The following is a 56895-nucleotide window of genomic DNA, read 5'->3' on the forward strand; positions in this document are numbered from 1 at the left end:
ACCGGGCGAACCAACGCCATCTCCTCCGGCCTCACCACCACAGAAGATCACATCACCGACACACCCCAGCACTCGACCTAACGAAGCCCTACTAGGGCGTGTGTCGAAGTCTCGTTCGATGGGAGTCGCGCCTGAGGTGGTTCCTGGCGGTGCGGCCGACTGGCCCGCATACCGCTGTTGTATGCGGGCCAGTCGGCCGTGCCCCCAGGGGCCGCGTCAGGCCCGGCTACCGCGAACACGGACTTCGACACACGCCCTAGGTGCAGGTGGAGGTGTTGAGCTTCACGGACGCGGGGGCGGCCGTGGTGCCGTTGGCGGTGAAGCCGAGTGCCACCGAGGCGCCCGCGCCGAGGGACGGGGCGTGGGAGGGGGCGGTGACGGTGACGGTGGTGCCGGACTGGGTGAACGTGCCGTTCCAGCCGCTGCCGATGGTGGTGCCCGAGGGCAGGGTGAAGGTGACCTGCCAGGGGTTGGCGGCGGTGGTGGCGCGGTTGGTGACGGTGAGCGAGCCCTGGAAGCCGCCCTGCCACGAGTTGTCCAGCTTCCACGCGGTCGTGCACGCCCCCGTGCCGCCGCCACCGGTGGTGGTCGTCGTGGTGGTGGTCGTGGGGTTGGTGCCGCCGCCGGTGGGCGGGATCAGGTAGGGCTGGAGGATGGACTGCTTGGCCTGGTTGACCGTCGTCCAGTCGTCGCCGACGATGCCGCCGGTGTCACCGGAGTTCGGGTTCCACGACCAGTAGGTGAACGACATCCCGTTGACGCCGGTCCCGGTGTAGGCCATCAGGTTCTCCAGCCACACCTTGTCGACCGGGTTGGCCAGGGTGGTGCCGAACTCGCCCATCATGATCGGCGCGATGTTCTGCTTGTAGAGGTAGCCCCAGTAGTTGTCCCAGATCGCGGGCATGTTCGCGGGGTAGTTCGGCGCGCTGAACCACGGCTGGTCGTACACCGACGTGGCGTACTCGTGCGGTGAGTACACCAGCCGGTTGGCCACGTTCAGCCGCACCGGGAACTGGCCCGCCTTGGACAGGTTGCCGCCCCACCAGCCGCAGTCCTCGTCGTTGGTCGGGTCGTTGTCCCACACGTTCGACAGCCCGCCGCTCGGGCAGCTCACGCCCTCCACGAAGATCAGCCAGTTCGGCTGCACGCCCAGGATCGCGTTGCCCGCGCGCTCGGCGGCCAGCCGCCAGTCGCGCGCGGTGTCGCCGCAGCCCCAGCACGAGCCGGTCGCGGCCGGGTTGGTGCCCTCCGCGTGCGGCTCGTTGTGCAGGTCCGCGCCGATGACCGTGGTGTTGCCCGCGTACCGCTGGGCCAGCGCCTTCCAGTCGCTGATCCAGGTGGTCTCCGGGACGCCCGCCGTGTACCAGAGCGCGGTCTGGCCCGCGCTGGTCGGCCGGTGCCGGTCCAGGATGACCCGCATCCCCTTCTGCCCGACGTAGTCGACCACCTTGTCCAGGATCTGCAACGGCGACAGCCCGACGAGGTCGGGGTTGGTGAAGTCGTTGATGCCGGTGGCCTTGGCGTCGGACTTGAGGGCGTCGTTGGAGAACGGGACGCGCAGCGTGTTGTAGCCCAGCTGGGCCATCTGGTCGAGCTGCTGCCGCCACGTCCGGCTGGCCCACAGGCCGTGGAAGGTCTTGTTGTCGGTCTCCATCCCGAACCAGTTGATGCCGGTGAGGCGGACCGTCGCGCCGGTGCTGTCGACGATCTTGCTGCCGCTCGTGTGCAGGTACCCCGTGCCGGTGCCGCCCGCGGGCGCCGCCGTCACCTGGCTCGCCGTCCCCAGGACGACCACCCCGCTCACGGCCACCGCCGCCGCCACCAGCGCGCCGAAGATCCTTCTCCGTTGCCTCATTCGCTCTCCTTTGAGGATGGTCGCAACGTTTCTGGGAGCGCTCCCAGAAAGAGAGTAGTGATGGGCCGCCTGCTGTCAAGGACGGGCGTTTCACCTGGTACGGGTGGTGGAACGGGGGCGTCGGCCATTCGGCGTGGAAATCCGGTGGCTGACGGTTGGGACCCTGTTCTACCGTCAGCGCGTGGAGTTCCCGACCCTCGGCACCGAACCGCTCCCGGTGGAGCTGGCCAACACCCTCCACGGCACCGACGACCTCATCGGCACCGCGGAGCGGGCGGGGGAGTGGTTCGCGGAGATGGGGCAGGCGCCGGTGGACGCCGGGCGCGCGCGCAAGCTGCGCGACAGCGTGCACCGGCTGTTCACCGCGGTCGTCGACGGCGTCGCGCCCGACCGCGCGGACATCACCGTCGTCAACGGCTTCGCCACCCCGACCCGCCTGGAGCTGGACTGGTCGGCCGACGGGCCGGTGTCCCGGTGGCGCGACACGACGTTGGGCGGCACGGCGGTGCTCGGCCGGATCGCCACCCGCGCCGTCGAGCTGCTGGCCGGTCCGGACGCGCTGCGGCGCTGCACGGCGCCGGGCTGCTCGATGTTCTTCGTCCGCGACCACCCGCGCAGGCGGTGGTGCACCCCGTCCTGCGGTCATCGGGACCGCCAGGCCCGCTACTACCGCCGCAAGCGCCCGGAGGTGTCCCCGTGATCACGTGGCGAAGGCTCGCCGAGACCGACTTCCCGCTGCTGCGCCGGTGGTTGCTCGAACCGCACGTCGCGCGCTGGTGGAACCACGAGACCACGCCCGAGGCCGTCGCCCGCGACTTCGGGCCCACGGCCAGGGGTGAGGAGCCCGCGGAGGACCTGCTCGTCTCGCTCGACGGCACCCCGGTCGGCCTCGTCCAGCGCTGCCGCTACGCCGACTACCCCGAGTACCTCGCCGAGCTGGCCGCGGTCCTGGAGGTCGACGCCGAGTCCGTGAGCGTCGACTACCTGATCGGCGACCCCGCCCTCGTCGGCCGCGGTCTCGGCCCGCGGGTCATCGCGGCGGTCGTCGCGGCCACCTGGGCCGACTACCCGGACGCCCCGGCCGTCGTCGTGCCCGTGTCCGCGGCGAACCGGGCGTCCTGGCGGGCGTTGGAGAAGGCCGGGCTGACCCGCGTGGCGGAGGGCGAGCTCGAACCGGACAACCCGGTCGACGACCGCGACCACGTCGTCTACCGGGTCGACCGGCCGTGACGGGTGGGGCGCACCGACGTGGTGCGCCCCACCGCGGTCGTCAGCCCCGCTGGAACTCCTCCCACGTCTGCTTCGGGGTGACGACGGGACCGTCGTCGGCGGCGTGGTTGGCCAGTCCGTTGAAGCCCAGGTAGTAGTCGCCCGACTGGTGCTGGGCCTGGGTGGACTGGTCCGGGTCGGCCAGCGCCACCGCGTGGATGTGGAACGGCCAGTCACCCTGCGAGGGGGTGCGGACCCAGGCCGCGAAGCCGACCACGCGGAGGTTGCGGGCGACGGTCGTGCGCGTCGCCGCGGTCATGCCGTCGACCGAGATGTCCAGCACGCCGCCGCCGTCGTGGGTCCCGGCCGAGGTCGGGTCGCCGCCGGGGTTGTAGGAACCCTGGCTGACGGTCAGGTTGCGGCCGAGCAGGCCCTCCGCGGCCACCAGCATGGCCTTGGTGCGGGCGTTCATCAGACCACCGTGGTAGGTGATCTTGGCGCCCGCGGTGACGACGTGGTCGACGGTGTACCGCGCGTCACCCAGCGACCGCAGCGAGGTCGGACCCGGCAGGCCCGACGCGTCGATGCCCGTGTAGTCCAGCGACCGCTGGTAGGCGGCGTAGGCGCTGATGGTGCTGGTGCCGAAGTGCCCGTCGACGAACTGGTCGTCGAGCAGTCCCTTGGCGGCCAGCGCCCTCTCCACGGCCAGCACGCTGTCCTTGCTGCCCGGCGTGAGCGCGGTGTCCGGCCTGCGCGGGTCGATCTGCGCGGCCTTCAGCACCGCCTCCATGTTGACCACGGGCAACGCGGCGGCCTCCGCCTGCGACGCCATGGACAACGACGCGGCGACCGCGGTCGCCAGCGCGATGATCTTCGTGAACAATTCCTGCCCCCATGGTGGAATCGGGTGGTTCTTGACCGCGACCAGTGAAGCGGTCGCACCCTCACACGACAAGGACACCGAAGTGGTTGTCTTCGGGCACGCATCTACCACCACGGGGGTACGGCCGAACCACCCCGCGGGGGCAAGACGCCGCCCCGGCGGCTCACTATCGTGAACGCCTTGCCCGGAACGACGACGACATCGGCGGGACCCATGCGGCGGATCGACATGACGGCCACGGCCGACGACGGGCTGGAGCTGGCGGGCACGCTCGTGCTCCCGGACGGGCCGGGACCGCACCCCGCGGTGCTGGTGCTCCAGGGCTCCGGCCGGGTGGACCGGGACTCCTCGGTGGGCCGGATCCGGCTCGGCCTCGGACCGGCGCTGGCCGAGGTGCTGGCCCGGCACGGGATCGCGTCGCTGCGCTACGACCGGCGCGGGGTCGGCGCCACGCCCGGCGACTGGCTGGCGACCGGCTTCTCCGACAACGTCGCCGACGCCGCCGCGGCGCTGCGGGCGCTCGGCGAACGGCCGGAGGTCCGCGCCGACATGACCGGCGTCGTGGGGCACAGCGAGGGCGCCGTGCACGCGATGCGGCTCGGCGCGACCACCTACGTCGCCGCGATCGTCCTGCTGGCGGGGTTCGCCCGGCCGGGCGAGGAGTCCCTGCGCTGGCAAGGGCGTCAGCTCCTCGGGAACCTGCCCCGCCCGCTGCGGGCCCCGGCCCGCCGGATAGGCCTGTGGCACCTGGCCCGGATCAAGGCGACCACGACCGACGTGGCCCGCGTCGGCGGCCGCAGGCTCAACGCCCGCTGGTACCGGGAGCTGCTGGCCCACGACCCCGGCGCCGACCTCGTCGCGGTCGACGCGCCCGTGCTCGCCGTGACCGGTGACAAGGACGTCCAGGTCGACCCGGACGACCTCGACGTCATCGCCGCGCTGGTCCCCGGCGACGTCGAGGTCCGCCGCGTCCCCGACCTGACCCACGTGCTGCGCCGCGACCCCGGCAAGCCGACCGTGCGCGCCTACGGCCGCCAGCTCAAGCGCCCGGTCGACGCCGAGCTGCTGGAGGACGTGGCCACGTGGCTGGTCGGCGAGCTGGGTGCCACGAGGACGGACGTCGACACAACCGGACACAGATCACCCTGACGATTGACGGCGCCGACGGCCGACCACCACTCTGGATCACGGATCGGCGATGAAGCCGTCACGCGCTCCCTGCACCCGTCGCGGGCGGTCGAGAGGTACCGCGGTGCCCTCCTGATCGGGGCTCTGATGAAGCGACTGCTGGCCGCCGTGCTCCTGCTGCTGGTGGGGGTGGTGCCCACCGCGTCGGCGCGGGCACCGCACCTGACCGTGGCGGGGCTGCACACCGACCACACCACCACCCCGCTCGGCATCGACGACCGGCAGCCGAGCCTGGGCTGGAAGCTCGACTCGTCGGTCGCGGGCGAGCGGCAGACGGCCTACCGGATCCTGGTGGCGAGCAGCCCGGAGCGGCTGGTGCCGGGGCAGGCCGACGTGTGGGACAGCGGCGTCGTGGCGTCGGGCGAGTCGGTGGGCATCACCTACGGCGGCCCGGCCCTGCGGTCGCGGCAGCGCTACCACTGGACCGTCCAGGCCGTCGACGCGCAGGGCACGCCGTCTCCGTGGGCGGCGCCGACCTGGTGGGAGACGGGCCTGCTGGACGCCGCCGACTGGCGCGGCGCCCGGTGGATCAGCCCGGACACCACCGGCCAGGGCTCCTGGTCGGACTTCACCGCCGACGTCGACTTCACGATCAAGCGCGGCGCCGCGAGCCTGCTGCTGCGCGCGCAGGGCCAGGACGACTTCTACCTGTGGCAGGTGAACTCCCAGGTCTCGCCGGGCAAGGTGCTGCTGCGCCCGCACCTGGCGCGCGGCGGGGCCTACAGCCACCTCGTGCCGGACGTGGACGTCAGCGCCGTGGTCACGCCGGGGACCGCCACCTCGCCGCACCACCTGCAGGTCAGGGCAGAGGGCGCCGCGTTCACCACGTGGATCGACGGCGTCCAGGTCAACACCCTCACCGACAACACCCTGACCACGGGCACGGTCGGCTTCCGGGTCGGAGACTCCAGTGAGGACGCGGTCTACGACAACCTCGCCGTGCGCGGCCTCGACGGGACGTCGCTGTTCTCCGACGACTTCGCCACCGACCCCGACCCGGCGTTCCCGCAGACCCCGGTCGCCGACGGGCAGCTGCACCCCGGCGGCGGGGTGGTGCTGCTGAGCCGCGAACCCTCCGCGCCCATGCTGCGCCAGGACTTCACCCTCACCAAGCCGGTCGCGCGGGCCCGCGCCTACGTCGACGGTCTCGGTCTCTACGAGCTGCACCTCAACGGCCACAAGGTCGGCGACCGGGTGCTGACCCCGGCCAACACCCCTTACCAGCAGCGGAGTCTGTACGCGACCTACGACGTCACCGCCGACGTGCGCGCGGGCGCGAACGCGGTGGGGATGTGGCTGGGCAACGGGTACGGCTCGCGCTTCAGCCCGTACGGCTTCCGCTGGCTGGGCCCCAAGCAGGCGATCGCGCTGGTCGAGGTCACCTACACCGACGGCACCACCCAGGCCGTCACCACCGGCGACGGCTGGACGTGGTCGAGCGGCCCGGTGATCGCCGACGACCTGTACCACGGCGAGACCTACGACGCCCGGCTGGAGCGGTCCGGGTGGGACCAGCCGGGGTGGACCGGTGGGAGCGGGGTCAGGGCGGTCGACCCGCCCACGGCCGCGCTGACCGCCGACGACCTCACGCCGATGCGGGTCGTGCGGACCCTGCGACCGGTCCAGCTCACCCAGCCGAGTCCGGGCGTCTGGGTCTACGACCTCGGTCAGAACATCGCGGGCTGGCAACAGCTCCGCGTCCAGGGACCGAGCGGCACGACGGTCCGGATGCGCACCGCGGAGGAGCTCGGCGCCGACGGGAACCTGGACACGACCACCAACCGCGCGGCCGCCTCGACCGACCGGTTCACCCTCGCGGGCACCGGGCGGGTGGAGACCTACGAGCCCCGCTTCACCTACCACGGCTTCCGCTACCTGGAGGTCACCGGTTTCCCCGGCACGCCGACCCTCGACTCCGTCAGCGGCCGGGTCGTGCACGCGGACGTGGTGTCCACCGGCACGTTCAGCTCCTCGGACCCGCTGCTGAACCGCATCTGGGAGATCAACCGCTGGGGCATCCTGAACAACTCGATGAGCCTGCCCACCGACAACCCGGTGCGCGACGAGCGGACGCCGCCGGGCATGGACGTGCAGGCCTACCACGACGCCTCGACGCGCGAGTTCGGCATGGACCGCTTCTACGCCAACTACCTGCTCGACATGCCGCCCGGCACCGCGCTGCCCAACGACGGGCCCAACAACCAGAACCCGGACATGGGCGGCGACCAGGTCCCGCTGGCCTGGACGCTCTACGAGCAGTACGGCGACAAGGCCGCGCTGGCCCGGCACTACCCGGCGATGAAGGCCTTCGTGGACACCAACGCCTCGGTGCCCGGCCACATCTGGCCCGCCAGCCGCGGTTTCGGCGACTGGTGCCCACCGGTCTACGGGGCGGGCGTCAACGACGGCCGCGGCAGCCCCGGCGTCGGGTCGTGCACGAGCGAGGTGTCCCTGGTGAACACCGCGCTGTCCTACCGGCAGGCGGTGGACGTCGGCCTCGCCGCGGACGCACTGGGCCACCCCGAGGACGCGGCGCGCTTCCGGACCCTGGCCGCCGACATCAAGTCCGCGTTCAACAGCACGTTCCTCAACGCCGCCCGCAACGGCTACGGCAGCGGGCGGCAGACCACCAGCATCCTGCCGCTGGCCTTCGGACTGGTGCCGGACAACGACGTCAAGGCCGTCGGCGACCAGCTCGTGCGCACGATCACGACCACCAACAACAGCCACCTCGACACCGGCATCTTCGGCACCCGGTTCCTGGTGGACGCCCTCGCCCGGATCGGCCGGGTGGACGTCGCGATGACCGTGCTGGGCCAGCAGACCTATCCGGGGTTCGGCTACGAGATCAGCCAGGGCGCGACGAGCCCGTGGGAGGAGTGGACGTACTTCTCCAGCATGGAGACCCACGACCACGCCATGTTCAGCGGGATCAACGCCTCGTTCTACACGGTCCTGGGCGGGATCACGCCGACCAGTGCCGGCTACGCGACCGTCTCCATCGCACCGAAGGTGCCGCCGGGCCTGGAGCACGTCTGCGCAACGCAGGACACCGTGCGCGGCGAGGTGAGGTCGTGCTGGACGCAGGCCGGGCGCACCTTCCAGCTGGAGGTCACCGTCCCGGTCGGCGCCAAGGCGACCGTGTCCGTCCCGTTGTTCGGCGCGAAGTCCGCGCGGGCGGTGCGCGGCACCGAACTGGTGGGGGTCCAGGACGGCGCGGCGACCTACTCGGTCGGCTCGGGGGACTGGAAGTTCACTGCGGCGAAACCCTAGCGCGGTGACCACGATCCTCGATGGGCATTTCCGGGCCTGGACGACGGGACTCCCCGGCAAGGGTTCGTGGCCACCGCACTAGCCGTTCGGGAGGGTCCGGTCGAGCGCCTCGTGCACCGCCTTCGCCCTCGGCGGCGGCTCCGGTCCGGAGTGGACGGTGGGGGCGGTGCGGGTGGGGAGTCCCGCCTTGTCGCCGCGGGTGTCGGACCGGGTGTCGGTGTGGTCCCACGACGAGCCGCAGGGCGAGTGCCGGACGTCCACCCCCGCCAGGTAGGACGGGTCCGCTCTGTCAGCCCGCGAGCCCGTCATGGCGTTCCTCCTGGTCGTCGTGGCAGGTCGGGTCGACCCTACGAGCGTGGCTGGGGTGGGCGGATCCCCCTGGAGTACAAGGTTCCCGTGGCTCCCGCGGGGGACCGCGGACACGCCAACGGCCACCCCGCGGGATGACGGGGTGGCCGCGGGCGGGCGGGGATCAGCTGGTCGGGAGGGGCTTGCCGAACATCGTGCAGATGGCCGCGTCGATCACCTTCTGCTCGGCGGCGCTCGCCTCGGGGGAGACCACGAGGCCGAAGTGGGTCGTGCTCAGGACGGAGATGGTGCGCCTGCCGGACTCGTCGGTGTAGTTGTCGCTGCGGTAGCCCGGCAGCGCGCCGTCGTGGCCCCAGACCGTCCCGCACGGCGAGCGGTACTCGTCCACGCCGAGGCCGTAGCTGTGGTCCGGGCCGTCGGACGGCACGGTGGTGCGCATCTCGGCCAGCAGCCGCTTCGGGAACAGCCCGCCGGACATCAGCGCCTTGTCGAACCGGGCCCAGTCGGCCGAGGTCGACACGATCGCCGCCGCCGAGCGGCCCCACGACTGGTCGATCGCGGTGGTGTCGACGTGCTCGTCGTCGGCCGGTCCGACGAAGCCCCAGTCCTCCGGCAGGCCGAGCGGCTCGGCGATGGGCCGCAGGTGCGCGGCGTCGGGCTCGTAGCCGTGGGCCAGCGGGGCCGTACCGCGCCGCGGTGCGGCACTCGTGGCCACGTAGGTGTCCCGCATCCCGAGCGGGCCCGCGACGCGCTGCTGGACCAGGTCGGCGAAGCTCCGCCCGGTGACCTTCTCCAGCACCAGACCGAGCGCGACGTAACCGGGGTTGCTGTAGGACCACTTCTCGCCCGGCGCGCCCACCGGCGGCAGGTCCGTGCCCAGCGCCAGCACCTCCTCGGCGGTCGGCTTGCTGGTGTCGTGGCCCGTCATGAGGTTCAGCGACCGGGCCGTGAACGCGGACTCGGCGATCCCGCTGGTGTGGTTCAGCAGCATCCGCAGGGTGATGTTCCCCCCGTTGGGCACGACGCCGGGCAGCCACTTCTCGACGGTGTCGTCCAGGCGCAGCCGGTGTTCCCCCACCAGCTGCAGCACCAGCGCCGCGGTGACGGTCTTCGTGTTCGAGGCCATCCGGAACGTGTCACCCGCCTTGAGCACGTGCTCGGGGGTGTTCCAGGAGCTCTGCCGGACGACGCTGACCACCGGGCCGTGACCGTTGTCCACCCGGACGACGATGCCGGGCACACCCGCCGCGAGCGCCTGCTCGGCGACGGCCTCCAACTGCCTGGTCTGCGACCGGTCCGCGGCGGACGAGGTGTCGGCGACGGCGACCAGCGGGCAGGTCGCGGCCACCGTCAACGCCAGTGCGGTGACCGCTGCCGGTCGCCGACCGGAGCGGCGGGAGGTCTTGGCGGCCATGGGTTTTCTCCTTCTCGTGGTGCCGGTGGCTGGTGCCCCGGCTCGATGGGGAGAACGTTATGAGCGGGAGGGGTGCCTGCACGTCACCCCGAGGTGAGCCGCTCTTTGGCTCACGTGGGGGATGGCGCTCGGGTGCGACGGGCGGTGGGGGAGCAGGGGGTGTCCTACGACGCGTCCGGTGTGGCGAGGCCGATGCGGTAGGCGAAGACGACGGCGTGGACGCGGTCGCGCAGGTCGAGCTTCGCCAGGATGCGCGACACGTAGGTCTTGATCGTCTCGCGGCCGAGGAACAGGGCCTCGGCGATCTCGGGGTTCGACAGACCGGCCGCGATCAGCCGCAGCACCTCGACCTCGCGGGCGGTCAGGTGCGCGAGTGCCTGTTCGAGCCGCCGGTCGGCACCGCTGTCGTCGTCGCGGATCCGGGCGCCGAAGCGGCCGATCAGGCCGCGGGTGACCTCCGGTGCCAGCAGCGCGTTGCCCGCGGCCACGGTGCGCACCCCGGCGATCATCTCCTCGGGCGGGGTGTCCTTGAGCAGGAACCCGCTGGCCCCCGCGCGCAGCGCCTCGTAGACGTACTCGTCGAGGTTGAACGTCGTCACGACCAGCACCCGCACCCGGTCGGCGACCTCCGGTCCCGCGATCCGCCTGGTGGCCTCGATGCCGTCGAGCAGGGGCATCCGGATGTCCATGATCACCACGTCCGGGAGCAGCCGCCGGGCCTGCTCGACCGCCTCCAGGCCGTTCGCCGCCTCGCCGACGATCTCGAAGTCCGGTTGGGAGGACAGGATGGTCGTATACCCCATGCGCACCAGCGCCTGGTCGTCGCACACCAGCACCCGCGTGCTCACCCGGTCTCCGATCGTCGTGGCAGCCTCGCCGAGACGACGAACCCGCCGTCCTCGGCGTGCCGCGTCGTCAGCTCGCCACCGGCCGACCGCACCCGTTCCCGCAACCCGGTCAGGCCGCGGCCCGGTGAGGACGTGGTGACGGCGTCGGCGGCACCGTCGGTCGTCACCTCCACGGCCAGCCCGTCGGGGACGGTGTTGGAGACCCGGACCACGGTCCTCCTGCCCGGCGCGTGCTTCAGCGCGTTGGTGAGCCCTTCCTGCACGACCCGGTAGGCCGCCAGTGCGACCGCGTCGTCGACCTCCCGCGCCGGGCCGTCCTCGACCAGGTCGACGGGCTGCCCGGCGAGCCGGGTCTGCTCCACCAGCTCGCCGAACGAGCCCGCGGTCGGCGCGCGCGGCGCCGGTTCGGCGTCGTGGCGGGGGCTGATCACGCCGAGCAGTTCGCGCAGGTCGCCCAGCGCGCGCCGCCCGGTCCCGCCGATCGCCGCCAACCCGGTGTCGACCTTCGTCCGGTCGTCGGCCGGGACGTACCGCATGGCGTCGGCCTGCATCACCATCGCCGTCACGTGGTGGGTCACCACGTCGTGCAGCTCGCGGGCGATGCGCTCGCGCTCCGCGCGCATGGCCGCCTCCAGGTCGAGGTGCTGGCGCCGCTGCTGCTCGACGAACCTGGTGCGCGCCCAGGCGCCCATCAGCCAGCACCCGAAGGGCAGCGCCGCGTACTCGAAGCACTCCACCAGCCGGACCGGTGCGCCCAGCGCGATGAGGGAGGCCGACAGCGCCGCGTACCCCACGACCCACGCCGCTGCCGTGACCCGCCGCGCCCGGACCTGGTGCACGCCCGCGCCGAACAGCGCCACGTACAGCGCGATCGTGGCGAACGTGGGCCGGAAGCCGAGGCACTGGTAGGCGAAGAACGCGGTGGACACGAGCAGCAGGCACCACGCGGGCGCGCGGTTGCGGACCAGCAGCGGCAGGCAGTGCGCGAGGACGAGGGCCGCGGCGAGCGGACCGAACGGGCGCTGCGGGTCGGGCCAGCCCAGCCACGTGCCCTTGTCCGCGACACCGGGGGTGAACGAGAGCACGACCACCACGACGGTGACCAGCACGTCGCGCCTGCCAGGGGGAAGAGCCCGCACCCGGTCGACCGCACGGCGTACTCCGGCCACCACCGCCCCGCGCATGATCAGGAGTATAGGGATTCCCCGACGTCACCCGTACGGCGTACTTATATAAGCAAGCTGAGATAGCGGTCTACACTCGGTCGGTGACGAGAACGCATCAGCAGATCGGCCTGTCGGTGAAACGACTCCAGGCGCGGCACCACCGGATGGCGAACGCCCGACTGGCGCCGCTGGACATCAGCCTCGTGCAGTGGGACGCGCTGAGGCACATCGCGGCGAACCCCGAGGCGAGCCTGCACGACCTGGCGCTGCTGACGTTCCAGACCGACCAGTCCTTCGGCGCCCTCGCGTCCCGGATGGTCGACCGCGGCCTCATCGAACGCGTGCCGGGACCGGGCCGGGCCATCCGGCACCGGCTCACCGCCAAGGGGGACGAGCTCCGGGTGGCGGGCGGTGCCCTGATGGACGACGTCCTCGCCGAGTCCTTCGCCCCGCTCACCCCCGAGCAGCTGCAGACCTTCGGCGAGCTGCTGGCGATCCTGCTCGAGGCAGGCCCCCAGGACTGACCGTCTTCACAGGCGGACGGGGTCGACCGTCGTGGCCTCGGGTGCGCGTCGGCGGGCGAACCCGGCGGCCGCGGCGGTGACCAGGGCGAAGCCCGCGAGCACCCACGGCACGGCCGCGGCGCCGGTCGCGTCGGTGGCCACGCCGATCAGCGGCGACCCGACGATCGGCCCCGCCAGCCCGGCGGCGAACACCGCCGTGGCCCCGCGTCCGCTCGGCACGGCCATCGCGTGCCAGCCCACCACGGCCGGGAACACCGGCGCGATGACGAGCCCGGCGACCGCGTAGGCGGCGACGGCGTACGGGGTCAGCGCGGCGACCGCGACCGCCGCCGCGCCCAGTGCCAGCGACACGACCACCAGCCGGCCGGGGTGCCAGCGCAGGGCCAGCGGTGCCCCGAGCACCCGACCGGCGGTCAGGCCGAACCAGAACAACGCCACGGCGTCGACCGCCGCCCCCGCCGACAGCTCCGTCGTGCCCCGCAGGTGCGTCGTCTCCCACCCCGCGATCCCGCCTTCGAGCGCCACGTACCCCAGCACGATCGCCGCCAGCAGCACCACCACCCGCAGCTCGGCCCTGCTCGCCACCCCGCTCGGCGCCGGCAGCACCAACGGCATCCGCAACCCGGCCGCCAGCACCGCGAACACCACCGCGACCGCCGCCGCGACCAGGTAGGGCAGCGCCAGGTTCCCCGGCGCCCGCCCGATCACCAGCGGCAGCACCACCGCGCTCACCCCGAACGCCGCGCTGACCAACGACAGCACCGCCCCGCCCCGCCTTCCGAACCCGTTCGCCACGACCAGGTTCGCCACCAGGTCCACCGCCCCGAACCCGATCCCGGCCACGAACAGCGCCCCCGCCGCCAACACCCCGTCCGCCGCCACCGGCACCAGTCCGCACCCCACCGCCAACGCCCCGGCCCCACCCACCAGCCCCGCCCGCCCGGTCACCCGCCTCCGCAGGACCCCCGCGACCACCACCCCCACCGCCGACCCCGCCGAGAACACCGCCACCAGCAACGACACCCCGGTCGCCCCCAGCCCGTGCCGCTCCTGCAACGCGGGCAACGACGGCCCCAACGAGCTCGTCGCCGCCCCCAACGCCAGGAACCCCACCGCAGCGGTGATCGCGAGGTAGGCGGGCGACGATCGGCTAAACTCGGCAGAAAAGCGCATGGGACGAAGTCAAACCGGCAGAACTCGGCACAGTCAAGCACGTACCAGCACCGGAGGGTCTTGTGAAGTCTTTCGCGGAGGAACGCCAGAACCGCGTCCTGGCCGAGCTGCGCGACCACGGCCGGGTCGAGGTCACCGAGCTGGCCGCCCAGCTCTCCGTCTCCGAGGACACCGTCCGCCGCGACCTCAAGCGCCTGGCCGAAGCCGGCTACCTGCAGAAGACCCACGGCGGCGCCGTCGCCCTCGACGCCGCCCACCTGCCCTGGTCCACCCGCGCCGACGTCCGGACCGCCGCCAAGTCCGCCATCGGCAAGACCGCGGCCTCCCTCATCACCCCTGGTCAGTCCCTCTTCCTGGACGCGGGCTCCACCGTCCTCTCAGTCGCCCGACAGCTCACCGCCCGCCCCCTCACCATCATGACCAACTCCCTCGACATCGCCGCCCTCTTCACCGCCGACGACACCATCACCCTCAGCCTCACCGGCGGCGACTGGAACCCCGACTCCCGCCACCTCACCGGCCCCACCGCCCTCCACACCATCACCACCCGCCGCGCCGACTGGGCAGTCCTCGGCGCCTGCGCCACCCACCCCCAAGCGGGCATCACCTCCACCACCCCACAGGACGCCCAACTCAAAACCCAGATGTCCCACTCCGCCCTGCGCACCATGGTCGTCGCCGACCGCACCAAGCAGAACACCATCGCCCCCCACCTGGTCCTGTCTCCAACAGAGGTCGACGTCCTGGTCACCGACGACGAACACGCAGCCACCCAATGGCAGGAGATCGGCGTAGAAGTCCTGCTGACCGCCACCGCAAACTGACCAACATCAGCAACGCCGCAAGTGAACACAACCAGCCAGCGAAGCTGGAACCAGCGCGCAACCCACCCAACGACCCTGGCACCAACACACAGGTCGCCCAACAACGCTGGAGCAAAGACAACCGCCCCAACCCAGCTGGAGCAAAAGACAAAGCGCCCCAACCCAGCTGGAAGCGAGCGGTGCTCGTCCGCTCGTGCGGTCGGCTTGACTTGGGGATTTTGGGCTTAAAATAGGTCGGCGGGCAGGCTCTACCACCTGCCCTTTTTCGCCCGACGAAGCCCAAAAAAGGGGCCCCAAGTCAAGCCGACCGCACCCGGGTCCGCTGTAGCGATCCCCCCCCGGAGAACCACCGCAGCGACACCCCCGTAGAACCACCCCAACCAAACCCGGCACCGACCAACCGCCCCCTAAACCACCCCCACCGCCCCACCCGCCAACACCGCATGAACCCCCCAAGTCACATTCGCCACCTGCGTGATCCTCAAATCCACCACCGAACTGGCCAACGCCAACGCCTCCCCCTTCCCCACCCCGTACAGCTCCTGCATCCACCCCAGCATCGCGTCCAGCGCGTCCGCCATCGCGATGTCCAGGTCCGGGTCGAACCCGAACGTCACCCGCCCTCCCGGCGTCTCCGCGTGGATCCCCGGCACCGGCACGTCCGACACCAGGTCGACCACGACCTCCGTCGTCATTGGACACTCGATCGCGGTCCCCGACACCTCGCCGTCCCCTTGCGCCGCATGGCCGTCCCCGAGGTGCAGCAACGCTCCCGGCACCGTCACCGGCAGGTACAGCGTCGACCCGGCCACCAGTTCCCGGCAGTCCATGTTGCCGCCGCCGACCGTCCGGGGCGGGATCGTCGAGTGCCGGCCCGCCTCGGCGGGCGGCACCCCCATCACCCCGAGGAACGGGGCGATCCGCACCGTGTGCCCCAACTGGTTGGTGGCCGTCCCCGCGTCCGCGTCGATGTCCCACAGCAGCCAGGTCGCGGGCTCGTCAGCCAACCCCAGCCGCCGGGTCAGCGCGTTGTCCTTGGCGCCCGCGTTCGTCCACCCCCAGTCGTCCGGTCGCACGGACACCACCCGGATCGCCAGCACCTGCCCCGGTCGCGCGCCGCGCACCGCGATCGGCCCCGTCAGGCAGTGGCCGCGTCGTTCTTCGAACATCCTCGGCCGCGCCTCGCCCGGTGTCCGCTGCCGTTCGAGCCTGCCGCCCGCGTCGAGCGACCGGACGACCACGGTGTCGCCGGGGTCGATGGTCAGCGCGGGCGGGGTGTCGCGGTCGAACACGTCGATCGCGGTTCCGGGTCCGGGCTCCAGCACGTGGCGGCTCACACCGACTCCTCTTCCTCGTGGCTCCTGCCAGCCAACCACGCGGAGATCGCCTCCGCCGTGGTGGCGCTGTGCTCCTCCAGCACGGTGTAATGATCACCGGGGACGTCGCCGGGGCGCAGGTGCAGGGTCGGTACCGAGGGTTCCGCGGTCCAGTCGAGGAAGAGCCGCGCGTAGGCGCCCATCGCGGCCAGCCGGGTTTCGTCCAGGCGCAGGGCTCCGCGCGCGGCGAGCTCCTGCAGCCAGTCGTCGTCGGTGACGGGGTGGGTGTCCACCAGCACCAGCGCGGCGGGCCGGACCTCCCGCGCGACCGCCTGGGCGACGAGCCCGCCGGTCGACCGTCCCAACAGGACGTACGGCCGGTCGAACCGGCGCAGGGCCTCGACGTGCGAGCGGACCAGGGTGTCGAGGCTGTCGGGCACCGGGCCGCCGTCGTGGCCGGGGTGGGGGAGCACCCACGTGCCGGGCAGGGAACGGGCCAGCGCGGCGTACTCGCCCGGTGGCGACGGGAACGAGGGGAAGCAGACGACGGCAGGACCGTCACCGTCGCTGAGCCGCCGCGGTTCCTGCGGGCGGACGTCGTCGAACGCGGGCAGCGCCCACGACGCGGCGACCACCATCCGCATGGCGTCGCCGGGCCTGCCCGCCTCGCAGACCTTGCGGTACAGCGAGGCGAGCGTGCCGGTGGGCGCGGGTGCCAGGTGGTCGGCGAGCGCGCGGGGCGTGGGGTGCTCGAACACCGCGGTCGCCGTGATCCGCACGCCCGTGGCCCGTTCCAGCCGGTTGCGCAGCTCGACGGCGGTCAGCGAGTCGAACCCGAGGTCGCCGAGCGCCGCGTCCGCCGCGACCTCGTCGTGCCCCAGCACCGCCGCGATCTCCGCGCGCACCAGGTCGAGCGAGAGCGGCCGCCGCTCGACCGGTCCGCGCCGCGCGACCTCGGGCTCGCGCGGTGCGAACGGGAGGGGCGCGAGCACGGGTTCACCGGTGCCCAGCGCGGCGTCGAGCAGCGCGATCCCGTCCTCCGGCGTCAGGGCGCGCGGTCCCCGGTCCGCGGTGCCCGACGCCATGCCGGTGGTCCACGGGCCCCAGGCCAGCGACAGCGCCGGGAGGCCGCGGGCGTGCCGGAACCGGGCCAGCTCGTCGAGGTAGCTGTTGGCCGCCGCGTAGTTGGCCTGCCCGGCGTGGCCGAGCAGCCCGGCCGCCGAGGAGAACAGCACGAACGCGTCGAGGTCGAGGTGCTCGGTCAGCTCGTGCAGGTGCCAGGCCGCGTCGGCCTTGGGGCGCAGCACCGCCGAGACCCGTTCCGGCGTCATCGACGTGAGCACGCCGTCGTCCAGCACCCCCGCCGTGTGCACGACCGCCTTGAGGTCGGGGATCGAGGCGACCAGCGCGGCCAGCGCGTCGCGGTCGGTCACGTCGCACGGGGTCTCGCCACCGCGGCTGGCGAACACGACCTCGACGCCCTGCCCGCGCAGGTGCTCGGCCACCACACCGCCGAGCGCCCCGCCCCCGGTGATCAGCACCGGGCCGCGCCAGACGTGCTCGCCGCCCCCGACGGGGGCCAGCCGCGGCTTGGCCGCGGTCCCGCCCGCCAGCCGCAGCCGCGGTTCGCCGGTCGCGACCGCGGCGGCCAGCAGCGAGGTGTCGCCGTCGGTCTCGACGAGGGTGAACCGGCCGGGGTGCTCCTCCTGCGCGGCCCGCACCAGCCCGCCGACCGCGGCACCGGTGAGGTCGCCGGTCCTGGTCACGACGGTCAGGTGCGCGCGGTCGCGGGTGAGCTCGCCCAGCACCTCGTGCACCGTCCTGTGCAGCGGACCCGGTCCGACCTCCAGCACGTCACCCGGATCGGTCCCGGCGCCGAGGGTGACCTCCTGCCAGTCCGGGCGCAGCAGCGTGCCGCGCCGCACTGCCATGGGCCGGGTGGTGAGCGATTCGACGTGCGCGACCGGGTTGCCGTCCTGGTCGGTCACGGCGACGCGGCCCCCGCTGATGCGCACCCGCAGCGCGGTGGCGCCGGTGGAGGGCAGGTGCACCCCTCGCCAGGAGAACGGGACCCCGTCGCCGAGCAGGCTCGCGGGGCGCAGCGCGGCGTCGAACAGGGCCGGGTGCAACCGGAACGCCCTCGCGTCGGGGAGGTCCGCGCCGACCTCGGCGAACAGCTCGTCGCCGCGCCGCCACGCCCGCAGCAGGCCCTGGAACGCGGGCCCGTGCCCGCCGTGGTCGACGGGCACCTCCTCGGCGTCCGGCGGCCACGGCCCGAGGTCGAACTCCGGCGCGGGCCGCGAGCTCAGCGTGCCGCTCGCGTGCACCACGCCGTTGGCGTGCACCTCGAACGGGCGCAGCCCGTCCACGGCCGGGCGCACCACGACCTGGACGCGGCCGACGTCGGGCAGCGGCATCGGGGCGTGCAGCAGCAGCTCCTCGACCGTGCCGCACCCGACCTCCTCCCCGGCGTGCACCACCAGCTCGACCACGGCGGTCGCGGGCACCAGCGGGACGCCGTCGACCACGTGGTCGCGCAGCCAGGACGCGCTGAGGTTCGCCGTGCAGACGACCTCGCCTGACCCGGGCACGCGCACCACGGACCCGACGAGCGGGTGCCCGGTCGGCGTGGACAGCCAGAACCTCCGACGCTGGAACGGGTGCGTCCCGCGGATCCGGTCGGCCGCGTGCTCCGGGTCCACTGTGGACACGACCCCGTCGACCAGCGCGGACAGCGTCGTCCCCGGCCCGATCTCGACCAGCACCGCGCCGCGGACCCGGTCGACGTTGGCGCCGAAGCGGACGGTGTCGCGGACGTGCCGCACCCAGTAGTCGGGGTCCTGCGGCTCGGCGCCGATGATCGGGATCCTCGGCGCGTGCAGGGTCACCCCGCGCACGACCTCGGCGAACGGGGCGAGCACCGGGTCCACCAGCGGCGAGTGGAACGCGTGGCCGACCCGCAGCCGCGTGGTCTTCGCGAACCCCGAGGCGATGGCCTCGACCTCGGCCTCCGGACCGGACACGACCAGCGAGCGCGGGCCGTTGACGGCGGCGATCGCGGTGTTCGCGGTCAGCCGCACCTCGTCCTCGCGCGCCTCGATCGCGACCATCGCCCCGCCCTCGGGCAGGTCGCGCATCAGCCGCCCCCGCGCGGTGACGAGCTTCGCGGCGTCGGGCAGCGACAGCACCCCGGCGACGCAGGCGGCGGAGAGCTCGCCGAGGGAGTGGCCGACCAGCGCGTCCGGGAAGTAGCCCCACGACTCCAGCAGCCGGAACAGGGCGACCTCGTGGGCGAACAGCGCGGCCTGCGCGAAGTCCGTCCGGTGCACCAGCGGCGTGTCGATCGCCGCGCGCAGCTCCGGGTCCAGGTGCGCGCACACCTCGTCGAACGCCCGCGCGAACACCGGGTACCGGGCGGCGAGGTCACGGCCCATGCCGACCGCCTGCGCCCCCTGCCCGGCGAACAGGAACGCCAGCCGCACCTCCTGGTGGCCCTCCAGGACCACGTGGGCGTTGGTGCCGCCGATGCCGAACGAGGACACCGCCGACCGGCGCGGTCTGCCCAGGTCGGGCCACGCCGTGGGCTCGGTCGCCAGCCGGACGGCGCCGCCGGACCAGTCGACCCGCGAGGTCGGCCGCGTGGCGTCCAGGGTCGCGGGCACGGATCCGTGGCGCATGGCCATGACCATGCTGATCACGCCCGCGACCCCGGCGGCGGCCTGGGTGTGCCCGAGGGTGGACTTCACCGACCCGACCAGCAGGGGAGTGGCGCGGTCCCCGCCGTAGGCGGCGATCAGCGCCTCGGCCTCGATCGGGTCGCCCAGCGGGGTGCCGGTGCCGTGCGCCTCGACGACGTCCACTTCGGACGGTGCCAGGCCCGCGTCCGCCAGCGCCCGCGCGATCACGTCCTGCTGCGCCCGACCGCTGGGCGCCGTCAGGCCGTTGGAGGCGCCGTCCTGGTTGACCGCGGACCCCTTCAGCAGGGCCAGGATCGGGTGCCGGTTGCGCACGGCGTCGGCCACCCGCTCCAGCACCAGCACCGCGACGCCCTCCGACCACGCGGTGCCGTCGGCGTCCTCGGAGAACGGCTTCACCCGGCCGTCCGGGGCGAGCGCCCGCTGCCTGCTGAAGCTGACGAACGGGCCGGGCGAGGCCATCACCGTGGAGCCGCCCGCCAAGGCCAGGTCGCACTCCCCGGCGCGCAGCGCCTGCGCGGCCAGGTGCGCCGACACCAGCGAGGACGAGCAGGCCGTGTCCACGGTCAGCGCGGGACCGTGCAGGCCGAGCGCGTAGGAGATCCGCCCGGACGCCACGCTGCCCGCCGACCCGAGCGGGAGCTGCCCCTCGAACTCGTGCGGCTGGTGGGCGAAACGGCCGGCGTAGTCGTGGTACATGACCCCGACGAACACGCCGGTGTTGCTGCCCCGCAACGACTTCGGGTCGATCCCGGCCCTCTCCACCGCCTCCCACGACGTCTCCAGCAGCAACCGCTGCTGGGGGTCGATCGCGAGCGCCTCGCGCGGGGAGATGTGGAAGAACTCCGGGTCGAACCCGGCCGGGTCGTCGAGGAACCCGCCCCTGGTCGTGTAGCTCGTGCCGGGGTGGTCGGGGTCGGGGTGGTGCAGCTCGGAGAGGTCCCACCCCCGGTCGGCCGGGAAGTCCGCGACCACGTCCTCCCGCGCGGTGACGACCCGCCAGAGGTCCTCGGGGCTGGTGATCCCGCCGGGGTAGCGGCAGCCGATGCCGACGATCGCGACCGGGTCGGTCGCGGTGGTCGCGGGCGCGCTCCGCCGGACCGCCCCGCCGTGCACGTGGTCGGCGACGGCCCTGGGCGTCGGGAAGTCGAACACCAGCGACCGCGGCAGGTCGACGCCGAGCACGTCCTGGAGCCGGTCGCGCAGCCGCACCGCGCCCATCGAGTCCAGGCCCAGCTCGGTGAACGTCCGGTCGGGCCCCGCCTCCCGGCCGCCGAGCACCGCGGCCTCGCGCAGGACCACGTCGAGGGTGAGCCGGGCGGGCAGCCGGTGCCGGGCGATCTTGCCCGACGGCGTGCGCGGCACCTCGGAGACGCGGTGGACCCGTTCGGGCGCCTTGTAGTGCGGCAGCTCCCGGCGGCAGAACGCCAGCAGGTCGTCGGCGTCCACGTCGCCGACCACGTAGGCCACCGGGACCTCGCCGAGCAGGTCGTCCGGCTCGCCCGCGACCGCCGCGTCCCGGACACCGGGGAACCGCAGCACCACCTGCTCCACCTCGACCGGGTGGACGTTCTCGCCGCCGCGGATCACCAGCTCCTTGAGCCGCCCGGTGACCGCGAAGCGCCCGTCCTCCTCGCGGCCGAGGTCGCCCGTGCGCCACCAGCCGCCGGTGTCCGGCGTCCGCACGTGGATCTCGCCGTCGACCAGGCGGACCTCCTTGCCCGGCACCGGGACCCCGTCCAGCGTGATCATGCCGATGGTCTCGGTGCTGCCGTACCCGTCGCGCAGGTCCCGGCCGAACCTCGACCGGAACGCCTCCCGCAGGTCGGCGGGCAGCGGGGCGCCGCCGGACAGGCACGTCGCGGGCATGGCCGCGTCGGCGTCCAGGAGTCGCCGGTAGATCGTGGGCACCCCGGCGAGCAGCGTGAAGTCGCCCGCCCGCAGCAGCTCCGCGGCGCGGTCCACGTCGAAGGAGTCCATGATGTGCGCGCTCGCGCCGAGCGCGGTGACGGCCAGCACGCACAGCGAGTGCCCGAAGACGTGGAACAGCGGCAGCGGCCACAGCACGCGGTCGTCGGCGGAGAGACCCAGCAGTCCCGTGTACGCCCCGGAGATCGTGCGCAGCCACGCGGCCTGCGTCGACACCACGGCCTTCGGCTCGCCGGTGGTGCCGGAGGTGAACAGCAGCCACGCCGGGTCGTCGAGGCCCAGGTCGTCACGGGGCGGCACGTCGGTGGGCCGGGTCAGCTCGTCGACGGTGAGCACGCGCACCGAGGCCACCCGCCGGACCTGCTCCAGGTGCGCCCGGTCGGTCACGACCGCGGTCGCGCCACTGCGCCCGAGCAGGTCGGCGAGGTCGGCGTCGGTGCACCGCGGGTCGAGCGGCACGCCCACCGCGCCCGCCCGCGTGACGCCCAGCGTCGCCTCGACCACGGGCACGCCGTTGGCCAGCAGCAACGCGACCCGTTCACCCCTGGCCACGCCCAGGTTCCCGGCGACGCGCGCCGTGGCGTCGGCCAGCTCGGCGTAGGTGGTGGACCGGCGGGCGTCGGCGAAGGCGGTCTTGCCGCCGGACGTCGCCGCGTGGTGGCGCAGGAGTGCGGGCAGCGACTGCGTTCCCAGTGACATGGAGACCTCGATGCGGGTGCGGTGGGGCCGACCATGATCGATCCGCCCCCTGCGTCCTTTGGTACCAAAGGGACGCGCACCCGGTGGGCCCGAAAACCCGTGGCGCGGTGGCCAATCCTCGCCGCTCTAGCCCGCGCCCCCGCGCGTCCGGGGCTTGGCCGAGCGCGGTGGCGCGGCGCGCAGGTGGTCGCGGACGCGGGTCAGCACGGCGCCCAGGGTGTTGAGGTCGCGGCGGGACAGGGGGTCCAGGAGCATCTGGCGGACGACGTCGACGTGGCCGGGGAGGACCGCGGCCACCTTCGCGCGGCCCTCGTCGGTGATCGTGACGGTGGTGCTGCGCTCGTCGTCCGAGGACGGCCTCCGGGTGATCAGCCCCGCCTTGTCCAGCAGTCCGGCCTGGTAGGTCAGCCCGCTGCGGCTGTACACCACCCCGTCGGCCAGGTCGGTCATCCGCGCGCTGCCGCCGGGGGTGTCCGCGAGCCGCGCGAGGATCGAGAACTGCACCCAGCTCAGGTCGCCGGACGCGCGCAGCTGCTGCTCCACGGCGTGCTGGACGAGGCTGCTCACCTCCATCAGCGCGAAGTAGGCGCCGAGCTGCTCGGCGTCGAGGGGTGGTGCGTCATCCGTCACAGCTCCATCCTACTTGCTTCGAATTCGGAGCGTGCTACGGTCGTGCCATGCTTCGAATTCGGAGTAATTTAGAGATGGGGAGCAAGTCGTGAAGGCAGTGCGGTTCCACGAGTTCGGCGGTCCGGAGGTCCTGCGGGTCGAGGAGGTCGACCGGCCGGAGGCCGGACCGGGGCAGGTGCTGGTCCGGGTCGCGGCCACCACGTTCAGCCCGGTCGACGCCACGATCCGCTCCGGCGGGCTGCGGGAGGTGTTCCCGGTCGCGTTGCCGTTCGTGCCCGGCTTGGACGTGTCCGGGACCGTCGCGGCGCTCGGCGAGGGTGTCGACGGGGTCGCGGTCGGCGACGCGGTGGTCGGCTTCCTGCCGATGACGGCCGACGGCGCCTCGGCGGAGTACGTCGTCGCCCCCGCCGAGGTGCTGGCCGCCGCGCCCACGTCCATCCCGCTGGCCGACGCCGCGGGCCTGCCGTCGGTCGGCCTGACGGCGTGGCAGTCCCTGGTGGACCACGCGGACCTCAAGGCGGGCCAACGGGTCCTGGTCAACGGTGCCGGTGGCGCGGTCGGCGGGTACGCCGTGCAGATCGCCAAGCGCGCGGGGGCGCACGTCATCGCCACCGCGAGCCCGCACAGCGCGGACCTGGTCCGCTCCTACGGCGCCGACGAGGTCGTCGACCGCTCGACGACGGACGTGGCGGACGCCGTCACCGAGCCGGTCGACCTCGTGCTGCACGTCGCGCCCGCCGACCCGAGCGCGCTCTTCGGCCTGGTGCGGCCGGGAGGGCTGCTGCTGAGCACCACGGCACCGGTGTCCGACGACCCCGAGCGCGGGGTGCGCGCCGCGAACGTCTACGTCCGCCCCGACGCCGGACAGCTCGCGCACCTCGTCGCCGAGGTCGACGCGGGACGGCTCGACGTCCACATCGGCCACCGGCTCCCGTTGGACGCCGTCGCCTCGGTGCACGAGAATCCGTTGGCGGGCAAGGTCGTGTTCCTGCCCTGACCGCGGTCAGGACCCGGTGAAGCGGTGGTGGCCCGCCCAGCCGGGGTCGCCGGTGCTCGCGAACCGCACCCACGCGCCGTGCACCTCCGCCGGGAGCGACGGCGGGACGTCCGGCCCGAGCAGGCCGTGCGGTCCGCGCAGCGCGGGCAGGTCCGCGGTCCCGAACACGAACGGCAGCTCCACGGTGTGGCACGCGCCGTACGGGCCGTCCCGCCAGTCGAACTCGTAGGTGGACGCGCCGCCGTGCGCCGCCACGAGGTCGCGGGCGCCCGTCCGGAACATCCCGTCGATCGCGGCCGACCGGGACGGGTCCTGGTAGAGCCGCGACTCCTCGGAGTTGGTGCCCACCAGCAGGTCCAGACCGGGCACCGGGTCGTGGTCGGACCGGACGACCCCGAACGGCGACACCCCGGCACCACCAACGGGCCGGAGCCGGGTGACCGCCTCGACGAGCCCGTCGTCCGGCACCTGTCCGAACGCCTCGGCGGTGAGGTCGACGCCCAGCGCGTCGGCGAGGGCGGCGCTCGTGCCGTCGGCGGTCTCCGGCGACAGCTCCACCAGGCCGCCGCTCTGGCTGATGGCGCGGTGGAACAGGCCGTGGGCCGCGGACGTGGTGGTGAGCGCGGAGACGACCATCGCGCCCGCCGACTGCCCGAACAGGGTGACCCGGTCGGGGTCTCCGCCGAAGGCCGCGATGTTCGCGCGGACCCAGCGCAGCGCGGCGAGGACGTCGAGCAGCCCGCGGTTGTCCGGCGCTCCGGGCAGGCGCAGCCAGCCGGGTGCGCCGAGGCGGTAGTTCAGGGTCACCAGCACGATCCCGTCGCGGGCGAACGCCGACCCGTCGTACACGGGCGCGCTCCCGGTGCCCGACACGAACCCGCCGCCGTGCACGAACACCATGACCGGCGCCCGGCCGGTCGTGGTCGGCGTCGACACCGCGACGGTCAGGTAGTCGTCGCCGCCGACCCGGTCGACGCCCATGAGCGGCCCGAGGTCGGCCTTGCCGAACCAGCGCCGGTCCGGTGCCGGGGCGGCCGGACCGGTCGCGGTCGCGTCCCGCACCCCCGACCACGGCACCGGGGGAGCGGGCGCGGCGAACCGGCCCGCGCCGACCGGTGGCGCGGCGTAGGGGATGCCGCGGAACGCGGTGCCGTCCCCGGAGACGGCACCGGCGGTGGTCGTCACCGTCACGCCCACGCCACCCACTCCTTGATCGCGAAGCCCGCGCCGTCGCGGCGGATCTCGGCCGCTCCCGATCCGGGCAGGTGCGCGGGCAGCACCAGCGCGTTGTGGTCGGCGGCCCAGCCGAGCACCCGGCGGCGGGTCGCCCTGGCCTCGGCCTCGTCCTCGTCGAAGGACGGGCCGCAGTCGGGCTCGTGGACCTGCAACGGGCTGTGCAGCAGGTCGCCCACGAACACCGCGCGGTCGGTGCCGGAGGTCAGGGTGAGCACCGACGAGCCCGGCGTGTGCCCCGGTGCCGGGGTGATCCGCAGGTCGCCGTCCAGGACGTGCTCGCCCTCCCACAGCGTGGTCAGGCCCGCTTCGTGCACCGGGAGGACGCTGTCCTCGAACACGTTCTGCATCTTGCGCCCGGACTGGGTCCGGTGCTCGTTGAGCGGGTTCCAGTAGTCGAAGTCGGCGCGGGCGATGAGGTGCTCGGCGTTGGGGAACGTCGGCACCCACCGCCGGTCCTCCAGGCGGGTGTTCCAGCCGACGTGGTCGCCGTGCAGGTGGGTGCACACCACGACGTCCACGTCCTCGGGCGCGACCCCGGCACGGGCCAGTGCGCCGAGGAAGTCGGTGTCCAGGTGCGCGAAGAACGGCATGTACGGCCGTTCCTTGCCGTTGCCGACGCCCGTGTCGACCAGGATCGTCCGGCCGCCGCTGCGCACCAGCCACGTCTGCATGACGGCGTGCACCACGTCCGGCTCGGGCGTCCAGAACTCGGGGACCAGCCAGCTCCCGTGGGTCTCCCAGGTCTCGCGCGGGACGTCCGGGAAGACGAAGTCGCGGGGTAGCGGAGCAGGGGGCTGCTCGACGACGCGGGTGATCTCGACGTCGCCCAGGGTGATGGTGTCCATGGCGTCGAGTCTCGCCGGCCGCGCCCGCCGGAGGTATCCGTCACGTGACCGCACCCGCCGATACAGTCGGTGCCGTGCACGTTGTGGGTCGTGAGGTCGAGACCGCCGCCGTCCTGGGGCTGACCGGCGGAGTCCTGGTCGTCACCGGTGATCCCGGCATGGGCAAGAGCACCCTGCTCGACCTCGCCGCCGACCGCGCGGCCGACCGCCGGGTGCTGCGCGTGACCGGCTCCCGCGACGAGTCGACGCTGCCGTTCTCCGGGCTGCACCAGCTGCTGCGGCCCGTGCTCGACGAGGTCGACGGGCTGCCCGAGCGGCAGCGCGCGGCGCTGCTGGGCGCGATCGGCCTCGGCGACTCCGGACCGCCTGACCGGCTGATCATCGGGGTCGCCGTGCTCGCCCTGCTGTCCGAGCTGAGCGACCGGGTCCCGGTGCTCGTCGTGGTGGACGACGTCCGCTGGCTCGACGGCGGCTCGCGGGACGTGCTGGCGTTCGTCGCCCGGCGGATCGGCGACGAGCCGCTGGCCGTCCTGGTGGGCGCCCGCGACGAGATCGAGTTCCCCGGATTTCCCCTGGTGGCGCTGGAAGCGCTCGACCCGCGCGCGGCGGCCGCCCTGCTCGACGCGCAGCCCGCGCCACCGTCGGGCGTGCTCCGGCTGCGCGCGCTGGCGCAGGCCGCGGGCAACCCGCTGGCGCTGGTCGAGCTGGCCAGGGCGGGCTGCGCGGACGACGACATCCTGCCGCTGACCGAACGCCTTGAACGCGTCTACACCGCCGACCTCGAACGGCTGCCCGCGTCGACGCGCGAGGCGTTGTTGCTGGTCGCGGCGGACACGGCCGACCTCGTCGCGGGGACGCGGTCCGCCGTGCTGGCCCCCGCCGAGGAGGCCGGGCTCATCCGGTTCGCCGGCGGCCGGGTCCGCTTCCGGCACCCGCTCGTCCGCTCGGCGATCTACTACTCGGCCCCACGGGCGGCACGGGAGCGGGCGCACCTCGCCCTGGCGGACCTGCTCGCCGCCGAGCCCGACCGGCGGGCCTGGCACCTCGCCGCGGCCGCCACCGGACCGGACGAGGCGGTGGCCGCCGAGCTGGAGGCCACCGCGAGCCGCGCCCAGCGCCGGGGTGGCCACGCCGCGGCGGCGGGCGCGCTCGAACGGGCCGCCGAGCTGAGCCCCTGCCCCGACGACCGGGCGCGGCGGCTGGTGCTGGCCGCCGGGATCGCGGTGTTCACCGGGCAGGCGGAGTGGGTCGAGCAGCTCGCCACCTCGGCGGGCGAGGCCACCGACGACCCGTTCCTGCTCGCCTCGGCCGCCCTGCGGGTCGGCCAGGTGCTCACGCTGACCTCCCAGCACACCAAGTCGCTCGACCTGCTGATGAGCGCGGCCCGCGAGCCGGTGCTGGCCGTCCAGGCGCTGGCGTCGGCCGCGGTGAGCAGCTTCTACTCCGGCGAGGAGCGCGACCGCGAGCTGGTGCGCGACCGCGTGGGCGACGACCCGTGGACGGTCGCGCTGCTCGACCCGCACGAGAACCGGGCCGAGCTGGCCCGGAGGATCCCGGAGCTGGTGGAGCGGGCCGGGGACGACCCGGCCCAGCTGACCTCGATCGGCGCGATGGCGTGGCTGCTCGACGAGACGGCCGTGGCCGTGCGGATCTTCGACGACGCCCTGCACCGCTGGCGCGCCGCGGGCAGGATCCCGACCGGTCTCGGCTGCTCGACGGGCTGGGCCTACCTCGACCACGGCCAGTGGGCGCAGGCCAGGCTGGCCGCCGCGAGCGCCGCGACGGTGTCGGCCGACGCCAACCTCCCGCACCTCGCCGCGGCGACGATGGTGCTGGAGGCGACCGCCGTCGTCCTGTCCGGCGAGACGGCGACCGCCCGCGACCTCGTCGAGCGGGCCCTGACCCTGATCGACCCCCGGACCAGCCGGGCCGTCGGCGCCCGCGCGCGGTGGGCGCTGGGCATGGCGGCCGTGGCCGACGGCGACCACATGGCCGCCTACGAGCAGTTCCGGCTGCTGTTCACCGCGGACGGCGAGCCGGTGCACTACTACTTCTCGCCCTTCGGGGTGGCCGAGCTGGTCGCCGCCGCCGTGCGCACCGGCCACGAGGTCGAGGCCGCCGAGATCCTGCACCGGGCCGAGAAGCGGTCGGCGGGCAACACCTCCGCGCGCGTCCACGCCCTGCTGCACCGCGGCCGCGCGCTGCTGGAACCCGACGACGCCGAGGCGCACTTCCAGGAGGCGCTGGGCGACCCGGCGGGGGAGCAGTGGCCGTTCGAACGCGCCCAGGTGCTGCTCGACTACGGCGAATGGCTGCGCCGCCGCCGTCGGATCACCGACGCCCGGCCCAAGCTGACGGTGGCGAACGAGGTGTTCCGACGGCTGGGCGCCCGGCCGTGGCTCGACCGGGCGCAGGGGGAGCTGCGCGCCGCGGGGATCGACTCCGAGCCCGCAGCCCCGGACGCGCTGACCGCGCTCACCCCGCAACAGCAGCAGATCATCCGCCTGGCCGCGCGCGGTCTGACCAACCGCGAGATCGGCGAACGCCTCTTCCTGTCCCCGCGCACCGTCGGCTCGCACCTCTACCGCAGCTTCCCGAAGCTGGGCATCACCGCGCGGTCGCAGCTCCGGGACCTCGTGGACGGCGCGACTACCTGGTCAGCAGGTCCCGCAGCGCCTTGACCACCTCGGCCGGTGCCTCCTCGGCCATGAAGTGCCCGCAGGTGACGGTGGTGTGCTCCAGGTCCGGCGCCCACGCGCGCCAGCGGGCGGCGGCGTCGAAGCCGAGCGCGGAGCCCCAGTCCTGCTGGAGCACGGAGACGGGCATCCGCAGCACGGTGCCCGCCGCGCGGTCGGTCCGGTCGTGCTCGACGTCGACGCCCGCGGAGGCGCGGTAGTCGGCGACGATCGAGGTGACGGCCTCGCGGGAGGCGCGGAGGTACTCGGAGCGGACCTCGGCGGGGATGGCGGCGGGGTCGTTGGTCCAGATGTCGAGGAAGTGCCCGAAGAACGCGTCGGCGGAGTTGGCGATCATGGTCTCGGCCAGGCCGGGCGGCTGGGCCATCAGGTACAGGTGGAAGCCGACGGCGGCGGTGGTGCCGTGCATGACGTCCCACATGTCGAGGGTCGGCAGGACGTCGAGCGAGGCCAGGTGGGTGACCTCGGCGGGGTGGTCGAGGCCCGCGCGGATGGCGACCAGGGCGCCCCGGTCGTGGCCCGCCAGTGCGAACCGGTCGTGGCCGAGCGCCTTGGCGAGCGCGACGACGTCGGCGGCCATCGTGCGCTTGGAGTACGCCTGCCCGTCGGTGTCGGCGGGCTTGTCGCTGGCGCCGTAGCCGCGCAGGTCGGGGCAGATCACGGTGTGGTCGGCGGCCAGGTCCGCGGCGACGTGCCGCCACATCAGGTGGGTCTGCGGGAAGCCGTGCAGCAGCACGACCGGGCTGCCGGAGCCGCCCACGGCGACGTTGAGGGCCACGCCGTCGGCGACGGTCACGCGCTGCTCGGTGAATCCGGTGATCTCGGTGGTCATGTCGGCTCTCCAGGTCTGGTCGGTGGTACCCGGCCACTGTGGACGGCCCCGATCAGCAGTGGATCAGCGCCGACTCGGCCGGGCGGCCCGCGGGCGCTGCGGCTAGGTTGTCGGCGTGCTGCACTTCGGCGTGCTGGGCCCGCTGGAGGTCACCGACGAGCGCGGACCGGTCGGCCTCAAGGGACCGCGGCACCGGGCGGTGCTGGCCAGGCTGCTGGTCGCCAGGGGGCGGGTCGTGCCGGTCACGTGGCTGATCGACGACCTCTGGGACGACGCCCCCGAGGGCGCGCTCGGTGCCGTGCAGACGTTCGTCGGCGCGCTGCGCAAGGCGCTGGAACCGGACCGACCGCCGCGCACCCCGTCGAAGCTGCTGGTCACGGCGCCGCCGGGGTACGCGCTGCACGCGGAGTCGGTGGACGCGTGGCGGTTCGAGGCCGCGGTCGCGGAGTCCGGCGGGCTGCTGGCCGCGGGCAAGGCCGAGCAGGCGCGTGTCCTGCTGGACGACGTGCTCGGCCGGTGGCGCGGACCGGCGTACGCGGAGTTCGCCGACCAGGACTGGGCGCGGGGCGAGGCGTCCCGGCTGGACGAGCTGCGGGTGCTGGCCGTGGCCCGGCGGACCGAGGCGGCACTGGCGTCCGGGCGGGCCGCCGAGTCCGTGCCCGACCTGGAGGCCCAGGTGGGGAGCCACCCGCTGCGCGAGGACGGTTGGCGGCTGCTGGCGCTGGCGCTCTACCGGACCGGACGGCAGGGCGACGCCCTGGCCACGTTGCGCCGGGCCCGCGAGGTGCTGCGCACCGAGCTGGGCGTCGACCCCGGCGAGGGCCTGCGGCGGCTGGAGGCCGACATCCTCGACCAGGCCCCTGACCTGGCCGGACCCGTGCCACCCGCCCCCGCGGTGGGACCGGTCGGGCACCCGTTCGTCGGGCGGACCGCCGAGCTGGCCGAGCTGGAGCACGCGGCGGCCGTGGCGGCGGCGGGTCGGCCGCGGCTGGCGCTGCTGTCCGGTGCGGCGGGCGCGGGCAAGACCGCGCTGGCCAGGGCGTTGGCCGACCGGCTGGCCGCACGCGGCTGGACCACCGAGTGGGGTGCCTGCCCGGAGTCCGGCGGTGCGCCCGAGGCGTGGCCGTGGACGTGGGCGGGCGCCGCCGTGGACGGCGACCCGGTGGAGGCCCGGTTCCGCAGGCGCCGGGAGGTCGCCGCGCACCTGGCGGGGCTGACCGCGACCGGCCCGGTGCTGCTGGTGTTCGACGACCTGCACTGGGCCGACGAGGAGACCCTGGCGCTGCTGACGGCGCTGGCCACCGGCACCGGTCCGGTGCTGCTCGTCGGCACCTACCGCTCCACCGAGATCTCCGCGGGCCTGACCGAGGCGCTGGGCCGCGCCGCCCGCACCGAGCCGACCCGGATCTACCTGGGCGGGCTGACCGAGGACGAGGTGGGGGAGGTGGTCCGCGCCCTCGCGTTCCGCGAGGACGTGCCCGCGCGGGTGATCCACGCGCGCAGCGGCGGCAACCCGTTCTTCGTCCGCGAGCTGACCCGGCTGTGGGAGGCCGAGGGCGACGCGGCCCTGCGCACCGTGCCGACGGGTGTCCGCGACGTCATCCGACACCGGCTGGCCCGCCTCCCGGCCGCGGCCCGGACCCACCTGCGGCTGGCGGCGGTGCTCGGCCAGGACGTGGACCTCGACGTGCTCATCGCGTTGGCGGGCGACGAGGAGCGGGTCCTCGACTCGGTCGAGTCCGCCCTGCTGGCCGGTTTCCTCGTCGAGGAGGACGCCGACCGGCTCCGGTTCGCCCACGGGCTCGTGCACGAGGCGCTCTACGACGACATCACCCGCGCCCGTCGCGTCCGCTGGCACGCCGCGGCCGCCGGTGCCGTCGAGGCACGCCGACCCGACGACGTGGAGGCGATCGCCCACCACCTGCTGCGCGCCGGGACGCGTGCCGACGCCTCCCGCACCGCCCACTACGCGCGTGCCGCCGCCGAACGGGCCGAACGCCGCGCCGCCGCGCACGAGGCCGTTGTGCTGTGGCGGGCGACCGTCGAAGCCCTCGACCGCACCGCGAACCCCGACCCGCGGGCGAGGCTGGCAGCGGTCATGGGCCTTGTCCGGGCACTCGCCGTGACCGGCGACCTCGCCCTGGCCCGGTCCCACCGGGCCGACGCGGTCACCGCCGCCGAGGCCCTGGGCGACCCGCTGCTCACCGCGAGCGTGATCGGCTCCTTCGACGTCCCCGCGCTCTGGACCGCCAACGACGACGAACCCCTGTCCGCCCGGCTCGCCGCGGCCGCCGAACGCGCCCTGCTCGCGTTGCCCGCCGGGCACGGCGCCGCCCGCGCCCGACTGCTGATCACCATCGCCGTCGAACGCCGGGCCGACACCGGGACGCGGGGCGGCGAGGCGGCGCGGGAGGCGGAGGCGATCGCCCGCGGGCTCGGCGACCCCACATTGCTCGCCTTCGCCCTCAACGGCCGGTTCCTGCACACGTTCCACCGGGCCGGGCTCGCCCCGGAGCGGGCCGCGATCGGCGCGGAGCTGGTCGACCTCGCCACCCGGCACCAGGGGCTGGTGACGTTCGAGGTGCTGGGCCACCTGATCCTCGTCCAGGCGCGTGCCGCGCTCGCCGACCTGGCGGCCGCCGACCGCCACGCCACCGCCGCCGACGGGCTCGCCGAGCGCTACGACCTGCCCGTGGTCGGCGTGTTCACCGACTGGTACGCCGCCCTCCGCCTCGCCGTGACCGGCCGCGTCGCCGAGGCGCGCACCGCCTACCGCGCGGCGGCCGCCCGGCTCACCGGCACCGGGATGTCCGGGCTGGAGAACGGGATCCTGCCGCTCGCCCTGCTCTGCCTCACCGCCCCGGACGCGCCCGCCGACGCGGACTGGGGTCCGCACGAACCCTGGGCCCGACCGCTGGTCCTGCTCGGCCGCGGCGACGCCGTGCCCGCGGTCCCGGACCCGCCGCGCGACCTCCTCTTCGAGGCCCGCTCCTGCCTGCACGCCATGGTGGCCGTCCGCACGGGCGACCGGACGGCGATGCGGAGGCTGCACGCCGCGCTGCTCCCCGCCGCGGACGAGGTCGCGGGCGCGGGGAGTGGCCTGGTCGCCCTCGGCCCGACGGCGCTGCACCTGGGCGACCTGGCCGCCGCGTTGGGGAGGCCCGGCGAAGCCGAGGAGCACTACCGGCGGGCGGTCGTGGTCGCGGACCGCGCCGGGGCTCCGCACTGGGCCGCCGCGGCCCGGCAGCGCCTGCGCGCGACCCGGCCTGCCGGTGACCGAGGTCCGTGACGCCCTCGTCGCAGGCGGTTGCTAACCGGAACCGTGTTCCACTACTATCCGGAACGCGGTTCCGAATAGTTTCCGGACGAGGAGTTCCCCATGAGCACCCCCTTCACCGAGGCGGGCGGCATCCCCGTCGCCGACCCCACCCCCGTGACCACCTTCAGCCCGGTCGTCCTGCCGGTCCCCGGTCGTGCCGTGGACCTGCGGCTCAAGGTCTCGGCTCCGGCGACGGGGAGCGACCTGCCGGTGATCCTGCTGTCGCACGGCCACGGGCCGTCGAACTTCGTGTCGTCCCTGCACGGCTACGGGCCCGTCGTCGACTTCTGGGCGGCGCGCGGGTTCGTCGTCCTGCAGCCCACCCACCTGGACTCGATGGCGCTGGGCCTGCGCGAGGCGGACGACCCGGACGCGCCGCTGTACTGGCGGTCCCGCGCCGAGGACATGCGGTTCGTCCTCGACCACCTCGACGACGTCGAGGCGGCCGTCCCCGGTCTCGGCGGGCGCCTCGACCGGAGCCGGATCGCGGCGGTCGGGCACTCGATGGGCGGGCACACGGTGGGGATGCTGTGCGGCCTGCGCGTCACCGACCCGGCCGACGGGTCCGAGGTGGACCTGGCCGACGACCGGGTCAAGGTGGGTGTGCTGATGGCCCCGCCCGGTCGGGGCGAGGACCTCGCCGCGACCGCGAGCGAGCTCTACCCCGCCCTGCGCACCACCAGCTTCGCGGCGATGGCGACGCGGGCGCTCGTCGTCGTGGGCGAGAACGACTGGCACCCCGTGTTCTCCGACCGCAAGGACTGGCGCGGTGACGCGTACTTCCTCAGCCCCGGTCCCAAGAGCCTGCTGACGCTGCTCGGTGCGGAGCACGGCCTCGGCGGGGTGTCCGCGTACGACGCGGCGGAGACGACCGACGAGAACCCCGAGCGGGTGGCCGTGCTGCGCGCACTCGTCTGGGCCTACCTCCGCAGCGCGCTCTACCCCGGTGACCCCGCGTGGAACGACGCGACCGCGGCGCTGGACGCGGGGATGGGCGCGGTCGAGTCCAAGTAGGCCGGACGTCCCTCGTCCCGCCAGGGCGCCCTGGCGCGACGTCGGACCACTCAGGCGAGGACGGCACCACCGTCCACAAGGGACACCGTGCCGGTCGTGCAGTCCTGCTCCACCAGGTGCAGGTAGGCCTTGGCGACGTCGTCGGGCTCCGCGACCCGGCCGAGCAGCGTCCCACCGCCGACCACGGCGAACATCCTCTCCCGGTCCTCCTCCGGCATCCCGGACCAGAGCGGCGTCCGCACGACCGTGGGCGCGACGACGTTGACGCGGACCGGGGCCAGTTCGACCGCGAGCGAGCGCGCGGCGGAGATGACCGCCCCGGACACCGCCGACCCGAGCAGCCTGCCCGCACCACCGCGGTACGCCGCCGCGCCGCCGGTCAGCGTGATCGACCCGGACCGGCTCAGGGTCGGCAGGGCCGCGCGCACGCTGTCGAGGGCGTGGAAGAGGCGGACGTCGAAGGACCGCCGTGCCCGCTCGGGGTCGTAGTCGGCGATCGGGGTCCGGACGAGCGCGTCGCCTGCGGTGTAGACGAGGTGGTCGAACCCGCCGACCTCGGCGAAGAACGCCCGGAGCGACTCGGCGGACGTGACGTCGACCGGGAGGGCGGTCGCGTCGGCGGGCAGGTGCTCGGCGGACTCGGCCGAGCGCGAGCCGACGACGACCAGGGCACCCGCGGCGGCCGCGGCGTGGGCGACGGCCAGGCCGATGCCGCTGGAACCGCCGAGGACGACGACGCGGGTGGAGGACGTGAGGGGCACGGGGTTTCCTTCCGATCGGGACTGCCCTCAGCGTGCCTCCGGTGCCGCGGCCCCGTCCAAGACCCGTTGGTTCCCAACTGATGCCGGGTCGGCATCAGCCAGGGCGATCTCCACCAGCCCGCGCAGCACGTCGGACCGGCGCCGCGACTCGACCACCAGGCAGACACGGGTGTCGGGCAGGTCGAGCACGCGGACGGCGGTGATGTCGGGCCGGTTGTAGTAGCGGGTGGTGGAGGCGGGCATGACGACGATGCCGCGTCCCGAGGCGACGAGCTCCAGCTTCTCCTCGACGGTCGGCGAGTAGGCCGCTCCGTCGTCGTCGGGCGGCACCGGGGGAGCTGTCGCGCCCGGCCATTCGGGGACGGCCGCGACCGGCTGGAGCAGCACCTCCCCCGCGAGGTCGGCCAGCAGGACGTGCTCCGCACCCGCCGACGGGTGGTCGGCGGGCAGCGCGGCGAACCGCGGTTCGGCGAACAGGTCCACGACCGCCAGACCGGTGTCGTCGAACGGCCGGTGGGCGAAGCTCGCGTCGATCCGGCCGTCGCGCAGGGACTCGACCTGGTCGGTCCACGAGGTCCGCACGACGTCCACCGACAGGCCGGGATAGCGCTCCCGCACGCGGCGCACCACGGGCGTGACGATCAGGCCGGGCGTGAACCCGATGGTCAGCCTGCGGCCCTCGCGGTCGGACAGGCGGACCCGCCGCTGCAACGTCTCCGCCGCGCGCAGCAGGTCCCGCGCCTCCTCGCGCAGCAGCTCGCCCGCGGGCGCCAGGCGGGTCCCGGACCGCGACCGCTCGAACAGCGTGACGCCGAGCTCCTGCTCCAGGGCGGAGATCGACCGGCTCAGCGCGGGTTGGGCGATGTGCAGCACCTCGGCGGCGCGGCCGTAGTTCAGCTCGCCCGCCAGCACGAGGAAGTAGCGCAACCGCCGGAGGTCCACGTCGCCCATGCCGCCATCAAAGCAGGGCCGGTCCGACCGGCGCGGGCGTCATCCCCGCCAGCCGCCGCCGCACACGACCGTCTCGCCCGTGATGTAGTCCGACTCCTCGGTGCAGAACAGGTACACGGCGTTGGCGGCCTCGACGGGCGTGCCCGCCCGGCCGAGCGGGATGAGCGAGGTGGCCGCGTCGAGGATCGCGGGGTTGACGCCGACCTTGATGCGCCGCCCCTCGACGTCGATCTCGCTATCGCCCGCGGACGCCTCGGTCAGCCGGGTCCGGATGAGGCCGAACGCGACCGTGTTGACGGTGACGTTGTAGCGGCCCCACTCCTTCGCGAGGGTGCGGCTCAGCCCGGTCACGCCCGCCTTCGCCGCGGCGTAGCTCACCTGGCCGGGGTTGCCAGCGAGACCGGCCACCGACGCGATGTTGACGACCTTGCGGGCCCGCGCGCGGCCCTGCGCCGCGGCCTCGGCCTTCGCGGCCGCCGAGATCACCGGCTGCGCCGCGCGCAGGATCCGGAACGGCGCCGTGAGGTGCACGTCGAGGATGGCCCGCCACTGGTCGTCGGTCATCTTCTGGATGACGTTGTCCCAGGTGTACCCGGCGTTGTTGACGATGATGTCGAGCCCGCCGAAGCTCTCGACGGCGGTCCGCACGAACCGCTCGGCGAAGCCGTCCTCGGTGACCGACCCGACGCACGCGACGGCGTCGCCGCCCGCGTCCCGCACCGCGGCGACCGTCTCGGCGGCGGGCTCGGCGTCCAGGTCGTTGACGACCACGTTCGCGCCCTCGCGGGCCAGCTTCAGCGCGATCTCCCGGCCGATGCCCCGGCCGGAGCCGGTCACGATGGCGGTGCGGTTGTGCAGGGGCATGGGAAAGCCTCCCGGTCGTGGGTCAGGTGATCTTGACGAGGGCCGTGCCGCGCAGGGTGGTGGTGCCGTCCTCCAGGCGCACGGACAGCTCGACCGTGGCCACGCCGTCGTCGACCGCCGTCACGACGCCCTCGCAGCACGGCGACGCGAGCACGGGGGTGATCGCGGTGAAGCGCACCCGCCAGGAGCGCAGCCTGCCCTGGGGCATCCACCGGGTGAGCAGCCGGCCGAGGTAGGCCATGGAGAGCATCCCGTGGGCGAAGACGTCGTCCAGCCCCGCGGACCGCGCGACGTCGAGGTCGACGTGGATGGGGTTGGTGTCGCCGGACGCGCCCGCGAACAGGGCGAGGGTGGTGCGCGAGATCGGCGGGAGCCGCAACGGTGGGAGCGTCGTGCCCACGGCGACGGGGGCGTTCACAGCGCGGTCACGATCACGACGGCCTCCGCCTCGGCGACGAGCTCGCCCGCCCGCAGGAAGTCGGTGCGCTTGACCAGGAAGTCGCGCGTCGGCGACTTCGCGTACGCCTCCGCCACCCTCCGGCGGCACTCGACCTCCTCGCCCGCGTGGACGTCCCGGTGGTAGGTGAACGACTGCTCGCCGTGCAGCACCCCGCGCAGGTCCACGCCCAGGTCGGTGAGCCAGCCCAGGGGAGGGTCGGCCTCCAGCTCGACCGAGAAGAGGAACGTCGGCGGCACCAGCAGGTCCGGGTGGCCCGCGGCGCGGGCGGCCTCGACGTCGGTGTGGACGGGGTCGGTCTCCCCGATCGCGCGGGCGAACGCGCGCAGCCGCCCCCGTTCCAGCAGGGCCACCACCGGGGCGATCGGCCGCGCGAGCGCGGCCGCCAGGTCGACCGCCATCAGCCGACCTTCTCGTACAGGGTCACGACCGCGGCGCCGCCGAGGCCGATGTTGTGCTGGAGCGCGAGCTTCACGCCGTCCACCTGGCGCGCGCCCGCGGTGGCGCGCAGCTGCCAGACGAGCTCGGCGCACTGGGCGAGCCCGGTCGCGCCGAGCGGGTGCCCCTTGGACAGCAGGCCACCCGACGGGTTCGTCACGACGCGACCGCCGTAGGTGTTGTCGCCGTCCTCGACGAACTTCTCCCCGGTGCCCTCCGGGGTGAGGCCGAGGGCCTCGTAGCTGATGAGCTCGTTGGTGGCGAAGCAGTCGTGCAGCTCGACCACCCGGATGTCCTCGGGTCCGACGCCCGCGGCTTCGTAGACCTGCCGTGCGGCCGCATGGGTCATGTCGGCGCCGACGAGCTTGCGGAGGTCGTCGGACTCGAACGTGCCGGGGGTGTCGGTCGTCATCGCCTGGGCGCGCACGACGACACCCGCGTCGATCCCGTGCCGGGCCGCGAACTCCGGCGTGCACACGACCGCGCTCGCCGCCCCGCACGTCGGCGGGCAGCACATCAGCCGGGTGAGCGGGTCGTGGATCATCGGCGAGGCCAGCACCTGCTCGACCGTCACGGGCTCGCGGAACACCGCGTAGGGGTTGTTCGCGGCGTGCGCCCGAGCCTTGACCGAGATCTTCGCGAACGTCTCGGGCCTGGTGCCGAAGCGGTCCACGTGCGCCCGGCCCGCGCCGCCGAAGTAGCGCGGGGCCATCGGGCCGTCGCCCGGACCCTGGACCCGGTCGTTGGTGGCGTCGAAGGTGGCGAAGGGGGAGGTGCGGTCGGTCCACGCGGTCGCGAGGGCGCCGGGCGTCATCTGCTCGAACCCCAGGGCGAGCGCGCACTGGACCGCGCCGGACTCGACGGCCTGGCGGGCCAGGAACAGGGCCGTGGAGCCGGTGGAGCAGTTGTTGTTGACGTTGACGATGGGGATGCCGGTGAGCCCGACACCGTAGAGGGCGGCCTGGCCCGAGGTCGAGTCGCCGTAGACCCAGCCCGCGTAGGCCTGGTCGACGTCGGTGTAGGCCAGCCCCGCGTCGGCCAGCGCGGCCCGCACCGCGCCCGCCGCCATGTCCTCGTACCGCGCTCCGGCGCTCGGTTTGGTGAACGGCACCATCCCCACCCCGGCGATGACTGCTGCGCCCATGCGGACCTCCTTGCCTCGGTGCCGCGTATCGGCGACCCGAGCGACTATGACCCCGCCCGGTCAAAATAGTCAAGGCGTACTAGTCACTCGGTGGCTATGCTCCGGGGATGGCGACTTCGGCGGGCGCGTCCCTCCCTGTGCAGCAGCGCGCGTGGGACACGCGCGAACGGATCCTGCGTGCGGCGGTCGAGTGCCTGGCCGAGGAGGGCTACCAGGCGACCACGACCTCGCGCATCCAGCAGCGCGCGGGCGTCTCGCGCGGCAGCCTGCTGCACCAGTTCCCGGTGCGCGACGACCTCCTGGTCGCGGCCATGAAGCACCTCGCCGCGGAGCGCACGGACGAGATCGCCCGGTTCGGCGAGACCTCGTCGGGCGACCTCGACGACGTGATCGACGCGCTGTGGGACACCTACCACGGGCCGCTGTTCACCGCGTCGCGCGAGCTCTGGTTCGCCGCCGCCCACAACCCGGACCTGGCCGCGGCCATCGCGCCGCACGAGCACGCCCTCATGAAGGTGATCCGCGAGCACGTGCTCCCCGCGCTCTTCGGGGCGGACCGCGCGGCGCACCCGGCGTACGGCGACCTGACCGCGCTGCTGATCTCGAGCATGCGCGGCGTCGCGCTGACCTACGCGTTCGAGCCCCGCGACCACCGGCGGGACCCGAACCGCGCGGTGTGGCGGCGGCTGGCCCACGCCATGCTCGGCGAGTCCTGACATGTCTAGGCCGCGCTGACTAGTACGCCTTGACTATTTGCCTCGGGCTCGGCACGCTGGCGGCATCAACGCAATGGCGCCTTGACCGGAGGACCGATGCCCGACACCACCCGGCACAGTGAGTTCTTCGCCCCCGGAACCCCCTTCGTCACTGCGGTCCGCCGCTTCGCGGAGGCCGACCCCGACGCCGTCGCGCTCACCGACGACCGGGGCTCGCTGACCCGCGGCGAGCTCGACCGGCGCAGCAACCGGCTGGCCCGCGCGTACGCGGACCTGGGCGTCGGCGAGGGCTCGTTCGTGACCATCGGGCTGCCGACGGGCGGCGCGTTCATCGAGGCCGTGCTCGCGGTCTGGAAGCTCGGCGCGACGCCGCAGCCCGTGTCGTCCCGCCTGCCCGCCCGCGAGCTGGCCGCGATCCTCGACGTGGTGCGGCCCGCGCTCGTGGTCGGCCTCGACGCGGGTGCCGCCGCACCGTGGGTCCCGGTCGGGTTCGAGCCCGGCGACACCCTGGACGACGGCCCGTTGCCGCTGGTCGTGTCGCGGTACTGGAAGGCGCCGACCTCCGGCGGCAGCACGGGCGTCCCGAAGGTCATCGTGGGCGACCAGGCCGCGGTCGTCGACTCGCTGGTGCCCCTGATGCCGCTCATCCGGATGCGGCCGGGGTCCACGACCCTCATCGCCACGCCGCTCGGCCACAACGCCGCGGTCCTGTGGTCGTCGGCGGCGTTGGTCACCGGCGGCCACCTCGTGGTCATGCCCCGGTTCGACGCCGAGCGGACCCTCGACCTCATCGCACGCCACCGGGTGGAGTGGGTGTGCCTCGTGCCGACGGAGCTGCACCGAATCGCGCGGCTGCCCGAACCGGTCCGGGCCGCCGCCGACCTGTCCAGCCTCGAGCTCGTGGCGACCGGCGCGGCGCCCTGCCCGCAGTGGCTGCGGCGGTTCTGGGTCGACTGGATCGGCCCCGACCGGCTGCTGGAGTTCTACTCCGCGACCGAGGCGCAGGCGATCGTCATCACCGACGGCCGCGGCTGGCTGTCGCACCCCGGATCGGTCGGCCGGGTGGTCGTCGGCGAGATCGAGGTGCGCGACGAGCACGGTGCCGTCGTGCCCGACGGCACCGTCGGCGAGCTGTGGATGCGCCGCTCCGCCGACGACGCGGGCCCGTACTTCTACCTCGGCGCGACCCCGCGGCGCGACGAGCGCAACTTCGACACGGTCGGCGACCTGGGCTTCCTGCGGGACGGCTGGCTCCACCTGGCCGACCGCAAGGCCGACATGGTCGTCATCGGCGCCTCGAACGTGTACCCGGCCGAGGTCGAGAGCGCCTTGGAGGAGCACCCGCTGGTGACGTCGAGCTGCGTCGTGGGCCTCCCCGACGACGAGTACGGCAGCGTCCTGCACGCGATCGTGCAGACCTCCGCCCCGGTGACCGACGAGGAGCTCGCCGCCCACGTCGGCGAACGCCTCCTGCACTACAAGGTGCCGCGCACCTACGAGCGCACCACCGAGCCCCTGCTGGACGACGCCGGGAAGGTCCGGCGGGCGCAGCTGCGCGACCGGGTCCTCGCCGAGCGCGCCCCGACCACCCCACGCTGACCGGAAGGCACCTCCCATGACGCACGTGACCACCGAGCACGGCACCCTCGACGGGGCCGTCGAGGACGGTCTGCACGTCTTCCGCGCGGTGCCCTACGCCGCCCCGCCGTTCGGCCCGCGCCGGTTCCTGCCGCCGCGGCCCCCGGAGAAGTGGGACGGCGTGCGGGACGCGACCAGGGCGGGCGTGATCGCCCCGCAGCCCGTGACCCCGGACGACCCGCTGGCGCCGCTGTTCGCGCCGACCGCGGCCACCCCGATGGGGGAGGACTGCCTCACCCTGGAGGTCTGGACGCCGGATCCGGGCGCCGCCGGGCTGCCGGTGGTGGTGCACATCCACGGCGGCGGGTACCTGAGCGGGTCCGGGTCGTTCGCCGGGTACAGCGGGCGCGCGTTCGCTCGCGACGGCGTCGTGCACGTCGGCATCAACTACCGGGTGGGCATCGACGGCTTCCTCCACCTCGGCGACGGCCACGACAACCTGGGTCTGCGCGACCAGCAGGCCGCGCTGGAGTGGGTGCGGCGCAACATCGCGGCCTTCGGCGGAGACCCCGACCGGGTGACGATCCTCGGCCAGTCCGGCGGCGCGGTGAGCGTCATGTCCCAGCTCACCATGCCCGGCTCGCGGGGCCTGTTCGCACGGGCGGTCGCGCAGAGCGGCTGCTCGATGGCCAGCGTCGACGCGGACGAGGCCACCCGCGTGACCCGCATGGCCGCCCGTCGCCTCGGCGTCCCCGCGACGCCCGAGGGGTTCGCGTCGGTGTCGTTGGAGCGCACCGCCGCCACGGCCCAGTGGCTGATGGTGCGCTTCGTCCTGGGGTTCGCCCGCGGCGACGCCCGGTCCCTGCTGCTGAGCCCGTTCCGCGCGGTGCACGGCACCGAACTGCTGCCCTCGTCCCCGGTGGACGCCGCCGCCGCGTCCGACGTGCCCCTGCTGGCGGGCACCGTGCGCAACGAGACCGTCGGCTTCATCGACGCCCTGCGCGCGATCCCCGTCCTCGGGGCGTTGGCCCTGCGGGGTCTGCGCCGCACGGTGGGCCTGGACCGCGCCCTCGCGGACGCCTACCGGACCGGGCGCGGCCTCACCGACCGGGTCGGGCTCGCCGAGGCGGCGTGGTCGGACTGGGGCTTCCGCATCCCGACGATCCGCCTGGTGGAGGCGCGCACGGCGCCGTCGTGGCTCTACGAGTTCCGGTGGGAGTCGACGGCGGGCCGTCCGGGGCTGTCGTCCTTCCACGGCGTCGAGATCCCCTTCACCCGCGACGACCTCGCGCTGGTCGAGCAGTTGCCCCCCGGCGACCCGCGAGCTGTTCGCGGGCGCGCCCGCCGACCTGGCCACCTCCATGCACGCGGCGTGGGTGGACTTCGCGACCACCGGCGATCCCGGCTGGCCCGCCTACGACACCGACAAGCGGTCGACGATGGTCTACGACACGACGCCCGCGGTGGTCGGCGACGCCGCCGGTGTCGAACGCGAGGCGTGGCTGGGGCGCCGCTGACCGGTCCACTGTGGACTGTGCGGGGCGGTGGTAGCGCCTGCGTTACCGGCGGAACGGTGGCAGGCGGGATCGTGCGGGAGGCGGTGTCCGAACAGGATTGCCGGTGTCGACGGAGCGTCGGCACCAGCACATCGAGGGGACCGATCCCATGCGCAAGAGCACACTGCCCCTGGCGTTGACCGCCGCCGGGCTCGCCGTGATCGCCGCCCTGCCCGCGGCCCAGGCCGACCACGGCAGGGGACCGACCGACCAGGCCACCAGGGCACGGGTGGCCGAGTTGGCCCAGCAGGCCGTGGACGCGGGCAACCCCGGCGTGGTCGTGCGGTACGACGACGGCCGTGCGCCGGTCGAGATCGCCAAGCAGGCGCCGTGGACCGCGAAGGACCACCGGCTCGCGGCCGACGACGAGGTCCGGGTCGGCTCCAACACGAAGACCGTGGTCGCCACGCTGGTCCTCCAGCTCGTCGGCGAGGGCCGCGTCGGGCTGGACGACCCGGTGGAGAAGTGGCTGCCCGGCCTCGTGCCCGGCGGTTCCGGGATCACGCTGCGGATGCTCCTCAACCACACCAGCGGCCTCGCCGACTACGTCGACGACCAGGGGGTGGTCGACTCCGTGTTCGGCAAGTCGACCAAGAAGTGGACGTCGCGCGAGCTGCTGGCCGCCGGCACCGCGCTGCCCCCGACGTCCGCGCCGGGGACGACGTGGAAGTACAGCAACACCAACTACGTCGCCCTCGGCATGGTGCTGGAGAAGGCGACCGGCCGGTGCCTGGCCGACCTCGTGGACCAGCGGATCGTCCGGCCCCTGCGGCTCAAGCACACCTACCTCGCCGCGGACGCCACCTGGCGCGGCAGGCACGCCACCGGCTACGAGCCCGACGCCGCGCACCTCAAGGCGCTGCTGCCGCCCGAGGCACCCGAAGGTCTGGCGTTCGTCGGGCCGGAGCACGACGAGCACGTGGACGTGTCCGGGATCGACCCCGGCTGGGGCTGGGCCGCCGGTGCCGTCGTCTCCACCGCGGGGGAGTGGGGCAGGTTCCAGACCGCGCTGCTGTCGGGCGAACTGCTCGCACCGGCCCAGCTCGCGCAGCTGCGCACGGTGGTCCCGATCGGCCCCGAGGCCCCGGAGGGCGCGGGCTACGGGCTGGGCATCGCCCGGATCCCCACGCCCTGCGGTGTCGTGTGGGGCCACGTCGGCGGCATCCCCGGCTACCTGAGCAAGACCTACACCGACGACACCGGAACCCGCTCCGTGGCGGTCGTGACGATGACCTACTACGGCGAGACGGAGCCGAAGGCCGACGCGGCGAACAAGGCGCTCGAGACCGCGGCGGTGTGCGCGATGTTCGACAAGCCCGTTCCCCAGTCCTGACCGGACCGCCGGGTCGACGGCGTCCACCCGGACGCCGTCGACCGGGAGCGGTCAGCCGTCGAGGTAGGTCAGCACGGCGAGCACGCGGCGGTGGCCGCCGTTGTCGTCGTGGGGCAGGTCGAGCTTGGTGAAGATGTTGCGGATGTGCTTGTGCACGGCGGCGTCGCTCACCGCCAGCCGGTCGCCGATCGTGGTGTTGCTCAGCCCCTCCGCCATCAGCCCGAGCACCTCGCGCTCCCTGGCGGTCAGCGCGTCGAGCGGGCTGTTCGCGGTGCGGCGCACCAGGAGCTGCGAGATGACCTCGGGGTCCATCGCGGTACCGCCCGCCGCGACCCGGTGCAGCGCCTCCAGGAACCGCTCCACCCGGCCCACCCGCTCCTTGAGCAGGTAGCCCACCCCGCCCGACCCGTCGGCCAGCAGCTCGGTGGCGTAGCTGTCCTCGACGTAGGCCGAGAGCACCAGCACCGGCAGGCCGGGGTGGATCCGCCGGGCCTCGACCGCCGCCCGCAGCCCCTCGTCGCCGAACGAGGGCGGCAGCCGCACGTCCACCACGACGACGTCCGGCCGGTCGTGCTCCACGACGGCGAGGAAGTCGGTGGCGTTGTCGACCGCGGCGACCACCTCGATCCCCTTGGTGGTCATCAGCAGCACCAGGCCCTCGCGCAGCAGCGCGTCGTCCTCGGCGATCACGACCCGCATGGCAGCTCCACCCTCAGTTCCGTCGGTCCGCCCGGCGGGCTGACCAGCACCACCGACCCGTCGAACGCCTCGGCCCGGCGGCGGATGCCCGCGAGCCCCGTCCCGGCGTCCTCGTCCGCGCCACCGCGGCCGTCGTCGCCGACCGTGATCACCAGGGTGTCGGCACGGGTCCGCAGGCCGACGGTCGCGTGCTCCGCCCGCGAGTGCTTGGTGACGTTCGTCAGCGCCTCGGCGACCACGAAGTACGCGGCGGCCTCGACTGCGGCCGGGTGCCTGCCGACGCCGTCGACCTCCAGCACGCACGGCACCGGGCACCGCGCGGCCAGCGCCGTCACCGCGCCCGCGAGCCCCCGGTCGGACAGCACCGGAGGGTAGATGCCGCGCAGGACGTCCCGCAGCTCGGCCAACGCGCCGGTCGCGGTGTCCTGCGCCTTGCGCAGCAACGACATCGCGGCGGCCGGGTCCTCGTCGTGCACGCTCTCGGCGATGCCGAGCTGCATGATCACCGCCGCGATCCGCGCCTGCGTCCCGTCGTGCAGGTCCCGTTCGATCCGGCGCAGCTCCGCGCCGTGCGCCTCCAGGGCGGCGGCCCGCGACGCGGTCAGCTCGGCCACCCGGTCGCCGAGCACCACACCGGCCGCGGGGGCGAGCAGCCCTCGTGCCACGACCGCCTGCGCGTGCGCGACCAGGGGGAGGTGCCAGGCGACCGCGCCGTAGGCGAGGCCGAGCGGTACCGCCACCGCGGCGGAGGACCAGGAGTCGACGCGCAGGCCGGAGACCTCCAGCGCGTGCGGCGCCAGCCACCAGTAGGCCGGTGCCGGCACCAGCGCGACCGCGCTCACGACGACGCCCAGCGCCAGCAGCGCGAGCAGGAGCCCGGTGGCGCCGTGCAGGACCAGCCACGCCAGGTCCCGCCAGGTCGCCGGGTCCGCCAGCACCGTGCGGACCCGTTGCCGCAGGGGTCCTTCGACGGCGCGGTAGGGCGCGGGCACCGGCTCGGCCAGTGCCGCCTCGACCCGGCGCCGTTCGACCGCCACCAGCGGTCGCACGACGCCCGCGGCGAACGGGACCAGCGGCAGGCCGACGCCGACCAGGCACAGCGCCACCACCGGCAGCAGCAGCACCACCGCGCACGCGGCGGCGGCCGAGGTGCCTCCGCTCCCGGTCAGGTGGCCGACGGCCCGCTCCACCGCGCCGAACCGCTCCTTCACCGTCACAGCGGTGATTGTGGCGCACGGCCGGAACCGCCCGTCCGGTAGCGCGGGCGCTACCACCGGGAGTGGTGCCCGCGGGATTGCGGCGCTCGGCTCAGGCCGGTTCCGGGCCGACCGCGCGGCGCACCATCGCCGCCAGCCCCGCGCGGCGGCGGTCGTGCTCGGTCTCCGGGTCGTCCTCGGCGGCCGTGAAGAACAGGCTCGTCGGCCCCCAGGCGAGCGCCATCGTGAGGACCATGGCGAGCACGTCCTCGGGTGCGAGCGCCGGGTCCACGTGGCCGTCGCGCTGGGCTTGCGCGATGGCGGAGACCTTCCGCTCGGTCTGCTCGCCCATGTCGCCGACCAGCTCGCCGAGGGGCACCCGCTCCAGCCGCGTCCAAGCGGCCAGGCGCGCCAGCTCCGGGCGGACCAGGCACGCGTCGTAGAGGCGGACCGCGTACCCGGCGAGGTCGTCGGCGGTCATCGGCACCGTGTCGACGATGACGTCGGCGTGCTCGCGGAACACCGCGTCGAACAACCCGTCCTTGTCGCCGAAGTAGGCGTAGAGCTGAGCCTTGTTGGCCTTGGCGTTGGCCGAGATGCGGTCGACCCGCGCGCCCGCGATGCCGTGCGCGGCGAACTCCTGGGTGGCCGCGTCGAGCAGTCGGCGTCGGGTGGCTTGTCCGTCCTTCACGGCCCGAGTGTAAACCAACTAGTTCGTTTGACCGGTCGACCGAGTGTGGCTACCGTGGGTCGAGTAAGCAACAAACTAGTTTGTTTCATCAATCGGAGGGATTCGCCGTGAAGGTCCACGCGTACGTGGCCGACAGCGCCGGGGCGCGCCTGCGCCCCCACGAGTACGAACCGGGTCCGTTGGGGCCGAACGAGGTGGACGTCCGCGTGACGCACTGCGGGGTCTGCCACACCGACATCGGCGCCATCGACGACGAGTGGGGCTTCGCCAAGTTCCCCGTCGTCGCGGGCCACGAGGCCGTCGGGGTCGTGGAGGCGACGGGGGACGCGGTCGACCGGGAGCTGCTGCCGATCGGGCTGCGGGTCGGTGTCGGCGCCACCGCGGGGTCCTGCTTCGCCTGCGAGTGGTGCCTGAGCGGACGGCAGAACCTGTGCCCCCGCAGGGACGACGTCATCTTCCGCGGCCTCGGCGGCGGGTTCGCCAGCCACATCCGGGCGACCGACTGGCGCCACGTCCACCCCATCCCGGACGCCCTGTCCAGCGCCGACGCCGCGCCCCTGTTCTGCGCGGGCACCACGGTGTTCACGCCGCTGCTGACCCACGGGGTGCGCCCGGTCGACCGGGTCGCGGTCGTCGGCGTCGGCGGCTTGGGCCACCTGGCCGTCCAGTTCCTCGCGAAGTGGGGGTGCGCCGTCACCGCGATCTCCCGGACGCGGGCCAAGGAGGCCGACGCCCGCGGGCTCGGCGCGACGGACTTCATCGCCGCGGGCGAGGAGGGCGCCCTGGCCGCCGCCGCGGGCTCGTTCGACTTCGTGCTGTCGACCGCCACCGGTGACCTGCCGTGGGACGCCTACCTCGACCTCCTCCGGCCGCAGGGGAAGCTCTGCGTCGTCGGCGTGCCGGAAAACGCGATCTCCGCGGGCGTCATGAACCTGCTGCCCGCGGAGAAGGCCATCGTCGGCGGCATCGTCGGGTCACCGGTCCAGACCCGCCAGATGCTCGACTTCGCGGCCCGGCACGGCATCCGCCCGGAGATCGAGACCTACCCGATCGCCGACGTCGAGCAGGCGCTCGACCGCGTCCGGCAGGGCACGGCCCGCTACCGCGCGGTCCTGGAGCTGTGAGCCGGGACTTGTCGTAGCGGGTTGCGGTCCCGCGGCGACCCTCGTCCTTCCGCTGTGACGACAGGCCTTTCAGGACTCCCCGCGCACGTACGCGTCGAGGTTCGCCAACGACGACGCCAACCCGACGGCGTGGTCCTCCGCGGAGATGCCGTCGGGGACGTCGTCGGCGCGGATCTCGACGCGGGTGCCGGCTTCGACGGCCGTCACCGCCCAGGTCATGGTCATCGTCCCGGCGTAGGACGGGTCGTCGGAGACGAAGTCGACCGCCTGCACCACGTGCGCACCGGGGACGATGTCGACGAACCGGGCCTCGACGACGTCGGAGCCGGGCGCGGCCTTGCCCGCCGTGGTCGACGCGTCGGTGTAGGTCAGGACCAGCCGGTAGGACCCGCCGGGCCGCGCGTCGAACCGGTCGAACCTGCCGGTCATCCCCTCGGGCGGCAACCAGGCCGCGAGCGCCACCGGGTCGACGAGCGCGGCGTAGACGCGATCGAGCGGGGCGGCGACGACCCTGGTTCCCGTATCGGTTCTCGGCATGGCACCAGGGTAGCCGGCCAGCTGCGGTATCGAGACGTGTCTCCGTAGAGAACAACCATTCTGCTTACCAGGTCTCTTCGCGCCGTCAAGCGATCGATTCCCGCCAAGAAAATGGCCCATTTCGGGCGTGGCTTGGCGACCTCAAAAATCTCGAATTCCTTTGAGAGCTTGGTTGAGCTGCGCAGATATCTCCTCCAGAGGTGCTGGCACGGGTGCAGAGCGTCTGTCTGTCGTTGACCGCCCCGAGAGGAAGAATGTACGTTCTTGCAAGAACGAACGTTCTGACTCGTTTACCCTCCACTTCGCCTCCGAGGAGTAGTTCGCCATGAGCAAGAAGAGCCGTCCCGGCTCGCGTTCCCGCGCGCTGGTCGCCGCGACGGCGGTCGTCGTCACCCTGTTGACGGGCGCGGTGGGCGCGGGCGCCGCACCGGCGACGACCGCGCAGCGCGCGCGGCCGACCGTGATCCTCGTCCACGGTGCGCTGACCGACGCGTCGGTGTGGCGCCACGAGGTGGAAGCCCTGCAGCGCAAGGGGTACGCGGTGCTCGCCCCGGCGATGCCGCTGCGCGGTCTCGCCTCGGACTCCGCGTACCTCGCGGCCTTCCTGAAGACGGTGTCCGGGCCGATCGTGCTCGCCGGGCACTCCTACGCGGGCGCGGTCATCACCCGGGCAGCGGAGGGCGACCCGAGGGTGCGGGCGCTCGTGTACGTCACCGCGTTCCAGCCGGACACGGGGGAGACCGCGGGGGAGCTGAACGCCCGGTTCCCCGGCAGCAGGCTCGGCCCGGACACCACCGTCGTGCTGGAGCACCCCGGCGGCAGCGAGCTCTACCTGAGGCAGCAGGACTTCCGCGACGTGTACGCGGGCGACCTGTCCCCGTCGACGGCGGCCCTGATGGCCGCCACCCAGCGTCCGGTCGAGACCGCCGCGCTGGGGGAGCCGTTGCAGGGCAGGCCCGCGTGGCGCGACACCCCGTCGTGGGCGCTGGTCGCCACCAAGGACAACTCGCTGCCGGTCGCCACCCAGCGCTTCATGACCGCGCGGGCGCACTCCCGCACCACCGAGGTCGCGTCCTCGCACGCCGCCCCCGTCTCGCACCCGGCCGAGGTCACGGGGCTGCTCCTGGACGCCATCCGCGGCACCGCCTACTAGAACGAACGTTGCTTCCAGCAAGGAGATCCCCATGTCCAACCCCACCGTCGTCCTCGTCCACGGCGCGTTGACCGGCTCCTCCGTCTGGCGGGACGTCGTGGTCGGGCTCCAGCGGGCGGGCCACCACGTGGTCGCCCCCTCGCTCCCGTTGCGCGGCCTGGCCTCCGACGTGGCCTACCTCGAGAGCGTCCTGCGGTCGATCGACGGACCGGTCGTCCTGGTCGGCCACTCCTACGGGGGCGCGGTCGTCTCGGACACCGCGTTCGCCTCGCCCCAGGTGTGCGGCCTGGTGTTCGTCGCGGCGTTCCAGCCCGACGACGGCGAGACCGCGGGCGCGCTCAACGGCCTGTTCGAGGGCGCCAAGCTCGGGCCGGACACCACCGTCGTCGTGCCCTACCCCGGTGGTGACGAGCTGTACCTGAAGCAGGAGGACTTCCGCGAGGTGTACGCCGGCGACGTCCCGGAGGCCGTCGCCGCCGCGATGGCCGCCTCCCAACGGCCGATCGACCCCTCCGCGCTCGGCGAGCCGCTGCGTGGGCCTGCCTCGTGGAAGACCGTGCCGTCCTGGGCGCTGGTGGCCACGCGGGACTTCTCGCTGCCCCCGGCCGTGCTGCGGTTCATGGCCCAGCGGGCGGGCTCGAAGACCGTCGAGGTCGACTCGTCGCACGCCGTGCCGGTCGCCCACCCGGACGCCGTCGTCGACCTGGTCGCCGACGCCCTCGCCCACGTCCGGTAGCTCCGCGTCCGTTAGCCCCAAGTCCGGTAGTCCCGCGCCAGGTGTCGCCCCGCCGAGGTCTCCCCGGCGGGGCGACACCGCGTCACGACCCCAGGAAGTCCCGCACCGCCCGCCGCAGCGTCGCCCGCACCGCCGCCGCGTTGTCCAGGTCACCGCCCTGCAACGCCCCGTCGTGCAGCAGCACCAGCACCGCCGCGGCGTAGCCGGGCTCCGGGTGGCCCGCGTGCGTGGCCAGTTCGACGAGCACGTCGTGGAACCACCTGCGGTGGTCGTCCACGGCGGTGCGCACCGGGTGCCGGGGGTCCGGGTACTCGGCCGCCGCGTTGATGAAGTGGCAGCCGCGGAAGCCCGCGCCGCGGGTGGCCTCGCCCGCCAGGTCCAGCACCGCGACGGCGGCGTCCGCCACGGACCCGCCGTCGACCGCGGCCTTCACCAGGCCCCGCAGCTCCTCGTCGACGGCCCGCAGGTAGGCCACCACGAGGTCTTCTTTGGAGGGGAAGTGGCGGTAGAACGTCGCCCTGGTGACGTCGGCCTCGGTCACGAGCCGGTCGACGGGCACGGTGTGGATGCCCTCGGCGTAGAACAGCCTGCTCGCCGTCTCGAGCAGCCGGTCGCGGGGGCTCAGCGCGCTCGTCATCCCCCGAGTGTAGAGAACCAACGTTCTGTCGCGGAAGCGGCAGGCCGGCGGAAAAGTATCACCATGTGTCGCTCCGGCCACTGCCGTTCGTCGGCCGCCACGACCACAGTCATCCCCCAACACCTCCCGATCCGATCCCCACCCCCCGTTTGGAGGGTCACGTGGACCACGCCGCACCCACCACGACCACCGCCGCCGACTGGGCCGCGGTCCACACGCGACCCGACTTCGTCGAGCTGCGCCGCGCCCAGCGGCGGTTCGCCTTCCCCGTGGCGGGGATCTTCCTCGCCTGGTACCTGCTCTACGTGCTGCTCGCCGACTACGCGCACGGGTTCATGGCCGTCAAGCTGGTCGGCAACATCACCACCGGGCTGCTGCTCGGCCTGCTCCAGTTCGCCTCCACGTTCCTCATCGCGGCGCTCTACTCCCGCTACGCCACCACCAGGCTCGACCCGCTCGCCGCGCGGATCCGCGCCGCCGTGGAGAGGGGCGAGCCGTGAGTAGTCCGCTGCTGAACATCGGGATCTTCGCCGTGTTCGTCGTGATCACGCTGGTGGTGGTGTTCCGGGTGAGCCGGGGCCTGGGCACGGCGACGGACTTCTTCACCGCGGGCCGCTCGTTCACCGGCAGGCAGAACGGGATCGCGATCGCGGGCGACTACCTGTCGGCCGCGGCGTTCCTCGGCATCACCGGCGCGGTCGCCGTGTACGGGTACGACGGCTTCCTGTACTCCATCGGCTTCCTGGTGGCGTGGCTGGTCGCGCTGCTGCTCGTCGCGGAGCTGCTGCGCAACACCGGCCGCTTCACGATGGCCGACGTGCTGAGCTTCCGGATGAGGCAGGGACCGGTGCGCACCGCGGCCGCGATCTCCACCCTGGCGGTCACCTTCTTCTACCTGCTCGCGCAGATGAACGGCGCGGGCGGGCTCGTCGCCCTGCTGCTCGGCGTGACGGGCGGGGTCGGCCAGGCCCTCGTGGTCTCGGTCGTCGGCGTCCTGATGATCGTCTACGTGCTGGTCGGCGGCATGAAGGGCACGACCTGGGTGCAGATCATCAAGGCCGTGACGCTGATCGCGGGCGCGTTCGTCATGAGCGTGTGGGTGCTGGCGCGCCACGGCTTCGACTTCTCGGCGCTGCTCGGCGCCGTGGCCGACCGCGGCGGTGACGCCATGCTCGCGCCCGGCAAGCAGTACGGCGCGACCGCTCTGTCCAGAGTGGACGTCCTGTCGCTGGGGCTCACCCTGGTGCTCGGCACCGCGGGCCTGCCGCACGTGCTCATGCGGTTCTACACCGTGCCCAGCGCGAAGGAGGCCCGGCGGTCGGTGCTGTGGGCGATCGGCCTCATCGGTGGCTTCCTGCTGATGACCGCTGTCCTCGGCTACGGCGCGGCGGCGCTGGTCGGCGCCGACCGGATCACCTCGGCACCGGGCAAGGTCAACTCCGCCGTCCCGCTGCTGGCACTGGAACTGGGCGGCCCGCTGCTGCTCGGCCTCATCGCGGCCGTGGCGTTCGCGACGATCCTCGCGGTCGTCGCCGGGCTGACCATCACCGCGTCGGCGTCGTTCGCGCACGACGTGTACCTCAACGTGATCAAGAAGAACTCGCCCGCCGCCGCGGCGTCGCAGGTGAAGGTCGCGCGCTGGGCGGCCGTGCTGATCGGCCTCGTCTCGATCGCGGGCGGGATCGCGACCAACGGTCAGAACGTCGCCTTCCTGGTGGCGCTGGCCTTCGCGGTCGCCGCGTCGGCGAACCTTCCCACGATCCTGTTCTCGTTGTTCTGGAGGCGGTTCACCACCGCGGGCGCCCTGTGGAGCGTCTACGGCGGACTGGGCACCACGCTGGTGCTCATCGTGTTCTCGCCGGTGGTGTCCGGCACCAGGACGTCGATCCTCCCGGCCGCGGACTTCGCCTGGTTCCCGCTGTCGAACCCCGGCCTGATATCGATCCCGTTGTCGTTCCTGCTCGGCTACCTCGGCACGGTGCTGTCCGCCGAGCCCGCCGACCAGGCCAAGTACGCCGAGATGGAGGTCCGCGCCCTGACCGGCGCGGGCGCGGAGAAAGCGACAGGAGAACCCGCATGACCCTCGACCGCCCGACGGCCCCCGACCCGTACGAGCTGCTGCCCGCCGTGGGCTCCTTCGAGGTCACCTCGAAGGACGTCGCGCACGGCGAGCCGATGGACCCGTCGCACACGCTGGACGGCGGCAACGCCTCGCCGCAGCTGAGCTGGCGCGGTTTCCCGGAGGCGACGCGCGGCTTCGTCGTGACCTGCTTCGACCCGGACGCCCCGACCCCGTCCGGGTTCTGGCACTGGCTGCTCGTCGACCTGCCCGTCACGACCACCGAGCTGCCCACGGGAGCGGCGGACGAGCCCCTGCCACCCGGTGCCTTCCACGCCCGCAACGACTTCGGCACCTCCGGGTACGGCGGTGCCGCGCCACCACCGGGTGACGGCGCGCACCGCTACTTCTTCGTCGTCCACGCCGTCGACGTCGACTCGCTCGGTGTCGACGCCGCCACGAGCCCGGCCGCGATCGGCTTCGCGCTCGCGTTCCACACCCTGGCCAGGGCGGTCGTCGCGCCCGTCCACGCCAACCCCGCCACCACCAGTGAGAAGTGAGGTCAGATGATCCCGCACGACACCCACCTCCGGATCGGGTCGCTGCTGTTCGAGGGCCTGGACCAGATCGACCTCACCGGTCCGTTCGAGGTCCTGTCCCAGATCCCGAACTCCACCTACCAGGTCTACGCGAGGACCACGGAGCCCGTCCGGGACATCCACGGGCTCCGGCTGACCGCCGACGCCGTGCTGGCCGACGCGCCCCGGCTCGACGTGCTGCACGTGCCCGGCGGGTTCGGGCAGGAGGCCCTGATGGAGGACGAGGAGGTGCTCGACTGGATCCGCGCGCAGGCGGGCGGCGCGACCTCCGTGTTCTCCGTCTGCACCGGAGCGCTGCTCTGCGGCGCCGCGGGTCTGCTCGTGGGGCGGCGGGCCACGACCCACTGGTCCGCCTTCCACCTGCTGCCCTACTTCGGCGCCATCCCGGTCGACGAAAGGGTCGTGGTCGACGGGAGCTGGGTGTTCGCCGGAGGAGTGACCGCGGGCATCGACGGCGCGCTGCGGCTCGCCGCCGAGCTGCGCGGAGTCGAGGTGGCGCAGGGGATCCAGCTCGCCATGCAGTACGCGCCCGAGCCGCCGTTCGACAGCGGCACCCCGCGCACCGCGCCCGCCGCGGTGCTGGACCGGGCCCGCCGCACCGTCGAGGACATCACCGCGCGGCGGGAGAAGACCGCGCGCAAGGTCGCCGAACGCCTCGGCGTCGAGGTCCCGGTGGCCTGAGACCCGGTGCTACCGCCGCGCGGCCGTGCCGCGGAACGCGCGGCGGTAGTCCGTGGGCGCCAGGTGCACGAGCTCGCGGAACCGGCGCCGGAAGGCCACTGTGGACTCGAAGCCGCACCGCTGCGCGATCTGCTCGACCGTCAGGTCGGTGGTCTCCAGCAGCTGCTGCGCCCGCACGACCCGCCGCTTCGCGACCCACTTCCACGGCGACGTCCCGACCTGGGCCTGGAAGTGGCGGCCGAACGAGCGGGTGCTGTACCCGATGTGCTCGGCCATGTCGGCCACGCTGAGCGGCTGGTCGAGCCGTTCGTCCAGCCAGTTCAGCAGCGCCGCCATGTCCACGGAGGTCGCCGCGGGCGTGGCGTGCTCGACGAACTGGGCCTGGTCACCGGAGCGGTGCGGCGCCACCAGGGTCCGGCGGGCCACCTTGGTCGCCACGTCGGCGCCGAAGTCCTCGCGCACGATGTGCAGGCACAGGTCGATGCCCGCGGCGACCCCGCCGGAGGTCAGCACCTGCCCGTCGGCCACGTAGAGCACGTTGTCCACCACCCCGACGGCGGGGAAGAGGCGCTGGAGCTGGTCGGTGACCGCCCAGTGCGTCGTCGCCTTGTGGCCGTCGAGCAGCCCGCTGTGCCCGAGGGCGAACGCGCCGGTGCAGATCGACACCATCCGCGCACCCCCGGCCGCCGCCCGGTTGAGCGCGACCGCGGCACCGTCGGGCAGCGGGTCGGCGATCAGCTCGTAGCCGGGGACGATCACCGTGTCGGCCTCGTCGAGCAGCTCCAGCCCGCCGTGCGCGCCGATCGGGACGCCGCAGCCGGAGGTGACCGGCAGGCCGTCGGGCGAGCACACCCGGAACTCGTAGTGCTGGGGCTCGGGATCGCGGTGGCGGTGGCCGAAGAACTGGGCCGCCGCACCGAAGTCGAGCAGCACGACGCCTTCGAGGACGAGGACCACCACCCGGTGCATGGCGGGAATGTATCACCGGGTGTCAGTCGTGCCACTGGTTCCGCACAGGTGCGTACCGGAGGATGGTGACCATGACCGACGTCCTTGGCCTGACCCGTGAGCTCGTCGCCCTCGACACCGCGGGGCGGGCGGAGGACGACGCGATCGCCGTGCTCGCCCCGAGACTGCAGGACGCCGGGTTCGCGCTCGACGTCGTGCGCCTGGACTCGGGCCGGTCGACGCTCGTCGCCGAGTGGCGCACCGACCTGGACGTGCCACCGCTGTGCCTGTCCGGCCACCTCGACACGGTGCCGCTCGGCGCGGCGCCGTGGTCGTTCGACCCGCTGCGCGCCGAGCCCGACGGCGACCGGCTGCACGGGCGCGGCACGAGCGACATGAAGGGCGGGGTGGCCGCCATCGTGCTCGCCGCGATCGCCGCCGCCACCGGCCGTCCGCGCCGGTCCGGCCTCCGCCTCGTGCTGACGGCCGCCGAGGAGACCGGCTCGGCCGGTGCGGTCGGCGCCGCCGTGCGGCTGACCGGCAGGCCCAGCGGACCGCTGGTGATCACCGAGCCGACCGCGAACGCCGTGGCCCACGGTCACAAGGGCGCGCTGTGGCTCACCGCCCGCGCCACCGGCGTCACCGCGCACGGGTCGATGCCGCACCTGGGCGACAACGCGATCACGAAGCTCGCCGCCGCGACCACGCGCCTGACCGACTACCGGTTCCCCGGCGACCCGCACCCGGTCATGGGGGCGCCGACGATCAACGTGGCCACCTTCCACGCGGGCCTCAACACCAACTCGGTGCCCGACCTCGCCGAGGCCACCGTGGACGTCCGCACCGTCGCGGGCCAGGACCACACCACCGTCCTGGCGGACCTCGCGGCGTGCGCCGGACCGTCGGTGGCCCTGGCGCCGCTGGTCGACCTCCCTCCGGTGTGGACGGACCCGCACCAGGAGTGGGCGGCCTCCGTCGCGGACGCGGTCGCCGACATCACCGGTGTGCCGACGGGGGAGCCGGTCACGATGACGTTCTTCACCGACGCCTCGGTGCTCACCCCCGCCTTCGGCGGTGTCCCCACGGTGATCTGCGGTCCGGGTGAACCGTCCCAGGCGCACGTCACCGACGAGTGGTGCTCGATCACCCGGCTGGCGGAGTCGGTGGCCGTCCTGGAACGCCTCTGCCGCGACTGGTGCGGACTGTGACGCCTCACCGTCCGACCAGTGCCTGGCCGAGGTCGCTGGGGTAGTAGAGGACGCTGCGCCCGTAGCGGGCGCGGGTGAGCAGGCCGCCGCGTTCGAGGACCCGCAGGTGCTGGTTGACCGCCGAGGTGGTGACCCCGAGCCTGAGCGCCAGCTCGGTCGACGACGCGGGTTCGCGCAGCGCCACCAGGAGCGAGGCCCTGGTGGCGCCGAGCAGGTCGCGCACCGCGCCCGCGTCGGGCCGGTCCGCCGTGGACCACATGGCACCCTGGCCCCGTGCCGGGTACACGACCGTCGGCGGCCGCCGGTCGTCGAGCGGGACCGACGCCCGTTCCACGAACATCGACGGCACCAGCGTCACGCCTTCCCCGCGCACCGGCCTGAGCCGGGGTACGGGGGTCGACAGCCGCACGTCCAGGTGGCGACCGTCGAACGCGACCGCGCGCGACAGGCCGCCCAGCACCGCTCCGACACCACCCCGCGCCGCGAGCCTGGCCCGGTGCGCGACGTCGGCCTCCAACACCGCCCGCATCCGCGGCCAGTACGGCGCGAAGCACAGCTCCCAGGCCGTGAGGAGGGCCTGCCGGAGACGGCCGACGACCTCGTCGTGGGGACCGAGGAACACCTCCGGGACCCCGCCGTGGACCCGCGTGAGGTCACGGCGGAGCCGATCGGGGGTGAGCCGCTCCAGCCCGGCGACCTCCTGGGCGAGGTCGGTGAGCGCGGAAGCGGGTCGAGGGGTGAGGAAGTCCGCTACCCGCCGCCGGTCGTCCACCAGGGCGAGCAGCACCTCGGTGTCCAGGAACGGCCGGACGGGGGCGATCCGGTCGAGCCACGGCCGTTGCAGCGGAAGGGCGTCCGGGACGCGCAACGCCCGCAGCCCGAGGCCGACCTCGCCCAGCGGGGAGATGCCGAACCGGACGGCGGAGACGTCGGCGGACTCGAGCACGTACCGGAT

48 protein-coding genes (1 of these 48 only partly in view) are annotated in these 56895 nt (G+C 73.8%); 22 read left to right on the top strand and 26 right to left on the bottom strand.

Annotated elements, in window-relative coordinates; all coding sequences use genetic code 11:
* Positions 1-256 precede the first annotated feature (256 nt).
* Complete coding sequence (locus CLV43_RS35640; RefSeq protein ID WP_106193069.1) at positions 257-1855, bottom strand: cellulase family glycosylhydrolase; 1599 nt, start codon at positions 1853-1855, stop codon at positions 257-259.
* A gap of 181 nt (positions 1856-2036) precedes the next feature.
* Here CLV43_RS35640 and CLV43_RS35645 point away from each other — a divergent pair, with 181 nt between their 5' ends.
* Positions 2037-2555, top strand: a complete 519-nt coding sequence (locus CLV43_RS35645; protein WP_211304711.1) for a CGNR zinc finger domain-containing protein — start codon at positions 2037-2039, stop codon at positions 2553-2555.
* The gene (locus tag CLV43_RS35650; RefSeq protein ID WP_106193072.1) at positions 2552-3085 is read left to right on the top strand and encodes a GNAT family N-acetyltransferase; all 534 of its coding nucleotides are present in this window, start codon (positions 2552-2554) and stop codon (positions 3083-3085) included. Before CLV43_RS35645 ends, CLV43_RS35650 begins: the two co-directional genes overlap by 4 nt.
* A 40-nt stretch (positions 3086-3125) precedes the next feature.
* Here CLV43_RS35650 and CLV43_RS35655 read toward each other — a convergent pair whose 3' ends face one another.
* Positions 3126-3947, bottom strand: coding sequence for a peptidoglycan-binding domain-containing protein (locus CLV43_RS35655; RefSeq protein WP_425445791.1), 822 nt, complete (start codon positions 3945-3947; stop codon positions 3126-3128).
* 180 nt (positions 3948-4127) lie between these two features.
* Between CLV43_RS35655 and CLV43_RS35660 the strand changes: the two genes are divergently transcribed.
* A complete protein-coding gene (locus tag CLV43_RS35660; protein WP_245887213.1) occupies positions 4128-5096 on the top strand; it encodes an alpha/beta hydrolase in 969 nt (322 codons plus the stop codon).
* Between the two features lie 126 nt (positions 5097-5222).
* Positions 5223-8408: an alpha-L-rhamnosidase gene (locus tag CLV43_RS35665; protein WP_106193075.1), complete on the top strand. Its 3186-nt coding sequence runs from the start codon at positions 5223-5225 to the stop codon at positions 8406-8408.
* Between the two features lie 78 nt (positions 8409-8486).
* Here CLV43_RS35665 and CLV43_RS35670 read toward each other — a convergent pair whose 3' ends face one another.
* The 4 genes from CLV43_RS35670 to CLV43_RS35685 all read right to left on the bottom strand — a co-directional run bounded on the left by CLV43_RS35670 (position 8487) and on the right by CLV43_RS35685 (position 12163).
* Positions 8487-8717: a hypothetical protein gene (locus CLV43_RS35670; RefSeq protein ID WP_106193077.1), complete on the bottom strand. Its 231-nt coding sequence runs from the start codon at positions 8715-8717 to the stop codon at positions 8487-8489.
* Between the two features lie 163 nt (positions 8718-8880).
* On the bottom strand, positions 8881-10131 hold the full coding sequence (locus CLV43_RS35675; RefSeq protein ID WP_106193078.1) for a serine hydrolase domain-containing protein: 1251 nt from the start codon (positions 10129-10131) through the stop codon (positions 8881-8883).
* A 164-nt stretch (positions 10132-10295) separates the two neighbouring features.
* Positions 10296-10979 carry a response regulator transcription factor gene (locus CLV43_RS35680; protein ID WP_106193080.1) on the bottom strand — a complete coding sequence of 228 codons (684 nt, stop codon included), beginning with the start codon at positions 10977-10979 and terminating at the stop codon, positions 10296-10298.
* Positions 10976-12163: a sensor histidine kinase gene (locus CLV43_RS35685; RefSeq protein ID WP_106193082.1), complete on the bottom strand. Its 1188-nt coding sequence runs from the start codon at positions 12161-12163 to the stop codon at positions 10976-10978. The genes CLV43_RS35680 and CLV43_RS35685 overlap by 4 nt, the downstream gene beginning before the upstream one ends.
* A gap of 83 nt (positions 12164-12246) precedes the next feature.
* Here CLV43_RS35685 and CLV43_RS35690 point away from each other — a divergent pair, with 83 nt between their 5' ends.
* Positions 12247-12669, top strand: coding sequence for a MarR family winged helix-turn-helix transcriptional regulator (locus CLV43_RS35690; protein ID WP_342749841.1), 423 nt, complete (start codon positions 12247-12249; stop codon positions 12667-12669).
* A gap of 6 nt (positions 12670-12675) precedes the next feature.
* Here the strand turns inward: CLV43_RS35690 and CLV43_RS35695 are convergent, their stop codons facing one another.
* The gene (locus tag CLV43_RS35695) at positions 12676-13842 is read right to left on the bottom strand and encodes an MFS transporter (RefSeq protein WP_146175030.1); all 1167 of its coding nucleotides are present in this window, start codon (positions 13840-13842) and stop codon (positions 12676-12678) included.
* A 62-nt stretch (positions 13843-13904) separates the two neighbouring features.
* Here CLV43_RS35695 and CLV43_RS35700 point away from each other — a divergent pair, with 62 nt between their 5' ends.
* A complete protein-coding gene (locus tag CLV43_RS35700) occupies positions 13905-14666 on the top strand; it encodes a DeoR/GlpR family DNA-binding transcription regulator (protein WP_106193087.1) in 762 nt (253 codons plus the stop codon).
* 407 nt (positions 14667-15073) lie between these two features.
* Here CLV43_RS35700 and CLV43_RS50200 read toward each other — a convergent pair whose 3' ends face one another.
* From CLV43_RS50200 to CLV43_RS35715, 3 genes are all read right to left on the bottom strand, one after another.
* Positions 15074-16003 (bottom strand): acetamidase/formamidase family protein, encoded by a 930-nt coding sequence (locus CLV43_RS50200; RefSeq protein ID WP_106193088.1) that lies wholly within the window; start codon positions 16001-16003, stop codon positions 15074-15076.
* The gene (locus CLV43_RS35710) at positions 16000-22305 is read right to left on the bottom strand and encodes a type I polyketide synthase (protein WP_106193090.1); all 6306 of its coding nucleotides are present in this window, start codon (positions 22303-22305) and stop codon (positions 16000-16002) included. Before CLV43_RS35710 ends, CLV43_RS50200 begins: the two co-directional genes overlap by 4 nt.
* 126 nt (positions 22306-22431) lie before the next feature.
* On the bottom strand, positions 22432-22935 hold the full coding sequence (locus CLV43_RS35715; RefSeq protein WP_106193091.1) for a MarR family winged helix-turn-helix transcriptional regulator: 504 nt from the start codon (positions 22933-22935) through the stop codon (positions 22432-22434).
* A gap of 88 nt (positions 22936-23023) precedes the next feature.
* Between CLV43_RS35715 and CLV43_RS35720 the strand changes: the two genes are divergently transcribed.
* Positions 23024-23932 carry an NADP-dependent oxidoreductase gene (locus CLV43_RS35720; protein WP_106193093.1) on the top strand — a complete coding sequence of 303 codons (909 nt, stop codon included), beginning with the start codon at positions 23024-23026 and terminating at the stop codon, positions 23930-23932.
* Positions 23933-23938: 6 nt separating this feature from the next.
* On the opposite strand, the gene CLV43_RS35725 is transcribed toward CLV43_RS35720, so the two are convergent.
* Together CLV43_RS35725 and CLV43_RS35730 are read right to left on the bottom strand one after the other, a co-directional pair.
* The gene (locus CLV43_RS35725) at positions 23939-25129 is read right to left on the bottom strand and encodes a carboxylesterase/lipase family protein (protein WP_245887214.1); all 1191 of its coding nucleotides are present in this window, start codon (positions 25127-25129) and stop codon (positions 23939-23941) included.
* Positions 25120-26013 (bottom strand): MBL fold metallo-hydrolase, encoded by an 894-nt coding sequence (locus CLV43_RS35730; protein WP_106193095.1) that lies wholly within the window; start codon positions 26011-26013, stop codon positions 25120-25122. The genes CLV43_RS35725 and CLV43_RS35730 overlap by 10 nt, the downstream gene beginning before the upstream one ends.
* 74 nt (positions 26014-26087) lie before the next feature.
* Here CLV43_RS35730 and CLV43_RS35735 point away from each other — a divergent pair, with 74 nt between their 5' ends.
* On the top strand, positions 26088-28694 hold the full coding sequence (locus CLV43_RS35735) for a helix-turn-helix transcriptional regulator (RefSeq protein WP_106193096.1): 2607 nt from the start codon (positions 26088-26090) through the stop codon (positions 28692-28694).
* Here CLV43_RS35735 and CLV43_RS35740 read toward each other — a convergent pair.
* Positions 28663-29541 carry an alpha/beta fold hydrolase gene (locus tag CLV43_RS35740; RefSeq protein WP_106193098.1) on the bottom strand — a complete coding sequence of 293 codons (879 nt, stop codon included), beginning with the start codon at positions 29539-29541 and terminating at the stop codon, positions 28663-28665. The genes CLV43_RS35735 and CLV43_RS35740 overlap by 32 nt on opposite strands.
* A gap of 118 nt (positions 29542-29659) precedes the next feature.
* On the opposite strand from CLV43_RS35740, the gene CLV43_RS35745 reads away from it, so the two are divergent.
* Positions 29660-32830: an ATP-binding protein gene (locus CLV43_RS35745; protein WP_106193461.1), complete on the top strand. Its 3171-nt coding sequence runs from the start codon at positions 29660-29662 to the stop codon at positions 32828-32830.
* A gap of 90 nt (positions 32831-32920) precedes the next feature.
* A complete protein-coding gene (locus tag CLV43_RS35750; RefSeq protein ID WP_106193100.1) occupies positions 32921-33874 on the top strand; it encodes an alpha/beta hydrolase family protein in 954 nt (317 codons plus the stop codon).
* A gap of 50 nt (positions 33875-33924) precedes the next feature.
* Here CLV43_RS35750 and CLV43_RS35755 read toward each other — a convergent pair whose 3' ends face one another.
* From CLV43_RS35755 to CLV43_RS35780, 6 genes are read right to left on the bottom strand one after another with little or no spacing between them, the layout of a single operon-like run.
* Positions 33925-34635 carry an SDR family oxidoreductase gene (locus tag CLV43_RS35755; RefSeq protein ID WP_106193102.1) on the bottom strand — a complete coding sequence of 237 codons (711 nt, stop codon included), beginning with the start codon at positions 34633-34635 and terminating at the stop codon, positions 33925-33927.
* Positions 34636-34662: 27 nt separating this feature from the next.
* Positions 34663-35586, bottom strand: coding sequence for a LysR family transcriptional regulator (locus CLV43_RS35760; RefSeq protein ID WP_106193103.1), 924 nt, complete (start codon positions 35584-35586; stop codon positions 34663-34665).
* A gap of 39 nt (positions 35587-35625) precedes the next feature.
* Complete coding sequence (locus tag CLV43_RS35765) at positions 35626-36450, bottom strand: SDR family NAD(P)-dependent oxidoreductase (RefSeq protein WP_106193105.1); 825 nt, start codon at positions 36448-36450, stop codon at positions 35626-35628.
* Positions 36451-36472: 22 nt separating this feature from the next.
* A complete protein-coding gene (locus tag CLV43_RS35770; RefSeq protein WP_106193107.1) occupies positions 36473-36868 on the bottom strand; it encodes a MaoC/PaaZ C-terminal domain-containing protein in 396 nt (131 codons plus the stop codon).
* Positions 36865-37308 carry a MaoC family dehydratase N-terminal domain-containing protein gene (locus CLV43_RS35775; RefSeq protein WP_106193109.1) on the bottom strand — a complete coding sequence of 148 codons (444 nt, stop codon included), beginning with the start codon at positions 37306-37308 and terminating at the stop codon, positions 36865-36867. The genes CLV43_RS35770 and CLV43_RS35775 overlap by 4 nt, the downstream gene beginning before the upstream one ends.
* On the bottom strand, positions 37308-38489 hold the full coding sequence (locus tag CLV43_RS35780; RefSeq protein WP_106193110.1) for a lipid-transfer protein: 1182 nt from the start codon (positions 38487-38489) through the stop codon (positions 37308-37310). The genes CLV43_RS35775 and CLV43_RS35780 overlap by 1 nt, the downstream gene beginning before the upstream one ends.
* 107 nt (positions 38490-38596) lie before the next feature.
* Between CLV43_RS35780 and CLV43_RS35785 the strand changes: the two genes are divergently transcribed.
* The 4 genes from CLV43_RS35785 to CLV43_RS35800 all read left to right on the top strand — a co-directional run bounded on the left by CLV43_RS35785 (position 38597) and on the right by CLV43_RS35800 (position 43672).
* Complete coding sequence (locus CLV43_RS35785; RefSeq protein WP_106193112.1) at positions 38597-39205, top strand: TetR/AcrR family transcriptional regulator; 609 nt, start codon at positions 38597-38599, stop codon at positions 39203-39205.
* Between the two features lie 96 nt (positions 39206-39301).
* Positions 39302-40804, top strand: coding sequence for an AMP-binding protein (locus CLV43_RS35790; RefSeq protein ID WP_106193114.1), 1503 nt, complete (start codon positions 39302-39304; stop codon positions 40802-40804).
* Positions 40805-40820: 16 nt separating this feature from the next.
* The gene (locus CLV43_RS35795) at positions 40821-42479 is read left to right on the top strand and encodes a carboxylesterase family protein (RefSeq protein ID WP_106193116.1); all 1659 of its coding nucleotides are present in this window, start codon (positions 40821-40823) and stop codon (positions 42477-42479) included.
* Complete coding sequence (locus CLV43_RS35800; RefSeq protein ID WP_106193118.1) at positions 42449-43672, top strand: serine hydrolase domain-containing protein; 1224 nt, start codon at positions 42449-42451, stop codon at positions 43670-43672. The genes CLV43_RS35795 and CLV43_RS35800 overlap by 31 nt, the downstream gene beginning before the upstream one ends.
* 51 nt (positions 43673-43723) lie before the next feature.
* Here CLV43_RS35800 and CLV43_RS35805 read toward each other — a convergent pair whose 3' ends face one another.
* The 3 genes from CLV43_RS35805 to CLV43_RS35815 form a co-directional block, all read right to left on the bottom strand.
* Complete coding sequence (locus CLV43_RS35805) at positions 43724-44371, bottom strand: response regulator (protein WP_106193119.1); 648 nt, start codon at positions 44369-44371, stop codon at positions 43724-43726.
* Positions 44359-45588 (bottom strand): sensor histidine kinase, encoded by a 1230-nt coding sequence (locus CLV43_RS35810; protein ID WP_245887215.1) that lies wholly within the window; start codon positions 45586-45588, stop codon positions 44359-44361. Before CLV43_RS35810 ends, CLV43_RS35805 begins: the two co-directional genes overlap by 13 nt.
* A gap of 91 nt (positions 45589-45679) precedes the next feature.
* The gene (locus tag CLV43_RS35815; RefSeq protein WP_106193121.1) at positions 45680-46258 is read right to left on the bottom strand and encodes a TetR/AcrR family transcriptional regulator; all 579 of its coding nucleotides are present in this window, start codon (positions 46256-46258) and stop codon (positions 45680-45682) included.
* A 107-nt stretch (positions 46259-46365) separates the two neighbouring features.
* Between CLV43_RS35815 and CLV43_RS35820 the strand changes: the two genes are divergently transcribed.
* A complete protein-coding gene (locus tag CLV43_RS35820) occupies positions 46366-47382 on the top strand; it encodes an NAD(P)-dependent alcohol dehydrogenase (RefSeq protein WP_106193123.1) in 1017 nt (338 codons plus the stop codon).
* A gap of 69 nt (positions 47383-47451) precedes the next feature.
* On the opposite strand, the gene CLV43_RS35825 is transcribed toward CLV43_RS35820, so the two are convergent.
* Positions 47452-47919 (bottom strand): SRPBCC domain-containing protein, encoded by a 468-nt coding sequence (locus CLV43_RS35825; RefSeq protein WP_106193125.1) that lies wholly within the window; start codon positions 47917-47919, stop codon positions 47452-47454.
* A 325-nt stretch (positions 47920-48244) separates the two neighbouring features.
* On the opposite strand from CLV43_RS35825, the gene CLV43_RS35830 reads away from it, so the two are divergent.
* Both CLV43_RS35830 and CLV43_RS35835 read left to right on the top strand, forming a co-directional pair.
* Positions 48245-49072, top strand: coding sequence for an alpha/beta fold hydrolase (locus tag CLV43_RS35830; RefSeq protein ID WP_106193126.1), 828 nt, complete (start codon positions 48245-48247; stop codon positions 49070-49072).
* Between the two features lie 31 nt (positions 49073-49103).
* The gene (locus CLV43_RS35835) at positions 49104-49808 is read left to right on the top strand and encodes an alpha/beta fold hydrolase (protein WP_106193128.1); all 705 of its coding nucleotides are present in this window, start codon (positions 49104-49106) and stop codon (positions 49806-49808) included.
* 82 nt (positions 49809-49890) lie between these two features.
* Here CLV43_RS35835 and CLV43_RS35840 read toward each other — a convergent pair whose 3' ends face one another.
* Positions 49891-50445, bottom strand: a complete 555-nt coding sequence (locus CLV43_RS35840) for a TetR/AcrR family transcriptional regulator (protein ID WP_106193130.1) — start codon at positions 50443-50445, stop codon at positions 49891-49893.
* 161 nt (positions 50446-50606) lie between these two features.
* Here CLV43_RS35840 and CLV43_RS35845 point away from each other — a divergent pair, with 161 nt between their 5' ends.
* From CLV43_RS35845 to CLV43_RS35860, 4 genes are read left to right on the top strand one after another with little or no spacing between them, the layout of a single operon-like run.
* On the top strand, positions 50607-50945 hold the full coding sequence (locus CLV43_RS35845; RefSeq protein WP_106193131.1) for a DUF485 domain-containing protein: 339 nt from the start codon (positions 50607-50609) through the stop codon (positions 50943-50945).
* Positions 50942-52525 carry a solute symporter family protein gene (locus CLV43_RS35850; RefSeq protein ID WP_106193133.1) on the top strand — a complete coding sequence of 528 codons (1584 nt, stop codon included), beginning with the start codon at positions 50942-50944 and terminating at the stop codon, positions 52523-52525. Before CLV43_RS35845 ends, CLV43_RS35850 begins: the two co-directional genes overlap by 4 nt.
* Positions 52522-53064, top strand: coding sequence for a YbhB/YbcL family Raf kinase inhibitor-like protein (locus CLV43_RS35855; protein WP_106193134.1), 543 nt, complete (start codon positions 52522-52524; stop codon positions 53062-53064). The genes CLV43_RS35850 and CLV43_RS35855 overlap by 4 nt, the downstream gene beginning before the upstream one ends.
* 6 nt (positions 53065-53070) lie before the next feature.
* Positions 53071-53784: a DJ-1/PfpI family protein gene (locus tag CLV43_RS35860; protein ID WP_106193136.1), complete on the top strand. Its 714-nt coding sequence runs from the start codon at positions 53071-53073 to the stop codon at positions 53782-53784.
* Positions 53785-53793: 9 nt separating this feature from the next.
* On the opposite strand, the gene CLV43_RS35865 is transcribed toward CLV43_RS35860, so the two are convergent.
* Entirely contained in the window at positions 53794-54753 is a 960-nt protein-coding gene (locus CLV43_RS35865) for a GlxA family transcriptional regulator (protein WP_106193137.1), read from the bottom strand.
* A gap of 71 nt (positions 54754-54824) precedes the next feature.
* On the opposite strand from CLV43_RS35865, the gene CLV43_RS35870 reads away from it, so the two are divergent.
* Complete coding sequence (locus CLV43_RS35870) at positions 54825-55940, top strand: M20 family metallopeptidase (RefSeq protein WP_106193139.1); 1116 nt, start codon at positions 54825-54827, stop codon at positions 55938-55940.
* A gap of 4 nt (positions 55941-55944) precedes the next feature.
* Here the strand turns inward: CLV43_RS35870 and CLV43_RS35875 are convergent, their stop codons facing one another.
* On the bottom strand, positions 55945-56895 hold the 3' portion of the coding sequence (locus CLV43_RS35875; RefSeq protein ID WP_106193141.1) for an ArsR/SmtB family transcription factor. It continues 3 nt past the right edge of the window; 951 of the gene's 954 nt are visible here — the last part of the coding sequence; the start codon falls outside the window, past its right edge; its stop codon occupies positions 55945-55947.

Source organism: Umezawaea tangerina, from assembly GCF_003002815.1.
Lineage (GTDB): Bacteria > Actinomycetota > Actinomycetes > Mycobacteriales > Pseudonocardiaceae > Umezawaea > Umezawaea tangerina.

What these genes read in the sequence shown, in the direction of transcription:
- CLV43_RS35800 (WP_106193118.1), top strand. Translation starts at nt 42,449, where the DNA reads ATGCGCAAGAGCACACTGCCCCTGGCGTTGACCGCCGCCGGGCTCGCC.
- CLV43_RS35870 (WP_106193139.1), top strand. Translation starts at nt 54,825, where the DNA reads ATGACCGACGTCCTTGGCCTGACCCGTGAGCTCGTCGCCCTCGACACC.
- CLV43_RS35730 (WP_106193095.1), bottom strand. Translation starts at nt 26,013, where the DNA reads ATGGACACCATCACCCTGGGCGACGTCGAGATCACCCGCGTCGTCGAG.
- CLV43_RS35830 (WP_106193126.1), top strand. Translation starts at nt 48,245, where the DNA reads ATGAGCAAGAAGAGCCGTCCCGGCTCGCGTTCCCGCGCGCTGGTCGCC.
- CLV43_RS35775 (WP_106193109.1), bottom strand. Translation starts at nt 37,308, where the DNA reads ATGGCGGTCGACCTGGCGGCCGCGCTCGCGCGGCCGATCGCCCCGGTG.
- CLV43_RS35825 (WP_106193125.1), bottom strand. Translation starts at nt 47,919, where the DNA reads ATGCCGAGAACCGATACGGGAACCAGGGTCGTCGCCGCCCCGCTCGAT.
- CLV43_RS35780 (WP_106193110.1), bottom strand. Translation starts at nt 38,489, where the DNA reads ATGGGCGCAGCAGTCATCGCCGGGGTGGGGATGGTGCCGTTCACCAAA.
- CLV43_RS35765 (WP_106193105.1), bottom strand. Translation starts at nt 36,450, where the DNA reads ATGCCCCTGCACAACCGCACCGCCATCGTGACCGGCTCCGGCCGGGGC.
- CLV43_RS35760 (WP_106193103.1), bottom strand. Translation starts at nt 35,586, where the DNA reads ATGGGCGACGTGGACCTCCGGCGGTTGCGCTACTTCCTCGTGCTGGCG.
- CLV43_RS35835 (WP_106193128.1), top strand. Translation starts at nt 49,104, where the DNA reads ATGTCCAACCCCACCGTCGTCCTCGTCCACGGCGCGTTGACCGGCTCC.
- CLV43_RS35740 (WP_106193098.1), bottom strand. Translation starts at nt 29,541, where the DNA reads ATGACCACCGAGATCACCGGATTCACCGAGCAGCGCGTGACCGTCGCC.
- CLV43_RS35695 (WP_146175030.1), bottom strand. Translation starts at nt 13,842, where the DNA reads ATGCGCTTTTCTGCCGAGTTTAGCCGATCGTCGCCCGCCTACCTCGCG.
- CLV43_RS35685 (WP_106193082.1), bottom strand. Translation starts at nt 12,163, where the DNA reads ATGCGCGGGGCGGTGGTGGCCGGAGTACGCCGTGCGGTCGACCGGGTG.
- CLV43_RS35675 (WP_106193078.1), bottom strand. Translation starts at nt 10,131, where the DNA reads ATGGCCGCCAAGACCTCCCGCCGCTCCGGTCGGCGACCGGCAGCGGTC.
- CLV43_RS35710 (WP_106193090.1), bottom strand. Translation starts at nt 22,305, where the DNA reads ATGTCACTGGGAACGCAGTCGCTGCCCGCACTCCTGCGCCACCACGCG.
- CLV43_RS35665 (WP_106193075.1), top strand. Translation starts at nt 5,223, where the DNA reads ATGAAGCGACTGCTGGCCGCCGTGCTCCTGCTGCTGGTGGGGGTGGTG.
- CLV43_RS35790 (WP_106193114.1), top strand. Translation starts at nt 39,302, where the DNA reads ATGCCCGACACCACCCGGCACAGTGAGTTCTTCGCCCCCGGAACCCCC.
- CLV43_RS35750 (WP_106193100.1), top strand. Translation starts at nt 32,921, where the DNA reads ATGAGCACCCCCTTCACCGAGGCGGGCGGCATCCCCGTCGCCGACCCC.
- CLV43_RS35865 (WP_106193137.1), bottom strand. Translation starts at nt 54,753, where the DNA reads ATGCACCGGGTGGTGGTCCTCGTCCTCGAAGGCGTCGTGCTGCTCGAC.
- CLV43_RS35855 (WP_106193134.1), top strand. Translation starts at nt 52,522, where the DNA reads ATGACCCTCGACCGCCCGACGGCCCCCGACCCGTACGAGCTGCTGCCC.
- CLV43_RS35860 (WP_106193136.1), top strand. Translation starts at nt 53,071, where the DNA reads ATGATCCCGCACGACACCCACCTCCGGATCGGGTCGCTGCTGTTCGAG.
- CLV43_RS35640 (WP_106193069.1), bottom strand. Translation starts at nt 1,855, where the DNA reads ATGAGGCAACGGAGAAGGATCTTCGGCGCGCTGGTGGCGGCGGCGGTG.
- CLV43_RS35840 (WP_106193130.1), bottom strand. Translation starts at nt 50,445, where the DNA reads ATGACGAGCGCGCTGAGCCCCCGCGACCGGCTGCTCGAGACGGCGAGC.
- CLV43_RS35670 (WP_106193077.1), bottom strand. Translation starts at nt 8,717, where the DNA reads ATGACGGGCTCGCGGGCTGACAGAGCGGACCCGTCCTACCTGGCGGGG.
- CLV43_RS35805 (WP_106193119.1), bottom strand. Translation starts at nt 44,371, where the DNA reads ATGCGGGTCGTGATCGCCGAGGACGACGCGCTGCTGCGCGAGGGCCTG.
- CLV43_RS35785 (WP_106193112.1), top strand. Translation starts at nt 38,597, where the DNA reads ATGGCGACTTCGGCGGGCGCGTCCCTCCCTGTGCAGCAGCGCGCGTGG.
- CLV43_RS35795 (WP_106193116.1), top strand. Translation starts at nt 40,821, where the DNA reads ATGACGCACGTGACCACCGAGCACGGCACCCTCGACGGGGCCGTCGAG.